The sequence below is a fragment of the Aeromonas sp. FDAARGOS 1417 genome (genome assembly GCF_019046985.1).
GTDB lineage: Bacteria > Pseudomonadota > Gammaproteobacteria > Enterobacterales > Aeromonadaceae > Aeromonas > Aeromonas veronii.
Window position 1 is genome coordinate 2,362,463 of sequence record NZ_CP077221.1, and the last position, 54,535, is coordinate 2,416,997.

A 54,535-nucleotide genomic window follows, 5' to 3' on the forward strand; every position below is an offset into this window, starting at 1 on the left:
GGTACGGCAGGATGGCGCCCGCAAGGGGCCGGTGCTGACCATTCTGGTGGAGCGCTTTCAGGGTCGTCATGACGGCAGCGCCGTGCTGAGCGGCCGCTGGCGCCTGCTGGCGGAGGATGGCACCGTGCTGCGCGATGCCCCCTTCCGTCAGGAGCGGGTACTGCCGGCCGATGGCTACAACGCGCTGGTGAACGAACTGGGTCAGGGCTGGCAACAGCTGCTCGACCAGATCGCCGCCGAGGTGCGCAAGCAGGGTTGAGCACATCAACCTGCGAGTATCAGATAGAAAAAAACGACGCCAGCTGGCGTCGTTTTTTATGGGCAAGAGTCGGGGGCGACTTATGCCTTGGCGGGCAGGCTCAGGCGGGCAACCGCTTCGACGTGCATGGAGTGCGGGAACATATCGACCGGTTGCACCTCGTCCAGCACGAAGCCCTGCTTGACCAGCCAGGCAAGATCGCGGGCCAGGGTCTGCGGATTGCAGGAGACATAGACCAGACGACGGGGCGCCATGGCGACCAGGGTCTGCAGTACAGCCTTGTCACAGCCTTTGCGCGGCGGATCCATCACCACCACATCAGCGGTCACACCTTGGGCGTGCAGTTCGGGCATCAGCTGCTCGGCCTTGCCAACGTGGAATTCGGTGTGCTCGATGCCGTTGAGGGCAGCGTTGCGACGGGCATCGCTGATGGCGCTCTCCACCGACTCGATCCCGACGACCTTGGCGGCCTTGCCAGCCAGGAACAGGGAGATGGTGCCGATACCGCAATAGATGTCGAACACCGTCTCGTTGCCGGTCAGCTCGGCATACTCGAGGGCGCTGGAGTAGAGCACATCGGTCTGGGTCGGGTTGTTCTGGAAGAAGGAGAGGGGCGAGATCTCGAACTCGAGCTCATGGATCTTGTCGCGGATCACCCCTTCGCCGAGCAGCACACGGTTGGTGGCACCCAGAATGCGGTTGGTGCGCTCATCGTTGATGTTCTGCACCAGAGTAGTAACCGGCAGATCGCTCAGAGCTGCCAACAGTTCGGCTTCGAACGGCAGCTCCTCACCCAAAGTGACCAGCACCACCATCAGCTCACCGCTCTTGAAGCCCTTGCGGGTCATCAGGTTGCGCACGCAGCCGCTGTGGTTCACTTCGTCATAGGCGGCGATGTCGTGCGCGCGCATCCAGTTGCGCACCCGGGCGTTGAGCTCGACGTGCAGCGGATCCTGCACCGCACAGTCATCGGCCGTGATGAGATCGTGGGAGTGCTTGCGATAAAAACCGATCTCGGCACCGGCGTCACAGCCACGCACCGCATATTGCGCCTTGTTGCGATAAGCGAACGGGCTTTCCATGCCAAGGATATCCTTGACCGGGGTGTCACCCAGCCCGACCTGTTCCAGTGCGCTCTGCACCAAGGCCTGCTTGAGCTTGAGCTGGGCCGGATAGGCCAGCGGGCGCACCTGACAGCCACCACACTCGGTGTTGGGGCAGAAATCGGCAACCCGATCGGCAGAGGGCTGGAGCAGCTCGGCGACCTTGCCGTGCAGATAGTTCGGCTTGACCTCGGTCAGCTCCACCAGCGCCTGCTCACCGGGCAGCAGACCTTCGACAAACAGGGGGCGATCGAACAGGCGTCCTTTGCCATCTCCTTTGTCGGTCAGTTCCAGGATCTCGATCTGGTGTTGATGTCCCACTAACGGCATGAGCGGCTCCAAAAGTACTAAAAATGGGGGGGGATGAACGCGGCAGAGCCATGCCCATCGAGAAAAGGTGGCAGAGTTTAGCGGAGATCCGGCCAAATTGCAGGCATAAAAAGCCTGCTTGTTGCAATGGTCATTACCCCAGGCTATCTGCCGGGCGTTGTCACCTTTCGGGCTGCGGCAAATTTAGCCCTTGGGCCATAACGCCCAGCCTGTTAAAATTCCGCCCTTGAAATTATCCTGGGCCCCGCGCCCGTTCTAGCTAAGGTCTACCGCGATGCGTACCAGCCAATATCTGCTTTCCACTCTCAAGGAAACCCCCTCCGACGCTGAAGTTGTCAGCCACCAGCTGATGCTGCGCGCCGGGATGATCCGTAAACTGGCCTCCGGCATGTATGCCTGGTTGCCAACCGGTCTGCGGGTACTGAAGAAAATCGAGAACATTGTTCGCGAAGAGATGAACAATGCTGGTGCCGTCGAAGTCTCCATGCCGGTGGTACAACCCGCCGAGCTGTGGCAGGAGTCCGGCCGCTGGGATGACTACGGTCCCGAGCTGTGCCGTCTGACCGACCGTCACAACCGTCCCTTCGTGCTGGGCCCGACCCACGAAGAGGTGATCACTGCGCTGGTGCGTTACGAAGTGAACAGCTACAAGCAGCTGCCGCTCAACCTCTACCAGATCCAGACCAAATTCCGCGACGAAGTACGCCCCCGTTTCGGCGTGATGCGCGGCCGCGAATTCCTGATGAAGGATGCCTACTCCTTCCACATCGACAAAGAGTCTCTGGTCGATACCTACGAGAAGATGCACGCCGCCTACTGCAAGGCGTTCACCCGCATGGGTCTGAACTTCCGTCCGGTACAGGCCGATACCGGCTCCATCGGTGGTACCGGTTCCCACGAATTCCAGGTGCTGGCCGAGAGCGGTGAAGACTTGATCGCCTTCTCCGACAGCTCCGATTACGCCGCCAACATCGAGATGGCCGAAGCGCTGGCACCGGCTGGTGAACGCGCTGCCGCCACCGCAACCCTGGCCAAGGTTGCCACCCCGAACGTCCACACCATCGACGAAGTGGCTGCCTTCCTGAACGTGGCTCCGACCGCCATCGCCAAGACCCTGCTGGTACTGGCAGAGGAAGATGAGCACGGCAAGCAGGCCGTCATCGCGCTGGTACTGCGTGGCGACCACGAGCTGAACGAAATCAAAGCCGAGAAACTGGCTGGCGTGGCCAACCCGCTGACCTTCGCCAACGACGAGCAGATTAAAGCTGCCGCCGGTTGCGATGCAGGCTCCATCGGCCCGGTCGGCTTTGCCGGTCGCATCATCGTCGATCGCAGCGCTGCCCATCTGGCGGACTTCGTCTGCGGTGCCAACGAAACCGGCTTCCACCTGACCGGTGCCAACTGGGATCGCGACATCGCTACCTACGAAGTTGCCGACCTGCGCAACGTGGTGGAAGGCGACCCGAGCCCGTGCGGCCAGGGCAAGCTGCTGCTCAAGCGCGGTATTGAAGTGGGCCACATCTTCCAGCTGGGTACCAAGTACTCCGAAGCGATGAAGGCGAGCGTGCTGAACGAAGCTGGCAAGTCCGTCACCATGGAGATGGGTTGCTACGGTATCGGGGTTTCCCGTCTGGTGGCTGCCGCCATCGAGCAGAACAACGACCAGTACGGCATCATCTGGCCGGACGCCATCGCCCCGTTCGAAGTGGCCATCGTGCCGATGAACATGCACAAGTCCGAGCGCGTGACCGAGCAGGCACAGCAGTTCTACGCCGAGCTGAAAGCGGCCGGTGTGGACGTGCTGTTCGACGACCGTAAAGAGCGCCCGGGCGTGATGTTCGCCGACATGGAGCTGCTGGGCATCCCGCACGCCATCGTCATCGGCGAGCGCGGTCTGGACAACGGCGTGGTGGAGTACAAGTGCCGCCGCACTGGCGAGAAGCAAGAAGTGGCCATCAGCGACATCATCGCCATGCTCAAGGCCAAGCTGGGCCGTTAATTCCGCCCTCTTCCCGATATAAGAAAGCGCGCCATTTGGCGCGCTTTTTGTTTCTGTATTCTGACGACAGCAACCGGGTGGCGGGTTTCGCCTCAGGGATTGCGACCGATAAAGAGATCGGTCACGTGGCAGCTGCTTCTGGCTTCCAGCGCGTCGAGCATATAGGCCGCCGCATCTTCCGGGGTCATGAAGCCACTCGGGTCCACGTGATCCGAGTTGTCCCAGAATTCGCTGCGGATCCCGCTCGGGTAGAGGTTGACCAGCCGCAGTGGCGAGCCTTTCAGCTCGGCGCGCAAGGATTCGAGAAAGCCGCGCATCCCCCATTTGGAGGCGCAGTAGAGGCTCTCGTTGGCCTTGCCCACCCGAGCGGCGGAGGAGAGCACATTGGCCAGTACTCCGCCTTTCTCACCGATAAGCCGCACCGTCTGCTGGGCCACCAGAATGGTGGAGATAAGGTTGCTCTCCACCACCCGGCGGATCTGCTCGGCGGTGTAGACACCGACCGGGCCAAACTCGCCGACCCCGGCGCAGTGGATCACCATGTCGGGCAGCCCCCCCCACTCCACCGCAGCGGCGAAGGCGACGTCGACCTCTTCATGGTGCGCCAGATCGGCGCCGATGCCGATCACCGCGCTGCCGAGCAGTAGCTCCTGCTCCTGCAGTCGCTGATAACGGCGCCCCATCATGGAGACCTGATGGCCCCGCTCAACCAGTCCGATAGTCAGCGCCCGGCCGAGACCAGAACCGGCACCTGTCACTATGATGTGGCCCATTATCGCTCCTCGTCGTCAGTTGACGGTCAGATTAGAAAGTGAATTCGCCGCCCATGAACCAGCCATCGACAGACTGGTCGATATTGGCGAAGTCGACCTTGGCTTCACGCCAGCCGGCGCGCAGCTTGATCGGCATGGAAGAGAACTTGTAGGAACCACCCAGACGGTAGTCATAGTTGTCCGCATCGTGAGTACGCAGATCGCCGAAGAAGGCGATGCCGGTGCCCGGGATCTTCACTTCACTGCCGGCATAGGCCATCAGGGTATCTTCGTCATAACCCTTGCGACCGAAGTAGACCTGCTCGCCGTCGTAGTGACGACCGGTCATACCCAGATCGATCTTGAACAGATCGTTGTTGAACAGACGGTAGTAGAGGCTCAGATCGTAGGCGGTCAGATCGTTCTTGAAGTTGCCGCCGGAGGTGCTGAAATCGGAGACTTCAAATTTGGCGTTCGGCAGGAAGATGATGCCGTGTTCCAGTTGCAGATAGCCGTTCCAGTTGTAGCTGTCGTCATAGCTGCCATCAGCACTGGTGCCATAAGCCTGACCACTGCCCTTGGCGGCCCATACGTCGGCACCGGCGGCAAAACGCCAGTCGTCAGCGGCCATGGCACTCTGGCTGCACAGAGCCAGCACAAAACCGGCAATCAGCGTCTTTTTCATTACGTCACTTCCTCTTGCATACATGGAAAAGAGCACTATTTTACTCGGTGCAGCCAAAATACCCAGCGTCAATCCTGAACAAACGACGACAAATGTCAGTGCTTCATATGCTTCATCCCTGCCATCGGCTCAATCGGCTTCACCGGCAGTGACAGATCCAGCTTCTGACCATCATCCATGGTGAGGGTGAGCGGGAAAGGAGTCTGCTCGGAGAGCGTGCCCACCTCGAACAGCATGATGTGCAGGCTGCCCGGTTTCAGCACAGCTTCGCCCTTGGCCGGGATCTCGATATTCTCGACCTGGCGCATCTTCATCACGCCATTTTCGTGCAGATGAGTGTGCAGCTCGGCACGCCCCGCCGCAGCAGAAGCCGCCGCCACCAGCTTGACCGGCTGGTCGGCGTCATTCTTGAGCACCATAAAGGCGGCAGTGTTGGGGGAGCCCGGCGGCAACAGGCGCACATAACCGTCGACAGCCTCGACCTTGGCCAGTGCAGGCGCCGTCATACCCAGAACCAGCAGAGAATAAAACGCACGTTTAAACATGGTTGAAATCCTTTTATGATGTTGTTAAACGGCGCCAAGGTTACCCCAGCAGCAACCTTTTTTGCACCTTTCAATAACAAGGATTTAGACATGGCCCCCATTCTCATTGCCGAGCAGCAGGATGGCTTGCTCACCCTGACCCTCAACCGCCCCGACAAGCGCAACGCCCTCAATACCGAGCTCTATAAGCAACTGGTGGCAGCGCTGCGAGAGGCGGCAGCCGATGAAGAGGTGCATGTCCTGTTGTTGCAGGGGCAGCAGGATTGCTTTACCGCGGGCAATGATCTGGCTGACTTTATGGGCAAGAGCTCACTGGAGCCCGACGACCCCATACTGCAGTTCCTCCACACCTTGGCCGACTTCCCCAAACCCGTGATCGCAGCTGTTGCCGGCCCGGCTGTGGGGATTGGCACCACCATTCTGCTGCACTGCGATCTGGTCTATCTGGGGGATAATGCCCGCTTGCAGCTTCCTTTCGTCGAGTTGGGGCTGGTACCGGAGTTCGCCTCCAGCCTGCTGCTGCCGCGCTTGGTAGGTCACCTCAAGGCAGCCGAGCTGTTGCTACTGGCCGAGGCGATGGATGCCGAGGAGGCGCTACGTCTCGGGCTGGCCAACAAGGTGGTGGCGGCCGATGGAGTGCTCTCCCTTGCCCGCGAGCAGGGGCTGAAGCTGGCGGCCAAACCGCCCAGAGCGCTGCAAAAGAGCAAGGCGCTGCTGAAACAGGAGCTCAAACAGGCGGTACACTTTGTCATCGATCTGGAGGCGCGCGCCTTCGCCCAGGCACTGCAAGGGGAAGAGGCGCAACAGCGCATCGCCCAGAAACTCAAACGGCGGGGCTGAGCCTCGCCCCAATCCGTTCAGTTGAGGCGAAAACGGCCGATCAGCTCGCAGCCCTGTACCTTGTCCTGCAACTGGATCAGCCGGGCAATTTCCGGATTGGGGTGGCGCTTGAGAAAGGCGAGCAGGGCGCCGCGACAGCAACCCAGCTCGCTGATCAGTGCCTCGCACTCCCGGTTGGGGCATTGTGGCACCAGCGCAGTCACCAGCTCGGAGGCAAGTTTCAGGTAGCGCAGCTCGTAAGTCGGCTCATCCATCGCCCGCCAGAAGTCGGCCAACCGGTGACAGGTGGCGACTCGCATGGTGGCCAGCTCGGTCAACTCCACCTGGGTCATCTCGTAAACATCCCCCAGCGCCTGCTGATAAAAGCAGATCGCCGCCCCTAGCGAACCGGCCTGCCAGGCACGCTCCGCCTCCAACATGTATCGTTGCCAACTTTGCGGTGTCATCTCGCTCTCCCGAATCCGTCATGGTGGGAGTGTTATCATGGCTAATTGAGAATAAATATCAACCAGAGGGTTAGTGCAGGATCTCTGCGCAACCTTGGCAAACCCGGCGCCCGACCTTATGATCGCGCCCTTCCCTCTTAGTTCTTTGGAGCACACCACAATGCGACCACGCCTCCCGCAGATGCTGGGCTGCTCCCTGCTCTGCGTGCCCCGCATGCTGGTCTGGATCTATTAGCTGCGCTCAAGCGAACGCAACCCATCCGATCCATTCAGCAAAGGAGTACCAATATGAGCACCTGCCAACACTGGTCGCAGGTCGAATACCTGCACCTGACGGTGACCAACCCCAATATCTGCCTCAAAGGGCAGCACAGCTACTACTCGGGTGCCTGGGATGGCCCCTTCGAAGAGGTGGCGGTGCGCTACCTCCATGGCGATCCCTTCAGCCGCAGCCCGGAAACCGGCTGGGAGCCGCTCTGGCATATCGACCGACTCCATATCGGCGACTATGTGCAGATTGCCGCCGGGGTAAAGATCATCATGGGCGGCAACCACACCCACAACACCTCCTTCATCAGCACCTATCCGTTCGCCGATCTGGCGGCGCTCAAGCGCAGCTACCGCCCCGCTGGCGATACCCGCATCGGCAACGATGTCTGGATCGGCATGGAGGCGATGATCATGCCCGGCGTCACCATCGGCGACGGCGCCATCATCGCCGCCCGTTCGCTGGTCAATCAGGATGTGCCGCCCTATGCCATGGTGGCTGGCACCCCGGCCAAGGTGGTGCGGATGCGCTTTGGCGAGGAGGAGATTGCCCGGCTACAGGCCCTCGCCTGGTGGGATTGGCCGGATCAACAGGTCAACGATCTGCTACCGCTGATCCAGCAAGGTGACGTCGCCCTGCTTGAACAGGCGGCTGCCCGCTGGGCGGAGCGCCATGAGTGACCACCGCTAACCAGTAGCTGACAGCATAAGGGCGACCCCGGGGTCGCCCTCTTTTATCTCCGGCATGCTCAGGGTGCCGGCATCGCACATCCACTCATTGCGCGCTTTTGGACTGGTTGAGGCTGCACTGCTTGCCGGGATAACCGGGCAAGTCACTGGCATCGCTGCCGCAGGCGAGCCGTTTGGCCTGTTGCAGGCGGGCCGCCAGATTGGCGCTGTCCACCGGCATCCATTGCATCTGCTTGCCGAGCCAGCTGGCCCAGGCAAACTCGACGAAATAGATCTGTTTGTCCTTGCGAAAGTAGCCCGCATTCTGCAGCAGTCCGGCGAGGGTGCGATAGGGGTAATCAGGCAGCTTGTCGATACTGGTCGGCAACTGCTCCGGGGTCAGTGGTTGCCCCTTCTCATCCTTGAGCCAGGCCCAGTGGTTGTTCTGCATCTGGCTCCAGAAGTTGGCTTTGTCCTGCAGGCGGCCAATCACCTTGACCCGCGCATCCTTGACTCCTTGTTGCCACAACGCCTTGGTGAGATGGTGCCTGTCCACCAGCCAGTAGCTGCCATCCGGCGCAATCACCACGGGGATCTCTTTCTTTTTCATCAACTTGTCGAGCTGCTTTGCGCTCATGCCCTCCAATGTGGCCTGGGTTTCATCGACCTGGATCTGGCCGACGCCCCCCTGGGTCGGGTGCAAGGCATCGATGCCGATCTCGCACCAGTTGCCCACCGCCGTGTCGCTCTGGCACGGGGCCAACGCCCAGGCACCCTGGCTCAACGCACAGGCCAGCAATAACCATGCTTTCATCGTTTGACACTCCTCACCACATTGAACTGCACAGACGCCGGGAACGCTCTTCTACCCCGATTGGGAATGAGAGTCGAATGCTGGCGGTCAGACCAGCAAACGGGATATCATGATTTCCCATCTGTCGGCGATATTTTCTCGCCGAGTTTTCTCCCCGCTTCACACTATTTGAAGGATCCGACCCATGAAAGGATGGAGCCCCTTGCTGGCCCTGCTGGGCTGTGCTGCTGTCCAGGCTGCCGATATTCCCGCCGGAACACAACTCGCCGCCGAGCAGATTGTCGTTCGCCACCTCAAGGATGAACCTGCGAGCCTGAGCCCGCTCAAGCTGGTCGGCCTGCCGGAGTTGCAGGTACTGCGGGATCTGTTCGAGGGGCTGCTGACCCAGGGGCCGGATGGCAAACCGGTTGCCGGGGTGGCGGCCAGCTGGGAGAACAAGGGCAACCAGTTCTTTACCTTCCATCTGCGCCCGGATGCGCGCTGGTCCAACGGCGATCCGGTCAAGGCCGGCGACTTCGTCTACGGCTGGCGCAAGCTGGTCGACCCGAAAGAGGCGGCCACCTTCGCCTGGTTTGCCCAACTGGCCCGTTTCGACAAGGTGGACGAGATCGTGGCTGGCAAATTGCCTGCCAGCGAGCTGGGGGTCAAGGCCCTCGATGATCACACCCTGCAGGTGACCCTCACCCAGCCGGTGCCCTACTTCCTGAACCTGCTGAGCCACCCCAGCCTGTCGCCGCTCCATCAGGCCAGCATCGAGCAGTACGGCAACCAGTGGACCCAACCCGGCAAACTGGTGGGCAACGGTGCCTTTGCGCTGAACAACCGGGTGGTCAACGAGAAGCTGGAGCTGAGCCCCAACCCTTATTACTGGGATCGGGCCCATACCGTATTGACCAAGGTGATCTTCATGCCGATCAATCAGGAGAGCGCGGCGACCAACCGCTATCTGGCGGGCGATCTGCATATCACCGAATCCTTCCCCAAGGAGCAGTACGACAAGCTGAAGCAGCAGATCCCGAATGAGGTCTACACCCCGGATCAGCTCGGTACCTACTACTACGCTTTCAATACCCGTCAGGCACCACTGAACGATGTGCGGGTGCGCAAGGCGCTCTCCTACACCATCGACCGCGCCCTGATCGCCGACAAGGTGCTCGGCACTGGCGAGAAACCGGCTTATCACTTCACTCCGGATGTGACCGCCAGTTTCACCCCGGCCGCCAACTTGCTCTCCACCAGCAGCCAACCGGCGCTGGACAGCAAGGCCAAGGCCCTGCTCAAGGAGGCCGGTTACGGCCCGGACAAGCCGCTCAAGCTGACCCTGCTCTACAACACCGCGGAAATTCACAAGAAGATGGCACTGGCGATTGCCAGCATGTGGAAGCAGAAGCTGGGCGCCGAGGTCGAGCTGACCAATCAGGAGTGGAAAACCTATCTCGACAGCCGCCAGAGCGGTCAGTTCGAGGTTATCCGCTCCTCCTGGGTCGCCGATTACAACGACCCTTCAGCGTTCCTTGGCCTGTGGGGCTCTCGTCACAGCGGCAATATGGCAGGCTTTGCCAATGCTCGTTATGACCAGCTGCTGGCAGAGGCGGCCAGCACTCAGGATGTCGCCAGCCGTAGCAAGCTGTTTGGCGAGGCGGAGGCGATCCTGCTGGATCAAGCCCCCATCGCCCCCATCTACCAGTACACCAATGCCCGCCTCATCAAGCCATGGCTCAAGGGCTACCCCATCAACAACCCGGAAGATGTGGCCTACAGCCGCCAGCTGTACCTCGTCAAACACTGACACCGGCCACCACGATGCGAGGCCCCGCTGGGCCTCGCTATTGATACTGTTCACACCACGATTTCCAGCCTAAAATGCCGCCCCTTCTGTTCAATTAATCTTCAATACCCAGTCAGACATGCGTTATTTGATACTGCTCTCGTTGTTGTGGACCCTGCCTGCACAGGCCAACAGCGAATCCCAATGCCAGCAAGAGTTTGTCGGCTGGATGCTGCATCAGCAGCAACAGTTCAGCGATCGCAAGTCTGACAAGATGGAGCGGCGCCGGGCCGAGCGGGCCATCGAGTTGGCTCGTCAGGAGTACGACAAGCAGACCAGCTTTTGCAAGACGATGGAGCTGGTGCGCAGCTACAAAGATAGCGATCCGCGCTTTAAACCGAGAAGCGGCGAAGTTCACGATTTCACACCGGCCAGCTGACCCTTACTTCATCAATTCATTGTGTTGATTAATTGACCCAAGCCAAGTTCGGGGCACTGAAGAGCCTTAGAATGATTAACTGAGAACGACAATAAAAAACATAGTTATCAGTTATTTGGCTTTTTCAGGAACGACACATGACCAAACTCCATCAGGAGGGGGAGATACACTTCCCCGACAACATCGCACTCATCTCGACCACGGATCCCGCCAGTCATATTACCTATGCCAACCAGCACTTCTGTGATGTGGCCGGGTATGGTGCGGCCGAAATGGAAGGGGTGCCCCACAATCTGGTGCGACACCCCGACATGCCCAAGGCGGCCTTCGCCGACATGTGGCAGCGGCTGCGACAGGGCAAAAGCTGGATGGGGCTGGTCAAGAACCGCGCCAAAAGCGGTCAGTTCTATTGGGTAAACGCTTACGTCACCCCGATCCTCAATGCGCAGAAGGAGATCGTCGAGTTCCAGTCGGTGCGCACCAAACCCGCCGCCAGCGATGTGGCCTGGGCCGAGCAGCTCTATGGCCTGCTGCGCAGCGGCAAAGCGCTTCCCTGGCTGAGCCGGTGTCACATTGAACCGGGTCAGCTGACCCTCTGGCTCTCCGTTTCTGCCTTGTTCACCACCCTTGCTACCTTTGCCACCGGCAACCTGTTATGGCTGCTGCCCACCGCCTTGTTGCTGTTGGCACAGGCAACCCACGGCTGGCGATTGCAGCAACGGCTGGCTCATCTGCTCACCCTTGCCGATCAAGACAAGGGAACCCGCCTCTGTCAGGTGCTCTACACCCGACGGCGCGACACTCTGGCGGCCGTCGAACTGGCCCTGCGGATGAAGCAGGCCGAGCTCAAGGCCGTGGTCGGGCGCAGTGCCGACACCAACCAGCAGATCCTGCAGGCAGCCGAAGATGACCGGGGCAATATCCAGACCATCGATACCCATCTGCAGCAGCAGCGCGCCCACAGCGAGCAGCTGGCGACCGCCATCACCGAGCTGAGCCACTCTATTCGGGATGTGGCCCACAGTGCCCATGAGGCGAGCAATCTGGTCATAGAGGTACAGCAGGTCTCCGACGAGGGGCTGCAAGCATTGGCAACCACCCGATCCGCCGTCAACCAACTTCATCAGGAGCTGGATGCCAACCATGCCGTGCTGGCCCAGCTCACCAGCGACAGCCAGAAGATCAGCGGTATTCTGGAGGTGATCAGTCAAATCGCCGACCAGACCAACCTGCTCGCCCTCAATGCGGCCATAGAGGCCGCCCGGGCGGGCGAACAGGGGCGCGGTTTTGCCGTGGTGGCGGATGAAGTGAGGGCGCTGGCCCAGAAGACCCGAGCCTCGACCAGCGAGATCCACGAGATGATCCAGGCGCTGCAACAGACTACACGACAGCTGTCAGACGGGATGACGCAAGGGGCGCAGACCTCGGTGCGCTGCCAGCAGCACGCGGGCACCACCGCCGACGTGCTCACCCAGATCAACCGGATGCTGGGGCAGGTAACCCGCACCAGTGACGAGATCGCCCAGGCGGTGAGTCAGCAGGCCGACGTCACGGCGACCCTCGATGAAGGGGTGCACCAGATCCACCAGCTGGCCAGCCACACCGCCGACAACAGCAGGCAGGCGCTAGATGGCATCACCCTGCTGGTTGAGCGGCTGCAGGATCTCTCGCGGCTGATCAACCAGTTCAGATATTGAAGCGACAGCGATCAAAAAAGCGCGTCAACTGACGCGCTTTTTTCGCTTTGCCTGACAGGAGAGTTATTCGCCCTGCTCGCTGGCGGCAAACTCCGGCACCTTGGCCATGGCATCCAGCACCACCTGAATATCCGCTCCCGGTTTGCAGGCGTTCTCGCTCAGGTGACGGCGCCAGGCGCGGGCCCCCTGCATATTCTGGAACAATCCCAGCATGTGGCGGGTCATGTGGGAGAGGTAGTTGCCCTTGGCCAGCTCCTGCTCGATATAGGGCAGCATCATCCGCACCACTTCGTGGCGGCTCGGCACGGCGTTGTTCTGGCCGAACACCAGATTGTCCACCTGCGCCAGAATGTAGGGGTTCTGATAGGCTTCGCGCCCCATCATGACGCCATCGACGTGTTGCAGGTGCTCAAGGGTCTGCTCCATGGAGGTGACACCGCCGTTGAGGGCGATGGTGAGATCCGGGTAATCCTGCTTGACCCGATAGACGCGGGGATAATCGAGGGGCGGGATCTCGCGGTTCTCCTTGGGGCTCAGGCCACTCAGCCACGCCTTGCGGGCATGGACGATAAAGGTATCGCAACCGGCATCGCGCACCTGTTCGATGAAGGCCTGCAGAAATTCGTAGGAGTCCTGATCGTCGATACCGATACGGGTCTTCACCGTCACCGGAATATCGACCACATCGCGCATCGCCTTGACGCAGTCTGCCACCAGCGCCGGTTCACCCATCAGGCAGGCGCCAAAGCGGCCATTCTGCACCCGATCGGAGGGGCAGCCGACGTTGATGTTCACCTCGTCATAGCCGCGCTCCTCGGCCAGCTTGGCACAGCGCGCCAGATCGGCCGGATTGCTGCCACCCAGCTGCAGGGAGATGGGGTGCTCCTGCTCGCTGTAACCCAGATAATCACCCTTGCCGTGGATGATGGCGCCGGTGGTCACCATTTCGGTATAGAGCAAGGTCTGGCGGCTCATCAGTCGATGAAAGTAACGGCAATGCCGATCAGTCCAGTCCAGCATGGGGGCGATGGAAAAACGCTGCGCCTGCATAAAAATCATCCGGGTTGGCTAAAGAAAGGGGCGGATTTTATCACAACGTGAAGCAGCCCCAGAAAATGAATTTTGTCGCCGCGCCATGCGAGGCCCTGTGATAGTATCCGGCTAATAGAAAGGGTATCTGCGCGATCATGAATCAAGACCAACTTTTACAACGAGCCGAGCGACTCTGTATACAGCGAGGGATCCGCTTCACCCCGACCCGACGTCAGGTATTTCGCCTGCTGGCGGCACACGGCAACGCCATCAGCGCCTATGATTTGTTGGCCCAGCTGCAACAAACCGAAGCCAATGCCAAGCCGCCAACCGTCTATCGGGCACTCGATTTTTTGCTCGAACAGGGCTTTGCTCACAAGGTGGAATCTCTCAACGCGTTTATCTTCTGCTGCCACTTCGATCACGCTCACCCGATGCAGTTGTTGATCTGCGACGAGTGCGGGGATGTGGTCGAGCTTCACGATACGGCGATCGATAGCGCGTTTTCCGAGCAGGCCCACTTGCATGGTTTTACTATTACCAATAAGACGATAGAGGCACATGGCCAATGTGCCCGTTGTACGCCCACTGTAGGAAGTCATCATGAAGGCTGATTTTGTAAATCCGTTCCTGCTATCCCTGCTCAATGTGCTCTCGACCATGGCACAGCTGGAACTCAAACCGGGCAAACCGAAACGCAAGATGGATGAGCTGGCGCGCGGCGACGTCTCCGGCCTGATTGGCATGGTCGGCCCGCAGACCCGTGGTTCCCTCTCCATCAGCTTCGAGAAGGGGCTGGCACTGGAGATCATGCGCCGCATGCTGGGGGAAGCGCCCGCCAACATCAACGAAGAGGTGACCGACATGGTCGGTGAAATCACCAACATGGTGACCGGCGGTGCCAAGCGGATGCTGGGCGAGAAGGGCTACGAGTTTGACATGGCGACCCCCATCATCGTCTCAGGCCCCAACCACACCATTACTCACCGTGCAGATGGCACCAAGATCATGATGCCGTTCGAATCGGATTTCGGTCGCGCCACTATCGAAATCTGCTTCGAGTAACCCTATGTGGAAAGCATTGAAATGGATTTTCATCTGCTGGGCCCTGCTGTTGATCCTGTCGGACATTCAGATCAGCACCTCCCTCTACAAGTACGAAGATAACCGGGTGCTCATCAACTTCCCGCGCTGGGAAGCCAAGCAGCCCTGGGGCACCTTCGAGTGGCATGCCGGACGGGTAGAAACCCACTGGTATGGTCTGGATGGCAAACCCAAGCCGTCAGGCCCGCAAATCTGATCCGGTAACGGATCCGGCAGAAACAGAAGAGGCCAGCAGCTGCTGGCCTCTTTGCTATCTCGTTGATCCTGAATCAAGCCGCTTCGGCAGCCAACTTCCCGCTTGGTCGCACCAGGATGCCGACGATGCAGGCCAGCAGAGTCGGCAGCAGCCAGGCAAGCCCCTTGTCGAACAGCGGCAGGAAGGCAAAGCCGTCCATCGCCATACCGGCAGCCCCCAGCCCATCGAGGCAACCAAACAGAAAGGCGATCGTCAGCACGCCGCGAAACGCCAGCCGTGGCTGGGCAAACCATCCCTTGAGGAAGGTCACCTGCACCAGCGCGATGGCGACCGGATAGATGGCCACCAGCACCGGAATCGAGAGGCCAATCAGCTCGCTCAACCCCACATTGGCCACCAGTGCACAGAGCGCCCCCAGCAGCATCACCCAGTTGCGATAGGCCCAGCCAGTCAGGCCATGGAAGTAGTCGGCACCGGCACAGAGCAGGCCGACCGCACTGGTAAAACAGGCCAGGGTGATGATTGCAGCCAGAATAAACTGACCCGGTTGGCCAAACAGACTCTGGACGTAAGCATTGACGATGGCGCCACCATTGCTGATATCGCTTGCCACCCCACCGGCGCTGTTGCCCAGCTGAAAGAGCGAGACATACACCGCCGACAACCCGACCGCCGAGATCAAGCCTGCAATGGTCAGATATTTGAACTGGCTGCGATAATCCTCGATCCCCTTCTGGCGCAACAACCCGATGATCAGGGCGCCAAACATCAGGGAGGCCAGGGTATCCATGGTGTTGTACCCTTCCAGCATCCCTTTGGTAAAAGCCGCATCTATGTACTCACCGCTGGCATCAGGCATGGTTCCCTGCGGCGTCATAAAGACCCCGACCGCCAGAATGAGCAGCATCGCCATCAGGGCTGGGGTCAGATACTTGCCGACCGCATCAAGGAGCTTGCCGCGATCGAGCGCCACCAGGATCACCAGCGTAAAGAAACTCAGGGTATAGATCCGCAGCCCCGCATGACCGGTATCGCCAAGCCAGGGCTTGAGCCCCATCTCGTAGGCGACCAGACCGGTGCGGGGAATGGCAAAGGCGGGCCCCATGATGATATAGATGGCGATGGCCAGCGGCGGAAAAATGATATTGCCTGCCCCCAGATAGAAGGCAAACGTCATAAACCCCAATCCGAATACGTCGGACAACTTCAATGATTTCGTCAAACTCAACCTCATCTGCCTTATCAGCTTGTTATTGATTGCACCCACTGCCTGGCAGATAACCGGTAACAATACCTTTCGCCCCCACACAGCCCGCGGACCGGATGAGGCGCACCACCTTTAGCATAAAGAAGAGGAGTTCGATCTCAATCACCAATTAATATCTTGAAACAATTTACCGCTGTGGAATTAATCGCCGAACAACTCGGCGCTCCATAAAGAGGTGTCACACGTAGGTATGAGAGGCAAGAAGAGGGGAGTGGGTTATAGCGGCAAGATACGGCTGCTCAGATGCTATCTGCTCTGCGTACAGTGACAATTACGGCAGCAAAGCGAGGCTCACAGAAAACAAAAGAGCCTGCACGGGGCAGGCTCTTGGCAATATCACATCGGGCGTGATCAGGCCGCTTCGGCAGCCATCTCGGTTGGACGCACCATCACGCCAACTACGCAGGCCAGCAGGGTTGGCATCAGCCAGGCGAGGCCCTTGTCGAACAGCGGCAGCAAGGCAAACGCATCCATCTTCATACCGGCAGCACCCAGACCATCCAGGCAACCGAACAGGAAGGCAACCATCAACACGCCACGGAACACCAGACGGGGACGGCCGAAATAACCCTTCAGGAAGGTGACCAGTACCAGCGCCACGGCAACCGGATAGATGGCAACCAGCACCGGAATGGAGAGGCTGATCAACTGGCTCAGACCCACGTTGGCCACCACGGCACAGATAACGCCCAGCAACACCACCAGCTTCTTGTAAGCCATGCCGGTCAGATTGTGGAAGAAATCGGAACAGGCAGAGATCAGGCCCACGGCAGTGGTGAAGCAAGCCAGAGTGATGATGGCCGCCAGAATGAACTGACCCGGCTGACCAAACAAGCTCAGTACGTAGGCGTTGACGATGGCGCCACCGTTGCTGACATCGGTCGCCACACCGGCCGCAGTGTTGCCCAGCTGGAACAGGGAGACGTACACCACGCTCAGACCAACGGCAGAGATGAGGCCGGCAATGGCCAGATACTTGAACTGGCTCTTGTAATCGTTGATGCCTTTCTGGCGCAGCAGATCGACGATCAGAGCGCCAAACATCAGGGACGCCAGGGTGTCCATGGTGTTGTAGCCTTCCAGGATCCCTTTCACGAAGGGGCTGTTCTGATAGTCACCGGACGCATCAGGCATGGAACCTTGCGGTGCTACGAATACACCGATCGCCAGAGTCAGCAGCAGCAGCATCAGTACCGGAGTCAGGTATTTGCCGATGGCGTCCATCAGCTTGCCCTGGTTCATGGAGACCAGAATGGCCACACCAAAGAAGATCACGGTATAGGCCGCCAGACCCGCCTGCCCCATGTCACCGATGAAGGGCTTGAGGCCCATTTCATAGGCAACCAGACCGGTACGGGGCGCGGCAAAAGCCGGGCCGATGATGATATAGATGGCAACGGCCAGCGCAGTCGCGACACCGGCAGGCAGCAGTTTGGTCATGCCAGCCCAACCGTTACCGGCTTTCGCCACGGCCAGAATGGTCACCAGAGGCAGGCCCACGGCAGTGACCAGGAAGCCAAACATCGCCAGGGAGAGGTGCTCACCAGCCATGTAACCGGCCAACGGCGGGAAAATGATGTTACCGGCGCCCAGGTAGAAGGCGAAGGTCATAAACCCTAATCCGAGTACATCGGACAATGTGAGTGATTTCGTCAAGTTCAACCTCGTCTGTCTTGTAAATTATTGCTTGTTATAGTTTTTATCGGTCGCTGACCGGGTGTGTTCAGGGGGTATAAAAAAAGAGCCCCGCATGTTTTTTCATCGCAACCAGTGGTTTTAGCTGGTCTGGAGCGGGCGCTCGATCTGGAACCAGCATAATGGCGTGAAAAAATAGTTCAAGACGAAATTTACATCTTCAAATAGAAGGGGTTGGTCAGTTGGATATATCTGTCGGAATAGGCCCCATCAGCAGAATGGATCACAATTTCACCCCTCTCACACCTGTTTAATCCTCTGCCAAGTAGCAATAAAACACGATTTGCCTCTTTACCCTCTCTGGTGATAACAGCTGTATAACAAATGCCATGCAGATCATAATTCGCCGAAATGCATAAAATTTCATCGGCCATCGCCGTCGGCAGCACCAGCGCTACCTGCCCGTTCGGGCTCAGCAAACGATCGCAGGCCGCCAGTAATGCGTGGCTGTCGAGGGCGCCGGTATGGCGGGCCAACGCCCGCGCCGGATCGCTAAATGACTGGCCTGCCACGAAATAGGGAGGGTTGGAGACGACAAGATCGTAAGGGGCAGCCTGATAATCCTGAATGGCACTCTCTATGATGGTCACCCGATCGGCCCAGGGAGAAGCAGCCGCATTCTCCCGCGCCTGACTGGCCGCATTAATATCCAGCTCGACCGCATCAAGACGGCAGTCAGATCTGCTGCGCTGGGCCAGCATCAGGGCGATCAGGCCGCTGCCGGTGCCGATATCGAGCACTCGACGCGCCTGTTCGACCGGCGCCCAGGCACCGAGCAAAATGCCATCGGTGCCCACCTTCATGGCGCAGCGATCGTGATTGATATGGAACTGTTTGAAGGTAAATCCGCGACTACGTCCCATCTGGCCCCCGTCATCTGCAAAAATGGTGGGCGATTATAGCGGCTAAGACACACTCACCAATAGGAGCCGACGAGATAATCGCCTATAATCTGCCGTTTCCTTAATGACCGAGTATTGCCATGAGCCAGTCCTTTGATGATTTCGACCTGCACCCAGCCCTCAACCGGGCCTTGGCCGAGATGGGATTCACCCGCCCCACCACCATCCAGCAGATGGTGCTGGAGCCAGCCCTGGACGGCCGCGATATTCTGGCATCCGCTCCGACCGGTACCGGTAAGACTGCCTCCTTCCTGCTGCCGGCACTCCAGCACCTGCTGGACTTCCCGCGCCGCAAGCCGGGCCCCTGCCGCATGCTGATCCTGACCCCGACCCGCGAGCTGGCGCTGCAGGTGACTGCCCACGCCAAGGCGCTGGCGGCTCACACCAACCTCAGCATCGAGACCATCATCGGCGGCGTCAGCCATGAAGAGCAGCTGCCTGCCCTGACCAAGACCACCGACATAGTGGTGGCCACCCCGGGCCGTCTGCTCGAGTACATCGAGAAAGAGGAGTTCGAGAGCCACGACATCGAAGTGCTGGTGCTGGATGAAGCGGACCGCATGCTGGACATGGGCTTTATCAAGGATGTGAACCGCATCGTGGCCGAAGCGCGCTACCGCAAGCACACCATGCTCTTCTCCGCCACCCTGGAAGGGGCCGGCCTTGAGAAGTTCGCCAACGAGATCCTCAAGGATCCGGTGGAGCTGCACGCCGAGCCGCCCCGCAGCGAACGTCGCCCCATCACCCAGTGGATCCATCTGGCTGATGACGCCGCCCACAAGCTGGCGCTGCTGACCCATATCCTGAAAGATCCGGAAACCCAGAAAGCCATCATCTTCGTCAAGACTCGCGAGCGTCTGGCGGAGCTCTCCGGCCAGCTGCAGGCTGCAGGTATCTCCTGCGCCTGGATCCGTGGCGAGATGGAGCAGAGCAAGCGTATCGAGTCGATCCGCAAGTTCCACGAAGGGGAAGTGCCCTTCCTGATCGCCACCGACGTCGCCGCCCGCGGCATCGACCTGCCGAACGTCAGCCATGTCATCAACTACGACATGCCCTACGGCGCCGATGTCTACGTCCACCGGATCGGTCGTACCGGCCGAGCTGGCAACCGTGGCTGTGCCATCAGCCTGGTGGAAGCCCACGACATGGCGATGGTCGCCAAGATCGAGCGCTACACCGAGGAGCGCCTCAAGCGCCGGGTGATCGACGAGCTGCGCCCGAAACACAAGGAAGCGCGGGTACCGGTGAAGAAGAAAAAGCCGGTCGACAAGAAGAAGTCCGCCAAGAAGAAAAAGAAGAAGTGATCGCCTGGCGATAAAGAGAAGGGCCATCCCGCGGGATGGCCCTTCTGCATTCTGAATCACTCTGACGAGTGGTTATGCCACCACTCTGCGCATTCCCATATGGGGGATATCGTCTTCGAGATAGCCTTCCCCTTCCGCCACAAAACCGTGCTGGCCATAGAAGCCCTGCAGATGGGCCTGCGCCCCCAACCAGATGCTGTGAGTCGGCCAGCGCGCCTCGCACGCCTTGACCGCCTCGCCGATCAGCTTATGACCAAGACCACCGCCGCGCGCCTTGGGTGAGGTCACCACCCGACCGATGGCGGCGCCGCTCTCATCGCCGATGCCGGGCGCCATAATCCGCGCGTAAGCTGCAAGCTGGTCGCCCTGATAGCCGAGCAGGTGCCAGACCCCATCGCGGCGATCCAGCCCGTCCAGATCCTGAAAGGGGCAGGTCTGCTCCACCACGAACACCTCGGCCCGCAGCGCCAGCAACTCATACAACTCGTCAGTGGTCAGTTCAGACCAGGGTTTCAGGATCCAGTTCATCGGCAACTCCTTATCAGTTCGGCCTGCCAGCATAATCGTGGCGCCAGCGCCCTGCATTAACCTTTGTTAAGTTCTTTCAGCCGCTTGCGAATGCGACTAAGACTGATGGGAGTAATGCCAAGATAAGCGGCGATCTGGTGATCCGGCACTCTGGCATCAAGCGCGGGAAAGCTGTCGAGAAAGTGCTGATAGCGCGCCTGCGGGCTGCCGGTCAGCAGCAACTGCTCCTTCTCCTCCTTGATGCGCAGCTGCACCTCCAGCAGGTGCTGGTACCAGCGCGGCCAGCCGGGCAGCTGGCGCAGGTCGGCCAGACTGAACAGCTGCAGACGGCAAGACTCCAGCGCCTCCACGCTGTAGCGGGCCGGCTCGCCACTGAGCAGGTAGTGGAAGTCGAGAAACTCGTCCCCCTCCCAGTAGAACTCCTTGATGTACTCGCGGCCATCCTCCAGCACCAGCTTGGCCCGCAGCAGCCCCTGCTCCACCCTGACCAGCAGATCCGGGCTGTCGCCGGCGTGCCAGAGGCAGCTTTTCGAGCTGAGGGTCAGCGGGCGGGCAAAAGAGAGGAGGCGCGCGGTCTCCTCTTTATCTGCGACCTGCGCCCAATCGAAGGGGGGTCTGTCAATCAGCATGATCAAGCACGGCGCTGGCGCACGGCTTCAAACAGGCAGACGCCGGTTGCCACCGAGACGTTGAGGCTGGATACCGCCCCTGCCATCGGGATGCTCACCAGCTCGTCGCAATGTTCGCGGGTCAGGCGACGCATGCCTTTACCTTCAGCACCCATCACCAGCGCCATCGGGCCGGTCAGTTTGGCCTGATAGAGGTCGTGATCGGCCTCGCCAGCGGTGCCGACAATCCAGACGCCGCGCTCCTGCAATTCGCGCAGGGTGCGGGCCAGGTTGGTGACCTGAATGAGCGGCACCACTTCGGCCGCGCCACAGGCAACCTTGCGCACGATCGGGGTGAGACCCGTGGCCTTGTCCCGCGGCACGATGACAGCATGAGCCCCGGCAGCATCGGCGCTGCGCAGGCAGGCACCGAGATTGTGCGGATCGGTCACGCCATCCAGCACCAGCAGGAAGGGCTGGTTCTGTTGTGCCGCCAACTCATCCAGCAGGCTGGCCAGATCGTGCTCGGCCAGCTTCGGCGCCTCTTTCACCCGGGCCATGATGCCCTGGTGATTGTTGCCTTCCGCTTTGTCATCAAGGGTCTTGCGGTTCACGCTCTGCACCTTGAGACCGAGGGACTCCAGCTCGGCCAGCAGGGGTTGCAGCCGGTCATCATCCCGCCCTTTCAGCGCCCATACCTCGATGAAACGCTCCGGGGTGCGCTCCAGCAGCGCGGTGACAGCGTGAATGCCGTAGATCAGTTCTGTACTCATTTAGTGCTCTTGGCCTTATCGCGAGCCTTTTTGCTCGGTCGTCTGTTGCTCGGTTTGGCGCGGCCACCCTTGTCGGATTTGCCGTGATCCTTACCCTCTTTACGTTTTTCGTGGCGCTGAGCGCTTTTGGCCTTCTCTTTCTTGATCTCGGCCTGCTTGCGCGCCATCTCTTTGGCGTTCTTGCCGGTGGCCTTGAGCGGCTCTTCCACCATCACGAAGTCGATCTTGCGATCGTCCAGGTTCACGCCCATCACCTTGACCCGCACCTTGTCGCCCAGACGGTAGCGACGGCGGAAGTTCTCGCCAATCAGCTGCATGTGCAGGGGATCAAACTGGTAGTAGTCGTTGGTGAGGGTGCTGACGTGCACCAGACCGTCGATGTGGATCTCCGCCAGACGCACGAAGAAGCCAAAGCCGGTGACGCTGGCGATAACGCCGTCAAACTCGTCACCCACGTGATCCAGCATGTACTCGCACTTGAGCCAGTCGGCCACATCGCGGGTCGCATCGTCGGCACGGCGCTCGGTCATGGAGCAGTGCTCGCCCATCGGGTCCACTTCTTCCAGCTGGTAGTGATAACCACCGCTCGGGGTCCACTTGTGGCGCAGGTTGCCCTGCTGCTCCTTGGCAGTCTGGTACTTGATCGCCCGGTGCAGGATCAGGTCGGGATAACGACGGATTGGCGAGGTGAAGTGCGCGTAGGACTTCAGCGCCAGACCGAAGTGACCGATGTTGTCAGCCTGATAGATGGCCTGACGCATGGAGCGCAGCAGCATGGTGGAGAGCAGCTCCGCATCCGGGCGCCCTTCAAACTTGGCAGCCAGTTCGGCAAAGTCTTTCGGCTCGGGCTCGAGGCCGCCTTTGAGCTCCAGACCCAGTTCGGCCAGGAAATCGCGGAAACCGGTCAGACGCTCTTCGCCCGGACGGTCGTGGACCCGGAACAGGGCAAAGGCTTCGTTCTTCTCGATATAACGGGCTGCGGCGACGTTCGCCTGGATCATGCACTCTTCGATGATCTTGTGGGCATCGTTGCGCACCAGTGGCACGATGCGGTCGATCTTGCGCTGGGCGTTGAAGATAAAGCGGGTCTCCTCGCTCTCGAACTCCACCGCACCGCGCTGGTGACGGGCATGCTTGAGCGCCTTGTAGAGGTTGTTGAGCTCCTCAATATGGCCCACCAGCGGATCATACTGCTGACGCAGCTTGGGATCGCCATCGAGGATCGCGGCAACCTTGGTGTAGGTCAGACGGGCGTGAGAGTTCATTACCGCTTCGTAGAACTTGTAGCCGGACATGCGACCAGCGGCGGAGATGGTCATCTCGCACACCATGCAGAGGCGGTCTACTTGCGGGTTCAGGGAACACAAGCCGTTGGAGAGCACCTCCGGCAGCATGGGCACCACGAACTCGGGGAAGTAGACGGAGTTGCCGCGCTGATAGGCTTCGGCATCCAGCGCCGTGCCGGGCTTCACGTAAGCGGAGACGTCAGCAATGGCAACCCACAGGCGCCAGCCGCCACCACGCTTGGCTTCACAGAAGACGGCGTCATCGAAGTCACGGGCATCTTCCCCGTCGATGGTCACCAGCGGCAGAGCGCGCAGGTCGATGCGGCCCTCTTTGGCTTTCTCGGGCACCTGCTCGCCGAGACCGGCAACCTCTTTGGTCACCTCTTCCGGCCAAGTGTGCGGAATGCCGTGGGTACGCAGGGCAATTTCGATCTCCATGCCCGGCGCCATGTTCTCGCCCAGCACTTCCAGTACGGTGCCGACGGCATTAATGCGGGAGGTGGCGCGCTGATTGATGCGCACAACCACGACCTGGCTCTGGCGAGCCCCTTTGTTTTCCCCTTCCGGGATGATGATGTCCTGGCCGATACGGCTGTCATCCGGCACCACGAAACCAACGCCATTCTCGACGAAGTAACGGCCGACAATGTCTGCCTCACGGGACTTGAGCAGGCGCACCAGACGCGCTTCCTGACGACCCTTGCGGTCAATCTCGGTCGGCTGCACCAGCACGTAATCGCCATGCATCAGGCGTTGCATCTCTCGGTTGTTCAGATACAGATCCGGACCACCACCTTCCGGACGCAGAAAACCGAAGCCATCCTTGTGGCCGATTACATAACCTTTGACCAGATTCAGGCGATCCGGCAGGGCATAACATTGGTTGCGAGTGAATACCAGTTGTCCATCACGCTCCATGGCGCGCAGACGACGACGCAAGGCTTCCAACGGCTCTTCATCTTTCAGCTTGAGGACCTTGGCCAACTCTTCACGGGACATGGGCTTTTCATGGCCCTTGATGAGTTCCAGGATCAACTCGCGACTGGCGATGGGGTTATCGTATTTTTCGGCCTCGCGTTCGAGGAAAGGATCTTTTTGAGACATAAGCAGGCCTTAGGGTAGGTGGTAACGGTGCCATTATATCGGAGGGGGGGGCGAATGGCATCCATCGGCTGCCTTTTGGCCAATCTCTCTGTCATACTATCTTCAGTTCGCTGGCATGATGAGACACAGAACTCATGAGTAAGGACACATTTGCCCAATCCGCCGCCTATCTCAAACAAGCGGTCCCTTTGATGATCAAGTACCAGATCCCCACGACGCCGGACAATTACCACCTGTGGTACAACTATGTCTCGGCCAGCATGCCCGAGCTCAACCAGGCGATCGATCAGGCTGTCAAAATGCAGGGAACCTGCTCGCTCACCACCTGCGAGCGCCTCTATCACCAGTATCTGGCCGCTCAGGACGAGAAGCAGATGGAGGCGATGAAACTGAGCCTTGCCGCCATGGCCAACGAGCTCGGCCACTCCATGCAGGACGCCATCTCCGATACCGGCATGTTTCAAGAGATGCTCGACAAGAGTTTTGACAAGCTCAGCCGCATTGATGACGAGGGCTTCAGCTTGGAAGACACCATGGGGATCCTGCGGGAGCTGGTGCGCGAATCGCGGGATGTGCGCATGTCCACCATGCACTTTCGCAACCAGCTCAGCAATGCGGAGAAAGAGATCAAGGAGCTGCGGGCGGCGCTCAACGAGACGCGCAAGCTGGCCAACGAGGATGCCCTCACCAACCTGCTCAACCGCCGCGCCTTCGATCTGGAGCTGGAGGGGTTGATCCGCAGCCAGCACCCCTTCTCGCTGATCCTTGCTGATATCGATCGCTTCAAGAACTTCAACGACGAATATGGGCACCTGCTCGGCGATCAGGTGCTACGCGCCTTCAGCAAACGGCTGCGCGATGCCTGCAAGGAGGGGGTCACCGCCTATCGGCTGGGTGGGGAGGAGTTCGCCATGCTGGTCCCCCATCGCTCGCTGGCGCTGGCCAGACAGATGGCGGAGAGCATGCGCCGCGCCATCGAGCGGATGTCGATTCTGGATCGCAAATCGGGCCGCCGCATCGACCACATCACAGCCTCGTTTGGCGTGGGCGAGTTCAACGGTCAGGAGAGCGCAGACTGTCTGGTCGAACGTACCGACAAGCTGCTCTACAAGGCCAAGGAGCTGGGACGCAACCGGGTGATGCCGCTCCCTTCCTGATTTAGTCCCCTGCCCGACCGCAATGCCAATGTAAAAAGCCAGTCAGATCAACTGACTGGCTTTTTGGTCTCTCTTGCTCCGACAGGGGCTGTTCATTCCAGCCCCAGTGGAACTCTGCTCAGTGTGAAGGATTACTCCTGCACCTCGCTGACACCTTCGACTTTCACATCAACACGGCGATCCGGAGCCAGGCAGACGATCAGCTCACGCTTGGACTTGCTGACGCAGCTGTCGCCGGTAACCGGTGAGGATTTACCACGCCCTTCCACATTGATCTTGGCGGCCGGAATCCCTTTACCAACCAGATAGTTGGCAACGGTCTGGGCACGCTGCTCGGAGAGTTTCTGGTTGTAGGCATCGGAACCGATACGGTCGGTGTGACCAATTACGGTTGCCACGCCATCTTTGGGTCGTGCTTCTTCAATCTGGCTATAGAGGCTATCCAGTGCCTGACTGGCCTCTGGCTTGAGGGTCGCCTTGTTGAAGTCAAACAGCACATCGGAGCTCAGGGTAAACTGCTTCTCAACCATTACAGGTGCAGGAGCAGGTTCCGGAGCCGGGGCGGGCGCTACAGGGGCAACCTGACCAAAGCGATAGACTGCGCCCACAGAGAGCAGGCCATTGTCCATACGCAACCCGGTATTGTCTCGACTGCCGTAGGGGGTAGTGTATTGATATTCAAGACGGGCAGCCCAGTCACGATTGAACGCATACTCGGCACCCAGCGCGCTGACAAAGTTGAACCGGCCATCACCCCCTTTCAGGTCACTGTTAGCGGCCGCATAACCACCGCCGATACGTCCATACAGGTCGAGGCTATCAGTTACAGGGAAGCCCAGCTTCAATGATAAATGAATAAGTTGGGCCTGAACTTCATCTTGAAACGCTGCACCCGTGGCTGAACGGGCATCATATTTGTACTTACCCAGATAATCGTAGCCATATTCGATGCCCAGGTTCTTGTTAAGCTGATAGCCGGCAAATACACCAGCACCAAGAGCATCATTGGTCTCATTGCCGAGGGTAAAGCTGTTGCTTTCATCAATGCCGTAGAAGTTGGACCAACCCAGTTTGGCACCGCTATACCAGGTGTTGTCTTGACCGGCAGCCTGGGCATTGGCCGCCAGCAAGCCGGTAACCAGCAAGGTAATCAATGATTTTTTCATGTTTGAGCCTCTGCAACTTTATGTAGGAGGAGGTTGATTGATATCACCTCGTCTTATAGGTGCAACCACCCAAAAGCGATCGCAGCATATCAACGTTAGCCTATTTTCAAGTCACTGATATCAATTAACAAAAAACACTCTAACGCAACCACGTTACAAAAACAGCAACAAACGTTTGTTATTTGAACTGAGTGTGACGCAAAAAGACGCACAAATGAGGGCAGATAGGAGAAAAAGGCCAGCAACATGCGGGCCCGAAGCGATATCAGTGACGAACAAACTCGTAGTGCTGATCGATAAAGTCAGCAACACGCTGGCTCAGTACCTTGTGCACCGTCCTGGTCGGATGCACCTGATCCCAGAACATATGCTCATCGCAGTTAAGAGTTGCGGCTAGCCCTTTTGCTTGCCCGCTCACCACCGCCTGCGCCAGGATCGGGTTACCGGCAATAGCCACTCTTTCGGAGACACTCAAAGCCGGGGTCGCAGCCACCTCGGCAGCGCTGCCGGAGAACGGCTTCCACGTATAGCCGCCACCGTAGCAGGCGTGTTCTGTGTCACTCAGACCAAACTGCTGGGGATCGCGCATCATCTCGTCAAACTGCTTGTCCACTTCGAACAGCTTCACGATGCCGAGGGGAGCCAGCTCGCGAGTGAGGTTCTGCAACTTCTGGTTGTGGTAACTGGCCACATTGCGCACCTTCTCCACCACCTTCATGCTGCGGGCTGACGGGGTCTGCCCCAGATCAGGAATGTTGAACAGCAGGATCTGCTGCGCGCCGTTGAGCACCAACCGGTTGGATGCCAGCCGGATGGTATCGATCACCCGATCCGCATCCCGCTCGGTGTTCCAGCCATAGGCCAGATAGTCGTTGGCACCGACCCAGATCACCACCAGATCATCGGGACGGAACTTGTCCTTTTTCAGGAACTGATCGATCTCGTAATCGAGGTTGTTGATCACCTGATATTTGGGATCCCAGGACCAGAAACCGAGCCAGCCGTTCAAGGCACCCAGATGGTTATAGGCCACCGCGGTTGCACCGCCTTCCGCCTCGTTGGCCACGACCAGACCGGGAAAACGCTCGTCACCCAACTGCTCCAGCCACACCGGGCCGTTGCTGAAACGCCCGTTGAAGTAGGGTGGGCTGGAGGGGAGATACCCCCGCATCTTCTTGTACATCTTGCCGGTGTCGGAGAGGCTGTCACCAAACATCACGACCCGGGAAAAAGGTTGGCGTCCCTCTGCCGCTTGCGCGGTCAATGCCATTAACCCCAATAAACAAACAAGCCATTTTTTCATATTGTTATGCTCTTCGATTAAGCAGGTGAGACCTGCGGACTTCTCCTCGAGTGGCGACAGGCATGGGAAGAGTCTGCTGCCACTGACTTCTGGTGAAGGCGACAGATTACTGTTCCAGATGAAATCACACATGTTCCGCCACCGATGAAATCGCTTGCGCTCACAAAACAGACAATCACACCAGCCTATTTCTTTCACGCTTGTTTCACGCCCCCCCCGGCACAATGCCCCCATACCAACGACAGGAGTATGAAATGAACAAGGCAAGCGCAAGCGTAATCGGACTGTTGACCCTGATGTCTGTCTCCTCTTTTGCCATGGCGGCCTATACCGGCCCGCAAGAGCAGAACAAGGTTTCCGTTACTCAACTGAAAGATCTGGCCGATGACAGCTGGGCCACTCTGGAAGGGAAACTGGTCAAGCACCTGGGCGGCGAGAACTATCTGTTCCGCGATGCCAGCGGTGAAGTGGAGGTCGAAGTGGATCAGGATGTGTGGCGTGGCACCGAAGTGGGCCCGGATGATCAGATCCGCATCCGTGGTGAAGTGGACCACAGCTGGAACAAAACCGAAGTGGAAGTGAAAACCCTGGAGAAAGTGGGCGCGGCCCCGCAGACCAAGGGCGGCTTTATCGCCAAATAAGGCCACTTCAACGACGAACTGGCCAGACGTTAAAAGGGCGCTTGATATCAAGCGCCCTTTTACATGGTTAACCCAGCGTCACCGCTTAACCGGCCCGACTGGCAAAGGCTCTCTTGAACCCCTTCTCGGCCTGATTGACCTTGTAGAGGTAACGGCGCGCCTCCTCTTTGGGATGCTGCTCGGTCAACACCTGATAGACCGCCTCGGGGGAGAGCCGGTTGATCCGGCCCGGCGCCGCCTTGCGATCGCTGGAGAAGGTATTGAGCACCCCGCCAGCGCCACCGTTATAGGCGGAGATCACCGCATAGCGACGGGAGCGCGGGTCCTCGATATCCGCCAGATAGACGGTCTGCAACAGGTGCAGATAGGCGGTACCAACATCGATGTTGTAGGCCGGGTTGAACAGCTCCTCCCGGGTCGGCTGGCCGTTCTTGCCCTTGACCCGAACATAGACGTCACGACCGGCGGTAGCCGGGATCACCTGCATCAGGCCATAAGCGTTGGCATGGCTCACCGCATAGGGGTTGAAGCTGCTCTCGGTCTTGATCACCGCATAGATCAGGCTCTCCGGCACGCCGTATTTGCGCGACGCTTCCCGAATGATCCCCGCATACTTGTAGCCCCGTCGATCTTCATGGTTGGCCACCATGGGAATATCGACGAAGAAGATGGTGCGAATACCCAGAGTGCGCTTCTTCATCGCAGTGTTGAGCAGGTAATCGGCATAACGCTCGGCGCGCCAGGAGGCTCGGATTGGCTGGCGCTGGTTGTCCAGCACCTGACCATAGAGGAAAGGCTCGCCGCCGGTCAGAATTTCCCGATCGGAGTAAAGATCCACTTCGGCCGGATCGTCCGGCGTCAGCAGGGTCTCGATAATGGCGCGGCGCAGGTGAGCACGGGGATCGATGCCCGAGACCGTCTCCACCATGATGTGGCCGCTGGAGAAGTCGATGTGGGCCCGGCTCTTGTACTGATCCGTGTATTTTACGTAGTCAAACTTGCCCGCAAACAGCGCCTCCCGCCCCCATATCTCGTTCACGTTATGGGAGAGCGCGCTGATCATGTGTTCAAAACCGCGGATGTCCTTGCCGTTGACCAGATCGTCATCCTCACTCCCGCTGGGCTTGGGGGAGGATGAGCAGGCAGAGAGAAACAGCAAGGTGCACAGCAGCCAAAAAATTCGGCCCATAGGATCCTCAAACCGGGCAGCAGAGCTGCCCATCATTCATTTGCTGCGACTTCAGGAGCGGTCACGCCAGTGTGGCGCCATTACCGCACCTGTTCACACGTACAACAGCCGGAGAGCTTACTGGGCAGGCGGGGTGTAACCTTCGATCTGCACTTCACCTGCATCAAACAGGTAGCTGACCATCTCTTTTTCCAGCAGTTGGCGATGCTCAAGATTCATCATGTTGAGCTTTTTCTCGTTGATCAGCATCACCTGCTTCTTCTGCCACTCGGCCCAGGCTTCCTTGCTGATGTTGTCAAAAATCCGCTTGCCGAGCTCACCGGGATAGAGTTGGAAATCCAGACCTGGGCCCTCTTTTTTCAGGCGTTGGCAAAATACAGTACGGCTCATGTTGACCTCTATGGTTGTAACTCTGGATAGGCGAGGAGACGGGCCGTGGCGGCCGCCAGCCCCACCTCGGCAGGATGGCGTAAGTTATACCAGAGTCGGTTATCTGCTTCCATGAGCCGCAGCGGCTGCGCCTCATCAATGTCAATCAGCAGCGGCTGAATATCGAGATGGAAGTGGCTGAAGGTATGGCGAAAACCGGCCAGTTCCCGATAGCCGTGATGGCTCAGGCCGAGGGATGCCAGCAGACCATCCACCTCCGCCAGCGAAGCCACCTGCGGGAAGCAGTAGAGCCCGCCCCAGATCCCCTGTGGCGGCCGCTTCTCCAGCAGCAGCTCATCGCCGTGACGGATCAGCAGCATGACGCCATCGCGGGCCGGAATGCTCTTCTTGGGCTTGCTGTTGGGATAAGCGGTAGGCTTTCCTTGCGACAGCCCCTGGCAATCGGCCCGCACCGGGCAGCGATCACAGGCAGGCTTGCTGCGGGTGCAGATAGTGGCCCCGATATCCATCATCGCCTGATTGTATTGCGCCACGCCCAGTTTGGGAGTGAGCCGGATGGCGATCTCCCACAGCTCGTTCTCCACCTGTTTTTGGCCGGGCCAGCCCGGCAGCGCCAGCCAGCGGGTGAGTACCCGCTTCACGTTGCCATCAAGGATGGCGTGGGGCTGACCAAGAGAGAGCGACAGCACTGCCCCGGCGGTAGAACGGCCAATGCCCGGCAGCGCCATCACCTCGCCAAAGCGCTCGGGAAAGAGGCCGTGGTGGTGATCGCGGATCTGCTGAGCCGCCTTGTGCAGGTTGCGGGCCCGGGCGTAGTAGCCCAGCCCGGTCCAGTGGTGCAGCACCTCGTCGACAGGGGCATCGGCCAGCGCCACCACATCGGGGAAGCGCGCCATAAAACGCTGGTAATAGGGGATGACTGTGGCGACCTGGGTCTGCTGCAGCATGATCTCCGAGACCCAGACCCGGTAAGGGGTCTTCTCCTGCTGCCAGGGCAGGGTTTTGCGGCCATGAAGCTCGTACCACTCCAGAACCCGGCTTGCGAAGGTTGATTGATTCACGTTGTTCTCATGTCGTTGATATATGGGGAACTCTGCGGTTCCTTCGGCTCATCTGGCCTGCGCGGGCATAAAGTCATCCCGCAGCACAGCGCCAGCTGTCTGGTGCGGCAGCGTAAGGCCTCGTCACGCCCAAGTCAAAGCCGCGCTGACTGGCGCTGCGGGCAGGTGGTGGTCAAGCAGCAAAGCGGTAACAAAGACGATATACTCGGCCCCACGATTGATGACGGGAGAGACGGTTTGCAGACTTATCTGGTTGGGGGTGCAGTGCGGGATCGCCTGCTGGGATTGCCGCAGGGCGACAGGGATCATCTGGTGGTCGGCGCCACCGTGGAGCAGATGCTGGCGCTGGGTTTTACCCAGGTCGGTCGCGACTTTCCCGTGTTTCTTCACCCCAAAACCCAGCAGGAGTATGCCCTCGCCCGTACCGAGCGCAAACAGGGTCAGGGCTACACCGGCTTTGTCTGCCACGCAGCCCCCGATGTGACGCTCGAGCAGGATCTGCTGCGCCGGGATCTCACCATCAACGCCATCGCCGAGGATGATCAGGGCCAGCTCCATGATCCCTACGGTGGCATTGAGGATTTGGAAAAACGGCTGCTGCGCCACGTTTCCCCTGCCTTTGCCGAAGATCCGTTGCGCATCCTGCGGGTTGCCCGCTTCGCCGCCCGCTTCCACGCTCAGGGCTTTACCATAGCGCCGGAAACCCTCGCCCTGATGAGCGAGATGACGGCCGCTGGCGAGCTGGCCCACCTCACGCCGGAGCGGGTCTGGAAGGAGCTGGAAAAAGTGCTGCTGGGGCCGACCCCGCAGATCTTTATCGAGGTGCTGCGCCAGTGCGGCGCCCTCAAGGCACTCTTCCCCGAAATCGATGCGCTGTTTGGCGTCCCCGCCCCGGCCAAGTGGCACCCGGAGATCGACACCGGCATCCACACCCTGATGGTGCTGGAGCAGGCGTGCCGGATCTCCCCGGAATTGACCGTCCGCTTTGCAGCCCTCTGCCACGACCTTGGCAAGGGAGTGACCCCCCAGGAGTTCTGGCCAAGCCATCACGGTCACGGCCAGAAGGGGCTGCCGCTTATTCGCGCCCTGTGCGAGCGACTCCGGGTACCCAACGAGTGCCGGGATCTGGCGCTGCTGGTGAGCGATCTGCACACCCACATCCATATCGCCTTTGAGCTCAAGCCCGCCACCCTGCTCAAGGTGTTCGACAAGGCGGATGCCTGGCGCCGCCCCGAGCGCTTTGCCCAGCTGCTGAATGCCTGCCGCGCCGACTTCCACGGCCGCACCGGTTTCGAGGAGCGGGTCTACGCCGAGCCGGACTATGTGGCCGAAGCGCTGGCTGCCGCCCAGGCGGTGCCGGTGAAAGAGATAGTGGCGGCCGGTTACAAGGGAGAAGAGATCAAGGAGCAGCTCGCCAAAAAGCGGACCGATGCCATTAGCCGCATCAAGGATGAGTGGACCTTTATCGAGGAGTAACCTCGGCCCCATAACAGACGGCCGCCCTGATGATGAGCTCCGCAAGGAGAGCATCGCCAGGGCGGCCGTTTTGCATCCAGATTGATATGTGAGGGGGCGCTAACCCCTGCTGGTGCCGTTATGCCGGACCAATTCGCTCCATCAGGCTCATATGGGATGAACCATCGTGGCGCTTGAGGTTCTGACGATACTCGAACTGGCGCTGGCTCTCCTGCTTGAGCCCCAGCATCAGCGAATAGCACATCGCCAACATGATCACCGAGAAGGGTAGCGCGGCTATGATGCTGGCCGCCTGCAAGGCTGCCAGACCGCCGGAGACCAGCAGGATGGCCGCAACCAGCCCCTGCCCCAGACCCCATACGGCGCGGTGCAGTACCGGCGGCTCCTGATCACCGATGGAGAGCAGGGTGGTGATGACCAGCGTGCCCGAGTCACTGGAGGTGATGAAGTAGGTGCAGATGAGCAGGGTCAACACGGCCTTGGCGATCCAGCCGAAGGTATCCCAATGCAGCAGCTCGACCGTCTTGTAGAGCGCCAGCGTCACATCCTGATTGACCGCAGCGACCACGCCGCCACCACCAAACAGCTCCAGATTCATCGCCGTACCGCCAAACACGGTGAGCCAGAACATGCCGAGCAGCGAGGGCACCAGCAGCACACCGAGCACAAACTCGCGGATAGTACGCCCCTTGGAGATGCGGGCGATAAACATGCCGACAAACGGCGCCCAGGCAATCCACCAGCCCCAGTAAAACGCCGTCCAGCTCGACTGCCAGGCCGAAGTGCCGTTGGCCTCGGTGTTGGTCCAGAAGCTCAGTTTGACGATGTTCTGCAGGTAATCACCGATATTCTGCACATAGGCGTTGAGGATATAGGTGGTCGGCCCCAACACCAGAAAGAGTGCGAGAACGAAGATGCTCAGCCAGATATTGAGCTCGGAGAGGATCTTCACCCCGCGCCCGACCCCGGAGACCGCCGAGAGGGTGGCGATCAGACTGATACCGCCAATCAGCCAGAGCTGGTTGGACTGCGACACCGCCATACCAAACATCTGGTTGAGGCCGGTATTCATCTGGGAGACCCCCAGACCAAGGGAGGTCGCCACCCCGAAGACAGTGCCGAACACGGCCAGCACATCGGCCGCATGGCCCCAGAAACCGTAAATCCGCTCACCGAGGATAGGGTAAAGCACGGAGCGAATAGCCAGCGGCAACTTGCGACGATAACTGAAAAAGGCAAGTGACAGGCCGACGATCACATAGATGGCCCAAGGGTGCAGGCCCCAATGGAAAAAGGTGAGGCGCATGGCGATCTGGGCCGCTTCCGGGGTCATCCCTTCGGTAATGAATGGATTGCCCTGCAGATGGTTCATCGGCTCGGCGATGCTCCAGAACACCAGACCGATCCCCATGCCCGCGCTAAAGAGCATGGAGAACCAGGCAAAGTAGCCGAACTCCGGTACCTGGTCGTCGTCACCCAGCCGGATGCTGCCAAAACGGCTGAACATCAGGTAGACAGCGAAGAACAGGAACAGGGCGACCACCAGAATATAGTACCACTTGAACCCGGCAATAATCTGATCCTTGGCACCGACAAACCAGGCGGCCGCGGTATCGGGAACAAATACGCCAAACAGCAAAAACAGGGTGATCACGGTGAGGGCCGTCATGGCCATAGTCGGGTTGAGGCCTTTCAATAGCCCTTTGCTTGCTCGCATCCAGCCTCCTTAGTCGTTGTTGAAAAAGTCTTCGCCCACATGATCACCGGCCCCGCCGATGGCGCGATAGACCAGTTTGCCAGCCGCCTGTTCGCGGTGATCCACCAGCGAAACCGAGGGCTGGCCATTCACGGCGTGACGCTTGCCAAGGAAGATGGCCATGGGGACGCCCAGATTGGAGATACCGCTGGTGATCCAGAGGCGGTTGAAGTCGTAAGAGCCACCGATGAACTCCAGCTGAGCCAGACCGGTATCGAGGCCGGTCAGATAGAAGTTCATGGCACTTTCGTCAGGAAAGAGGTGCACCAGCACATAGGCGTAGCGCAATTCATTCACCAACTCCTTTAGGTTGAAAGTACCTGTCTCACTGCAAGAGAGGGGTAACTCACCATCATAGTGGTGTACCTTGAGGTTGTTGGGGTCTTCATCATAGGCAGGCTGATAGCGCACAAAAGCCGAGGTATCCGGCAGTTCATAGCGCACTCTGACCACACGTAACTCGGCCACCAGAGACTTGATATCCAGCTCGTCATTCATCATTTTGCTCCTCAAATGTCAGGGTGAATTCCGTGAAATGCCCGTCAACCTAACACAAAATTAATTAGAGCAGAAATCATTACAACAAAAACCATATTGACCTTGTGACGAATTAGGCGGAAAATTTTGCCCCTCTCCATAGCCCTCCAATGACGCACAGCCCATGGAAAAACATGATGAAGTGCTGGTCGCCCTGCGCCAGATTATTCGTGCCATCGACATGCACTCCAGGCGCTTGATCAAAGAAGCCGGGCTCACCTCTCCGCAACTTTTGCTGCTCAAGGGGATCGACGAGTTGGGACAGATCTCCATGCGCCAGCTGGCCGATCACACCAACATGAGCCAGGCCACCGCCACCACCATCATGGACCGATTGGAGAGCCGCCAACTGGTGCAGCGCGTTCGCAGCAATACCGACAAGCGCAAGGTTCACGCGACACTGACTGACGCAGGCCGCGCACTGCTGGCTCAGGCCCCGACCCCGCTGCAAGAGCGCTTTATCCAGCGTTTTCAGGCGCTGGAAGCGTGGGAGCAGACCCTGCTGCTCTCTTCCCTGCAACGCATCTCCTCCATGATGAATGCAGACGAAATCGACGCAGCCCCGGTGCTGAGCGTCAGACCCCTCACCGAAGAGCAGGCATAAGCTGCTGAACAATTTCAGGCATAAAAAAAGCTCCCGAACGGGAGCTTTGTTCTATCAGGGGTCGTAGAGGATTACTCTTCCAAGCTGATCCCGATATTGGAGACGCCATCCTGAGAGGCGAATGCTCTGATGGCCAGGATACGATCGCTGTCACGCTCATGGGCAACCCGCTTGAGCAGTTCAACCTGGAACTCCAGCTCAGCTTCCATGTACTCGTGCTCGTAGAGCTCCTCTTCGGTCAGATCCCGCTCTTCCAGCAGCTCGATAAAACCGGCCACGGTACCGACCGACGCATGGCTGGCATCGTTGGCCTCTTCGCCGACCCGGCAGATCACCGAGTTGTAGGCGCAGCCCAGCGCAACACAGGCATCAAGCGCCGGATAGGCACCGTAGGATTCAAACTTGCGGGGATCCGGAATGTGAGACTCGAACTCTTCGAGAATGGCCCCCAGATTGACCCGGGATCCCTTGACGGTGAGGTAGACCCACATCTGATCCAGCGCATGCCGGAAAGCGCCAGCATTGCCAAAACCGGAGGCCTGACAGAACAGGGCATAGTTGGGGTACATGCGCTCTGCCAGCGCCAGGGTGTAGACGGTCTGTTGCCAAGGCTGTAGCTCGGCCAGTCGCTTATAAAACTTGTCACCAAACACTGGAGTCGGATCCTTTGCAAAATGTGGGGCAGATTGTAGCCCACGAGGCGCGCGGCGAAAACGAAAAAGCGCCCTGGTCGGCTATGTTGCGATATGAAGTCAGGTAAGATGGGTCGAGAGCGGCATCTTGTTGCGCCGCAAATTCTGATAAGGAACAAGAGTATGAGCCAACGTACCCTTCTTTTGCTCAGCCAGGATAATGCTCACTACGAACGGCTGCTCAAGGCCGCCAATCTCCCCCATCTGCGCATTCTGCGAGCCGATAACCAGAGCGATGCCGAGAAGCTGATCGGCGAAGCCCATATTCTGATGGCCGAACCGGCCCGTGCCAAACCGCTGCTGCCCAAAGCCAACAAGCTGAGCTGGTTCCAGTCCACCTATGCGGGAGTCGATGTGCTGCTCGACCCTGACAGTCGCCGCGACTACCAGCTCACCAATGTGCGCGGCATCTTCGGCCCGCTGATGAGCGAGTATGTCTTTGGTCATCTGCTCAGCCTGATGCGCCAAATCCCCCTTTATCGGGAACAGCAGAAACAGCGACTGTGGCAAAGCCACCCCTATCAGGGCCTCAAGGGGCGCACCATGCTGATCCTGGGGACCGGCAGCATTGGTCAGCATATTGCCCACACCGGCAAACATTTTGGCATGAAGGTGCTGGGCATCAGCCGCAGCGGTCGGGAGCGGGCCGGGTTTGATCAGGTTTATCAGCTACCTGCGCTCAACAAGATGCTGGCGCAGGCCGATGTCATCGTCAGCGTGCTGCCAGCCACCCGCGATACCCGTCATCTGTTCAATGCCGCCCGCTTCGAACACTGCAAACCGGGCGCCATCCTGTTCAACGTCGGTCGTGGCAGCGCCGTGCACTCGGGCGATTTGCTCACCGCACTGCGTACCGGCAAGCTGGCGATGGCGGTGCTGGATGTGTTCGAGCAGGAGCCGCTGCCCGCCGACAGTCCATTGTGGGGCCAACCCAACCTCATCGTCACCCCCCACAACAGCGCCTACAGCTTCCCGGATGATGTGGCCCAGATCTTTGTGCGCAACTACATCCGCTTTATCGATGGCCAGCCACTGGATAGCAAAATCGACTTCGACAAGGGTTATTGACCGTCACTGCGCATGTAAAAAGGCCCCGCCAATCTGGCGGGGCCTTTCATTTCAGGCTGTGACGACAGGAATCAACCCGCTGCCAGCTCCTTGCGGTAGCTCTTCACCTTGGCAAGGAACTGACGACGCTCCTTGCCGCTGAGCGGTTCAGCCATCGGCAGCTTGGCGGTCATGGCATTGACCGGGCGGTTGTTGATCCGCAGCTCGTAGTGCAGGTGAGCACCGGTCGAGCGACCTGTGTTGCCGGAGAGGCCGATCTTGTCGCCCATCTTCACTCGCTGACCGGTTTTGACCAGCAGCTTGCTCAGGTGCAGATAACGGGTAGAGAGAGTACGGCCATGCTTGATGACGATATAGGTACCCGCCAGCGGGTGGCTGGTTGCCTTCTGGACGATACCATCGCCAGTCGCCAGCACTGGCGTGCCCACCGGCACCGCAAAGTCAGTGCCCTCGTGAGGACGCACCATACCGGTTACCGGATGTTTGCGCGCTGGGTTGAAGTTGGAGCTGATCCGATAGCGGCTGTGGGTCGGGTAGCGGCGGAATCCGCGCTCCAGACTGTTGCCCTGACCGTCGTAATAGTTGCCGTCATCGGAGAGCCAGGCCGATACCGTCTTGCCCTGGCTGGTCACTTCCACACCCAGCAGCTGGCTGTTACCAGTGCTCTTGCCTTCCACCGTCTCCTGGCGTACCAGCACTTTGAACTTGTCGCCCTTCTGAAGATCCTTGGCGAAATTCATTCGCCACTGGAACAGGTTGGCAATTTTCTGGATATGGTTGGCCGGAATCCCCGCATTGCGGGCACTGACATAGAAGCTGCCGTTGATCACGCCGTTGTAACGCTGCGGTTGCCACTCAACCTTCTCATTGATCATGGAGGCGGTATAGGCATCATCGCTGCGCGCCATCACCAGCGTCTGCTTGATGTTCAGGCGGATTTTGAGTTGCTGCAGGATGTTGTCCTGATCGATCAGCAGCTCGATATTCTGGCCCGGCTTGAGGCGCGCCAGATAGTTCTTGTTGTCCGCGTCCAGCACCTTGTAAAGGGTGGTGGTGGAGAGACCGAGATTGTTAAAAATGGCGGTCAGGTTTTCGCCGTTGCGGACCCGGTAATCCTGCCACTGGGGGGTGGTGTCAACCGGGATGTCGTCATCCGGCGCACTTTGATCAACCAGTTCGTGATCGGGGATTTCGTTAAAGTCGGTGTTGTTTTCGTTGGTTGCCGTACCTGCGGTATCAATGGGCAACTCAAGACGCAGCGGCCGCTCGAGGATGTCACCCGGAGCTGGCAATAATGCCACTGCTGACAGGGTCATGGCCGTCAGCATCAGCATGGCGTAAAAGTGTTTGCGGGGAACCGGTGGTTCCCAATTGGCAGCCTGTACTACCAAGGGACGGAGACGTTTCATCCGCTATCCTGTATTTAGATCTAAAGGGTGTGAGTTGCGATGTCAGTTGTGACAAAACCGTATAAAACTGTTTGTTGGACACAAATAGTTACAAATAGTTCATCACAATCTGCATGAACCTCACATTTTATGCATAACCCGCCCGGATGGGCAGAAATGATCGTCTTTTTTAACCATTTTTTCCTATTTTTAAGAACCGGGTCGGATTCGATACTGAATAGAAACCTGAAATGTTGCGATAACTTTTCCATGGAGTGGATATGTCGTTAGCAAAACTGTTAATCAGAATAATTGTCGTCCTGTTCCTGATCGGTGCAGCGCTGCTGTTTGCACTGGAAGTCACGACGGTCCGCCAATCCATCCTCGACCAGATGTCAGCCAACCTGGAAACCGCCATCACCGCTCTCGGGCTGGTGCTGCAAGGAACCCTGCTCAATGACGACAATGTGCTGGCCGAGACCATCGTCAATGCCATGTTCGATGGCGGCTTCGTCAGCTCGGTCACCTTGATCGATCCTGATGGCCAGTTGCTGTTTCAGAAGGTCTTCCACTCTACCCAGCAAAATGTCCCCGGCTGGCTTCCCTCGGTTATCGGCATGCCCCCCGTCAAAATTGAGCAAGAGTTGACCGATGGCTGGCGCATGCTGGGCACTCTGACCCTTGAGGGGCATAGCGGCTACGCCTATCAGCATCTGTGGAATGCCATCAGTCGCACCGGTCTGGCACTGCTGGCGGGCCTCGTCGTATTTACCCTGATCATCTCCCTGGTGTGCAAACGCCTGCTGCAGCCCCTGGAGCAGATCAACCTACAGCTGATCCGCATCCGCAAACACCAGTTCAACAGCACCCTGCCTACTCCTTGGTTGCAAGACCTCAAAGAAGTGGCACTTTCCATCAACCAATTGGTTTCCGAACGCAAACGGGATCTGCTGCAACAACGACTCAAAATCACCCAGCTGGGAAAACAGCTGCCACTGACGCCCCCACAGCCGCTGCAAGGAGTGAGCCCACTGCCGGAAGGCGGGCAACTGCAAAAATTTGTCTCCACACAAGGAGAGATCGCCCTCTATCAGCGTTTCTTGCCCAGTCAGCCCCTCGGTGCCGACAGCGATCTCGCAACCATCCAGAGCGCCCTGCAACAGTGGCAGCACTCTCATATAGAGGGGATCTTGCTGCCCCTCTCCCTGCTCAATCACCCGCAATGGTCCGAAATCGCCCCTCTGCTAAGCCAGGGGCGAGGAAAAACACTGGATTGGCGCTGGGATGTAGCCACATTCCCGGCCCATGGCCAAGCCACATTGGCTGCGTTGCAGGAACAGGGGTGTGAGCTCGCCTTCAGCGCCATTCCCCTCAATGCGGATACCTTCAATCAACTTGACCCGCTCAATCCCATTTTTATCAGCTGTCAGCTGACCGATGCGTCGCTCTACTGGAATCTGCTCTCCCAAACCATGCATGCCGCCGGTTATACCCTGCTGGCAGAATCGGGAGAGTGTCGCGACATCGACAAACTGCGGACCTGGGGTATCGATGGTTATGCCAAGGAGGCGCAATCATGAAAAAGCTCGCCATGCTGTTGCCCCTGCTGTGGCAACCCGGCCTGATGGCTGAAACCGTCACTATCGCCACCGGGGGTGAGCAGGGGATTTATCACCAGATAACCCAAGAGTTTTGCCGTCTGGCTCATGAGGTCGACGAACAACTTGCGTTCACACTGCAGAGCTCATCGGGTTCAATAGAAAACCTGACGCGGCTGAAGAGTGGCGAGACCGCCTACGCCATGGTGCAGTCAGACTGGCTGTATCAGGCAAGCCAGGGCTTGGGCCCTTTTACCACCCAGCCGCAACCTGAGCTGCGCGCCCTGTTTGCCACCCATGCCGAGCCCTTCACCATAGTGATCCGTGCCGATGGCGATATCACTTCACTGGAACAGCTCAAGCTTGCCCCCATCGACATGGGGTTGAAGAACTCGGGAACCCGCCAGACGGCCCTGGCCCTGTTCAACATCTTGGGAGCGAAAGAGCAGGATCTCGATCTAAAGAGCATGGCCAACCTGCCGGATGCGCTCTGCAGCAAGCAGATTGACGCATTTGCACTGGTGATGGGGCATCCCAACCGGATTGTGCTCAACACCGCCAAACGTTGCGCGGTCAGTTTCCTCCCCATCGATGGGGCCACCCGTGATCGGCTACTCAAGGGGGTCAAATATTACCAACGCAGTCAGGTGCCCGCCCGCATCTACCCCGGCAATCTGAAGGCGACCCCCACCTTTGCGATTGCCGCCACCCTAGTTACCAATGCCACCATGCCGGAAGAGTCTGTCTATCGTCTGACCAAGGCCATGCTGACCCAGCAGACCAAGTTCAATGAGCAGACTTATGGCTACGCCAATATGTTTCACCGGGCACGCAATAAAACCGGCCCGGTGCTGAGTGTTGAACAGCATCCGGGCGCGGCGAAATATTTCGAGGAGCTGAAAGCGGCGGGCAAGCTATAACTGACGACGGGGAGAGCGCAGTTGCTCGCTGGAGAAACGGGTCTTCATCGATGTCCACTGCGCCAACCGATCGGCACTCCCCGCCAGCGTCCCTTCCCGCCGTGACTTCATGATCCAGATGCTTTTGGCATCGAAACTGTAAACGGGAATGAGATCGGTACGCTTGCTGCCCGGCAGGATCCGGCTGTTGATGTTGTCGAGCACCAGTGGGTCAGCCTTGGGTGTCGGGAAGTAGAGCGTCACCATGTGGAACTGGTTGTAACGCACCGCCTTGACGTAGGCCAGTCGCAGCTTCTTCTCATCCACCCCCAGCTCCATCAGGGTGTAGTACTTGGAGATGCTGTAATCCTCGCAATCCCCACCCCGGGCGCCGATGAACTCCAGCGGATTGGCCCAGTAATCCTCATCTCCCCACAGCTTGGGATCCTCGCTATAGGTCAGATTGTTGAAGTAGTTATTCACCAGCTCGATCTTCTGCTGGTCGGTTGTACCCGCTCTGGGGGTGAGCAAGCGAGAAAATGCCTCGGCCCGCTGGATGGCCCTGCCACCATACACTTCCTGCAGCTTGGCCCGCAGGTCCGGACTGGCAATATATTCGGAAAGACGCGAAGCCTGCACGTTGGCGCAACATAGCGCCAGAGTACAGGCCGGGATCAACAACCATTTCATACCGGACACTCCATGTCAGATGCTGGAGGTCAGTATAGCCCCTCCGGATGAGAGGCTCAGCAGGCGATCAGCGACACTGGGCGAATGCGTCTGCCAGTTGCTGCATGAATTGGGGATAACCATCCGGGCCGAGCGGTACCTGTTCACCCACCTCATCAAGCAACAGCACCTTGGCACCGGTATTACGGGCAACCGATTCGATCACAGCCGGTGAGAATTGCGGCTCGGCATAAATGCAGCTCGCCTGCTTCTCTTCCAGTGCCTTGCGAATATCCACCAGGGTCTTGGCGCCCGGGCGACGCTCAGGGCTCACGGTAAAGTGACCCTTTGAACTCATGCCGTAGTGGCGTTCCCAGTAGCCATACGCCTCGTGGAAGACAAAGTACCCCTTCTCATTCACCGCCTTCATCTGGCCAGCAATCACCTTGTCTTTGGCATCCACCTTGGTATCAAATGCCGCGAGGTTGGCGTCATAGCGAGCCTGATTGGCCGGATCCAGCTTGCCCAATTCACTTGCGATCGCCTTGGCAATCACTTTGGCCTGCGTCGGGCCAAGCCAGATATGGGGATCGACCCCTTCGTGATGATGTCCCTCATGCCCTTCATCATGGTCACCGTGCTCGTGGGCGGCATGATCGTGATCATCATGGTCATGGGAGCCATGACTATCCTGAGTCGCGTAGTTGAACAACGGCATACCCTCAACCTGAGTCAGGGTCAGAGCATGGGGATAGTTAGCCAGCGGCTTGGCCATAAAACCTTCCAGCTCGGGGCCAACCCACACCACCAGATCGGCACTGTTGATGCTGCGAATATCGGACGGACGCAGGGAAAAATCGTGGGGAGAGGCACCGGTGGGCAGCAATACCTTGGGCTCGCTCACGCCGTCAGTGATCGCTGCTGCGATGAAGCCTAGCGGCTTGATGGTGGTCAGTACCTCAATGGCACGAACAGGCAAACTCACCGCCAGCAGGGCAGTGAAAAGCGCAATAATTCTCATTGGTGAATCTCGTCAGGGGGTGAGTATGTGATAATATAACAGCTGCTTTTTGTTATATTATAACTCTCACTGGCTGTAAACCCCGGAGTTGTCATGAGCCAATTGGTAGAGCTGAAAGAGGTCTCTCTCTCGTTTGATGGACGCTCTGTGCTCGACAAGGTCTCCTTTACCCTCAATAAAGGCAAAATCACCACGCTAGTCGGCCCCAACGGGGCAGGCAAGAGCACCCTGAGCAAGCTGGTGCTGGGTCTGCTCACGCCGGATTCGGGCAAGATCACCCGCAGACGCGACCTGAGAGTCGGCTATGTGCCCCAGCGCCTCTATCTGGATCCCACCTTGCCGCTGACGGTGCGTCGCTTCCTGCAACTGGGCAAAAATAGCCGCCTCTCCATCGAGGAAGCTCTAGCCCGGGTGGGCGCAGAGGGATTGCTGGAAAACCGGATGCAAAAACTCTCCGGCGGCGAGATGCAGCGGGTGCTGCTGGCCCGCGCCCTGCTGGTCAAGCCCGAGCTGCTGGTGCTGGACGAACCGGTGCAAGGGGTCGATATCACCGGCCAGATAGAGCTCTATGCCCTGATCGGCCAGCTCGCCGCCGAGTTCAATTGCGCCGTGCTGATGGTCTCCCACGACCTGCATCTGGTGATGGCCAGCACCCACGAGGTGATCTGCCTCAATCGCCACGTCTGCTGCCATGGCGAGCCGGAAAGCGTGGCCCGCCATCCCGAATTTGCCCGCCTGTTCGGGCGCCCGGAGCAGGAGGTGCTGGCGGTCTATACCCACCATCACCACTGCGACGGCGAACACCATCATCATGAACCGCAGGCCCCCGTCATCCGCCTGCCTTCTCGCAACAACGCTCACAGTAAATAGCGCAAGCAACAGGACATTCAAGTGGACAGCTTTCTGTTATACGCCCTCGCGGCCGGTCTCGGCATTGCCCTGCTGGCCGGCCCCCTAGGTAGCTTCGTGGTATGGCGCAAGATGGCCTACTTTGGCGACACCCTCTCCCACGCCTGCCTGTTCGGCATCGCGCTGGGCATCCTGCTGCAGGTCGATCTCACCCTGGCGGTGGTGGTCTGCTGCCTCGCCATGGCGATGCTGCTGGTGATCATGAGTCGCAACCAGCAGGTGGCCACCGATACCCTGCTCGGCATTCTGGCCCACAGCGCCCTGTCCCTCGGTCTGGTTACCTTGAGTTTTATGGATAACGTGCGGGTGGATCTGATGGCCTACCTGTTTGGCGACCTGCTCTCGGTACAACCGATGGATCTGCTCTGGATCTACGGCGGTGGTGCGCTGGTGCTGCTCACCCTGTGGCGGTTGTGGGATCCCCTGCTCTCCATGACCATCTCGGAAGAGCTGGCACGGGTAGAGGGGATCCGGGTCGATGTGCTGCGCTGCGTATTGATGCTGCTGATCGGGCTGGTGATCGCCGTGGCGATGAAGTTTGTCGGGGCGCTGATCATCACCTCCCTGCTGATCATTCCCGCCGCCACCGCCCGCCGTTTCAGCCAGACGCCGGAACAGATGGCCGGCTTTGCCGCGCTGATCGGCTGCCTCGCCGTACTCGGCGGGCTGACCCTCTCCTGGTATCAGGACACCCCGGCGGGCCCGTCAGTGGTGGTCTGTGCCACCAGCCTGTTTGTCCTAAGCCAGTTCAAGAAGGCTTGATACCACGCTAGAGCGGCATGCTCTGGCGTGTCTCCATCATCAGCCACTGGCGCAACCGGCTGATAGCGGGCTCATGGGCCCGTGAGCGCTTGCAGGTAAAGTAGAAGGCATCCCCCGTCTCCAGCTGGTGTACCGGCAAGGCCACCAGTTGGGGATCATCGGGCCGCAGCATGTAGTCATTCACAAATGCCACCCCCTGATCCCAGGCTGCCGCCTCCATCGCCAGCAGCACATGGCTGAAATGGTGCATCCGCGCCTCGTCCGGAATAACCAGCCCACCCGCCTTGGCCCAGCGCTGCCAATCCTCCCCCCGCGCCTTGTAGATGGACTGCACCGAAAGCAACGGCAGCTGCCAGATGGCCTCAGGCCACTCCCCGCTGATCTGCTGCAACAGGCGGCGACTACAGACCGGAAAGAGCCGCTCCTGATAGATAAGATCGTGACAGTAGCCTCGCCCGTGGGGTGAGACTGTGATAAAGCAGTCCGCCACTCTATCGGAGAGTTCGGGGTCTTCCGCCACCATCTCCAGACTCAAATCCAGCTCGGGGTAGAGCTGGCGCAATCCAGCCAACCGCGGGATCAGCCACTTCACCGCAAACGAGCTGTAGACCGCGAGGCGCAGCCGCATCTCGCCACCACCACGCAGCTGTTCGCTGCTCTGGGCAATCTGGCCGAGCCCGGCGGCAATTCCCTCGAAGTAGCTCTCCCCCTGTGGAGTCAACGAGAGCAGCCGACCCTGACGCAACAGCAAGCGCTCACCCAGAAAATCTTCCAGCAGGCGGATCTGGTGGCTGACCGCACTCTGGCTGACGTTCAGTTCAAGGGCGGCGCGGGAGAAGCTGAGCAGCCGGGCCACCACCTCGAAATATTGCACCGCACGCAGGGGAGGAAGCTTCATTATCTAAATATCTCATGAGTGGTCACTTTTTATCATTTTACTGGATATCAACCGGCACGCTACCCTCCGCTTATCTGAAGTGGGAGGTGGTATGAATGCAGTAGGGATCGGCATCCTTTATCTGGTGCTGGGCAATATGGTGGCAGTTTTTTCCGATGCGCTGGTCAAGGTGCTGGATCCGGATCAGCCCATCTTCCAGTTTGTCTTTTTCCGCCAGCTCTCGGCCGCCATTCTGCTGATGCCCTGGCTGCTCTGGTCATGGCGCCGCAACCCGCCGGTGGCCATCAAGTGGCACCTGCTGCGGGCCCATATTTGGGCGGTCGGCGTCTGCCTGATGGTGGTCGCCCTCACCCGCTTGCCGCTCGCCACAGCCAATGCCCTCTTCTATGCCGCCCCCCTGATGATGGTGCCGCTGGCGGTGTGGATGGCGGGGGAAGCGATCTCGCGCCAGAAGGTGCTGACCGCAGTCATCGGATTTATCGGGGTTTTGATCGTGCTGCGCCCGACTGAAGTGAACTGGGCCGCACTGGCGGCGCTCGGGGTGGCGCTGTCGATGGCGCTCAACAATCTGCTGATCAAGCGGATCCCGCTCAAGCAGCCCATCGCCCAGACCCTGTTTTTCACCAACGTGCTGAGCATGCCCTTCATTCTGGCGCTGGCATTATGGGAAGGGGGCAACTGGCAGTGGCAGATGTGGTGGCCCGCCTTCGGTTCTTCGGCGCTGATCATGGTCTATGCGGGCTTGTGCGTGGTGGCCTATCGCAAGGCGGAGGCGAGCAAGATCGCCTCGGCGGAGTACACCGGTCTGCTGATGGCGGTGGCCATCGGGGTATGGTTGTTTGACGAGCAGCCGGGCCTGCCGCTGCTGCTGGGCTGTATCTGCATCGTCCTGCCGCTTATCGCCATGGCCCGCTGCAAACCCAAACCGCTGGCCGAACCGGCGGTTTAAACGCTCAGGGTCGTTCCAGCAAAGGGGCGACCCTTTGCTGCAGATGGGGGACAATCTCATCCTCGAACCAGGGATTCTTCCTGAGCCAGAGGGTATTGCGCGGTGAAGGATGCGGCAACGGCAGCCAGCCGGGGCCATAGTCGGCCCAGCTGCGCACCGTTTCGGTGAGCGAACCCTTGGCTGCCCCCCGCAGATAGTAGGCTTGTGAATATTGGCCGATCAGCAGGGTCAGTTCGATATTGGGCAACAGCATCAATACCTTGTCGTGCCAGGTAGGCGCACATTCGGGGCGCGGTGGCAGATCGCCAGATTTTCCCCTGCCGGGATAGCAGAGCCCCATCGGCATGATGGCGATGCGGGATTCGTCGTAAAAGGTGGCCTTATCGACCCCGAGCCACTGACGCAGTCTGTCACCGGAGGGGTCATCCCACGGGATACCGCTGGCATGCACCCGGGTGCCGGGCGCCTGACCGATGATCAGCAAACGGGCACTCTCGGCCCCGCGGATCACCGGACGAGGCCCCAGCGGCAGATGAGCCTCGCACAGACGGCAGGCCCTGATTTGCTCAAACAACTTATCGATTCGCTGCATGACGTTGATAGTACCAGCATTTCCCTGTTTTCCCTCTTGTGGAAACAGGGCTCGCCCCCTACTATCGCCATGAATGTTTAATTTAATAAACGGACAATAATGAAAAACTGGCTAGGTACCGGTACCGCGACCCTCTCCTTCATCCTGTGGGGGATGCTGCCGCTCTATTATCAATTCATGCCCGAGGTCAACATGTGGGAGCTGATCTCCCACCGGGTGCTCTGGTCTGTGGTGCTGCTGGGCGCCCTGTTTTTGCTGCTTGGCCACCAGGTGCCGTGGGCACAACTGCGCAGTGAGCCGCGCCAGCTCGGCCTCATTCTGCTGGCGGGCCCCGTTATGTCCATCAGCTGGTGCATGTTCACCTGGTGCCTCACTACCGGGCAAGTGCTGACCACCAGCCTCGCCTTCTTTATGACCCCGCTGTTCAATATCGTATTCGCCGTCATCTTCCTCAAAGAGCGGCTCACCCCGCAAAAGCATCTGGCGGTGGCACTGGCGCTGGCAGGGCTCGCCTACATGCTGTTCTGCTACGGCCAGCTCCCCTGGTTCTCCCTCATCATGGGGGCCAACTTCGCCTGCTACGGCCTTATCAAGAAGAAGATCCACTACGACACCGGCACCAGCCTCTATCTGGAAGCCATGGTGCAGCTGCCCGTCGCGCTGATCATCATCGGCACGCTGGCATGGCACGGGGAAGGGGCATTCGTGAACGGAGATCTGGCCGACAAGCTGCTGCTGATGGGCAGTGCGCCCGCCACCCTGCTGCCGGTGGGACTGTTCTGCTACGCGGTGGCGAGAACCCGGATGAGCACTGTGGGGCTGCTGCAATATATCGAGCCCAGCCTCGCCTTCCTGCTCGCCATCTACTGGTTTGGTGAGGCGCCGGACCCCATCAAGGCAGTCGGTTTCGCCTTTGTCTGGGCAGGTCTGCTGGTGAGCCTGTTGCCACTGCATCGGCTCAAGCGCCGCCCTCAGGGCGTACCGCGATAGGACTCCAGCACCTTGTGCCAGCGGGGATCTCTGTCCATCTGCTCGGCGATGTCGTTGAGGGTGGCATGCAGCTCGGGACGGGATTTGGGCAGCAGGATATGGCGGGTATAGCTGGATTGGGGGAAGGGTGAGATAAACAGCTTGCCCTGATAGTGCTGTGAGTCGATGAAAAAGCCCAGCGATGAACCACTCACCAGCGTCACATCGATGCGGCCGCGCACCAGCAGCTCAAGATTGGTCTTCACCTTCTTGGCATCCTGACGCACCAGCTCCCCGCGGCCAGCCGCATCATCGATCCCCTGATAGCGGTAACCCTCCACCCCGCCAAACACCAACCCCTTGAGGGAGTCAGGCCCGCGATAGGTGACCGGGTTGTCGATGTTCGAGACCAGCTCGTTGGTGTCGCGCATCACCGGAAAGGTCCAGAGATAGCGCTCGCGATGGGGATCCCCCACCCAGGCCGGATTGACCCAGACCACCAGACCGTCAAAGTCGGGATCTGCCATCTCCAGCGCCAGCCGGGCGCGATTGACCAGCCAAAGCTCGATTCTGGGTTCACCCCCCAGCTTTTCATTGAGATACTTGACCAGCTCGCGGCTCAGCCCTGCATCCACTCCGGTGTTGAAGGGGGGATGCTGATGGTAATCGTAGAGACGGATCGTCTCCCCCAGAGCCGGGACCGACAACAGTAACCACAACCAAAACCAGACTCTCATCGCACCTCCTTGAGCTGCCTCTGAGTTTGGCACAGAGAATTTGAATGAGAGAACCCGCGACCACCACTCCAGCGCCGCAACCATCCGCCCCTTCCCGCTGGTCTGTCTATATGGTGCGCACCGCCACCGGCCTGCTCTATACCGGGATCAGCACGGATCCGCTGCGCCGCCTGCGCCAGCACCAGAGTGGCAAGGGCGCTCGCGCCCTGCGCGGCAAGGGGCCACTGACACTGGCGTGGCAACAGGAAGTCGGCGAGAAGGGGGTGGCTCTGCGCATCGAATATCGCCTCAAGCAGCAGCCGAAAACCTTCAAGGAGCAGCTGATCCACAGCCCGGCACTCTGGCAGAGCTGGAGCCCCCAGTGGTTACCCGCAGCCACCCAGCCTTGAGGACGACAGGCAAAAAAAGGCCACTCGATGAGTGGCCGGAAAGGGGAAATCAGGGAGCATCACACAACGTCTTGCACAACCTCAGGCGGGTTAGAGGTAGGTATTGGAACGCTTGTTGCGGTTACTGATCAGCCAGCAAACTGCCAGCACCAGCAACAACCAGGGGGCCAGCTTGATGATCAGAGCAAGCATGCCGCCCAGTGCCCCAAGCAGCACGAACAGGCCGCTCACCAGCAACATGGCTACCAGGGTAAAACCGGTCAGTGCCATGACCAGCAGCACCACCAGCAATATGAAAAATTCCAGCATAACTTGCTCCTTATCAGTACCTTGTCTGCCGGCTGATCAACCCTTCGGTCAATCCAGCCAGCGCTTCAATTCATAACGGGGCGGCATCACCAGCACCGCCAGCAGATAGGCGGCCAGTGCCAGCGGCGGCATCAGGATCAGGGCGAGCAGTGCCACCACCCGCACCGTGACTCTGGAGACCCCCAACCGCCTGGCAATACCGGCGCAGACCCCGGTCAGCTTGCGATGCACCAGATCCTTGGGCCAGGGGCTCATGTTTACACCTCCGCCTTCTGGCCTTTGAGGCGAGCCAGCTCGCGCTCGATCTCGTCATTGAGCTCCAGCTCGCGGAACTGGGCCTCCAGCGAGGGATTCTGCCCCAGAGTGGCCGCCTCCAGCTGGGCTTCCAGCTGATCGACCCGGCCCTGAAAACCGTCAAAGCGCGCCATCAGCTCATGCATACGCTGGTTGTCCACCTGAGCGCGGGCACGAATGCGGCTGTGGGCAGTCTGCTCGCGCAGGGTCAGCAGTTTCTGCTTCTCGCGCGCCTCGGTCAGCTTGGCCGCCAGCCGTTCGCTATCGGCGGTGAGCTGGGCCAGCACCTCGGCGACCCGGGCCTTGTCCTGCTCCAGCTGTTCACATTTTTTGACCTCCGCCAGCTTCTCGGTCAGCGCGGCACGGGCCAGATCCTCACGTCCCTTCTGGATGGCGAGCTCGGCCTTGGCCGACCACTCCAGGATCTGCGCCTGCAACACCTGCTGGTGACGCTCCAGCTGTTTCTGTTCGGCAATCACGCGGGCGGCCTGGGTACGCATCTCGACCTGCACCTGCTCCATCTCTTCGATCATCAGTCGCAGCATCTTCTCCGGCTCTTCACTCTTGTCGAGCAGGCTGTGCAGGTTGGCATTAATCACGTCGGTCAGGCGGCTGAATACGCTCATGGTCTGGCTCCTTGTTGATGGGATGGCTATCTCTTCCCATTGCATTACAAGAGCCGTGCCAAGAAAAATTATTGTTGTTTTACAGATAGATGGAATTTTACGGGGAAATTCAAGAAGAGTTTATTGGTGAGAATAGCCAACCAGGTGGTGATTTTTACCAACAAAAAAGGGAGCTTGTGGCTCCCTTGTCGATTCGTCTGCGCTATCCGTCAGGCGGCGTGGCTGTGGCCCAGCTTGCTGTCCAGTTCGTTCAGCTTGGCCTCCATCCGGGCGCGGCAGGTGTCGGAGAGATCGCGAATGCCGCTGGCACCATGCTCCTTGCTGCAGACCGGGGCCATCACTTCCACCAGCACTTCGCCGTTATCCCAGCGATTGAGGTCGACCTGACCGAAGTAGCTGGAGCAGACGATGGGCACCACGGGCACTTCAGCCTGTACCGCAGTGTGGAAAGCACCTGCCTTGAACGGCAGCAGGCCACGCCCCTGGGAGCGGGTCCCTTCCGGGAACATCCAGATGGAGGTACCACGGTTCTTGATGCGATCCACCACCTGACCTATGGTGCCGATGGCACGGGAGCGGTTGGAGCGGTCGATCAGCACGTTGCCGGAAAGCCAGAAGATAAGGCCGAACAGCGGCAACCAGAGCAGGCTCTTTTTGCCCACTGCCACCACGCCAGGCCGCACCGCACCGGTCACGGTGAAGATGTCGAAGTTGCTCTGGTGGTTGCAGACGTAGACCGCCGGGCCGACCGATTTGACCTCGTCGGCCACCGTCACCTTGACTCGCAGCCCGATCAGCGGGCAGACCGCGTGATACATGCGGGCGAAGACATAGACGTTGTTGGGATGGCGCGGACGAACCAGACAGAGCAGCAGGCCGAACAGGAACCAGAAAATGAGCAGCAGACCAAGCAGCAGCACACGGGCAATTTTGAGCATCGAACACCTCGAGTTTTAACTCGGCGCAGTATACTGATCCCCCTTTTAGCGAACAAGCGTTCGCCAAACAGAACCGACCACCCCGTCGCGCCACCCACAGTACTGCTCATCAATACGCCACCGACTTGCCCCACCCGCCATTGGTCGTTAGGATGGCCCCATCTTGATGGACGGGGCGAACATGATGTTGCAACAACGGGTAGCGAAACATCTCCTGCTGCTGGTCTGCCTGCTGGTGCTCAATTGTGCGGCCCAGCCGCTGGCCCGGCTTGCCCTGCTCGATCACGCCCTCAGCTGTCAGGCACTGCCCGTTCCAGGCTCGGCAACGGATCAAGAGGATGCCAAACCGGCCAGCCCGCAACCCACCAGCTGCCAGCTCAACGGCAAGTGGCTAAGCGCCGCCACCCTGCTCTGCGTCGAACAGCTTTTCTTTGCCGTGGCCGTGCTGATCGCCCTGCTGGCCCCCCTTTGGCACTACACACCGCCACTGCCCCCTCCCAGAGTCATCTCGCCGCCCGAGCGGCGTCTGCACCTCACCCTGTGCGTCTGGCGGGAATGAGTTCGGCAGCGTTCTTTCGTTAGCTGTCACTCAATTTTTGCGAGACCAAAAAGATGTCGAATCTCTTCAAGGCGGCCCTGCTACTGGGCGGTCTGCTGTGGCAATCCATGGGATTGGCCAGCGACACGGGCTGGCTCACCAGCCCACAGAATGATCACGCCCGGGTACGGCTGCAGGCCGACCGCAGCACGGCAGATCAGACCCGCATCCTGCTCGATGTGGAGCTGGAGTCGGGCTGGAAGACCTACTGGCACAGTCCGGGAGAAGGGGGCATTGCTCCCCAGATCCTGTGGGACGAGCCGGTCGGAGACTTTCAGTGGCGCTGGCCGGTGCCACGCCACTTCGAGGTAGCCGGGCTCAGCACCCAGGGTTATCAGGGGAATGTGACCTTCCCTCTGAGCCTCAACTACCCTGCCGGCCAATCGCTCAAGGGAACTCTGCGCCTATCGACCTGCAGCAACGTCTGCATCCTGACCGACTTCCCCTTCACCCTCGCGGTGGATGGGCGAGCGCCAGCCGGTTTCGACTTCGGCTGGGCCAAGGCCATCAGCAACCTGCCCCAGCCGCTGCCTGCTGAGACCCGGATCGAGCTCGGTTATCAGCACAACCAGCTGCAACTGCGCGCCGAGCGGGCAGAGGGCTGGCAATCACCAGCGCTCTTTATCGACGCTCTGGAGGGGGCCGAGTTTGGCAAACCGGCGCTTGAGGTTGAGGGCAACACCCTGATCGCCCGGGTACCGGTGAGCGACGGCTGGCAGGGGGATGCGCCGGATCTGCGCGGCCAATCCCTCGGCTTGCTGCTCACCAGTGGCGAACAGGCATGGCAGGGCAAGGGGACGATCGGCGCGCCGCTCGCGCTGCCCAACCAGAGTCATTCGCTGTTCTGGTTGCTGGGGGCGGCGCTGCTCGGCGGCTTGATCCTCAACCTGATGCCCTGCGTGCTGCCGGTGCTGGCGCTCAAGCTGGGAACTGTGTTGCAACATCAGGAGCGTGAACAGGGAGCGGTGCGCAAGCAGTTCCTCGCCGCCAGCGCCGGGATCATCGCCTCCTTCTGGGTGCTGGCCGCCATGAGCAGCCTGCTGCGCGCCACGCAAGGGGCCGTCGGCTGGGGCATCCAGTTCCAGAGCGCCGGTTTTATCGGCTTGATGGTGCTGGTCACCCTGCTGTTTTGCGCCAACCTGTTGGGGCTGTTCGAGATCCGCCTGCCCAGCGCCCTCAGCACCCGCCTTGCCACCAGCGGCGGCAACGGCCTCGGCGGTCACTTCCTGCAGGGGAGCTTCGCCACTCTGCTGGCGACCCCTTGCTCGGCACCGTTCCTCGGCACCGCGGTGGCCTTTGCGCTGGCGGCGCCACTCGGCCAGCTCTGGCTGATCTTCACCGCGCTCGGAATTGGCATGAGCCTACCCTGGCTGCTGGTGGCGGCCCTGCCACGGCTCGCCCTCTGGCTGCCGAAACCGGGGCGCTGGATGAACCATCTGCGCATCCTGCTCGGCCTGATGATGCTGGGCTCCAGCCTCTGGCTCACCAGCCTGCTCGACAACCATCTCGGCACTTATGCCACCGGCTGGCTGATGGTTGCCATGCTGCTGGCACTGCTGATTGGCATCATCTGGCGTTACGGCATCCGCGGCTTCACACTGGCGATCGCCCTCGCCGCCCTGATTGGCAGCCCCCTGCTGCTGAGCGGTACCTTTAGCGCGCAGGGCTCGGCCAACGTTGACAAGGTGGTCTGGCAACCGCTCTCCGAACGCGCCATCACAGATGCGCTGGCCCAGAACAAGCGGGTCTTTATCGATGTCACCGCCGACTGGTGCGTCACCTGCAAGGCCAACAAATACAACGTGTTGCTGCGCGATGAGGTGCAACAGGCCCTCTCGGCCCCCGATGTGGTGGCCCTGCGCGGCGACTGGAGCAAACCAAGCGACACCATCGCCGCCTTCCTGCGTAAGCGGGGCGCGGCTGCGGTTCCCTTCAACCAGATTTACGGCCCGGTGTTGCCGCAGGGGGTCACGCTGTCACCCCTGCTCGACAAGGACGATCTGCTGACCACATTGCACAAGGCTGGCCTGCTTCAGGCTGGCACCACCCGATTTTAAGGAGCAACCATGAAACCGACTCTGAGCGCCCTGACCCTGCTGGCCTCCCTTTCTGCGGCCCTGCTGGCTCCGGCCCTGCACGCCGCCCCCTTCACCCCGGAGCAGGAGGCCCGCATCAAGGAGCTGATCCGCGAGACCCTGATCGCCAACCCCAAGATCCTCGACGAGGCGGCCGAATCCTGGGAGAAGCAGAACGCGGCTGCCCAACAGGCGCAGCTTGGCAACTTCATCAAGGGCAACAAGGATGTGCTGTTCAACAGCCCAACCAGCCCGCGCCTCGGCGCCAGAAACCCCAAGCTGACGCTGGTGCTGTTCACCGACTACAACTGCGCCTACTGCAAGCAGTTCGATCCCCGGCTGACCAAGCTGCTCAAGGCCTATCCCGACGATCTGGGACTGGTGATCAAGCTACTGCCGTTCAAGGGGCAGAGTTCTGCCAAGGCGGCCCAGTACAGCCTGACCCTGTGGCAGCAGGATCCAG

General features: G+C 59.5%; 58 protein-coding genes (2 of these 58 cut by a window edge). 26 read left to right on the top strand and 32 right to left on the bottom strand.

Translation table 11 applies throughout. From position 1 onward, the window contains the following. Positions 1–259 carry the 3' portion of a membrane integrity-associated transporter subunit PqiC gene (locus I6L47_RS10655; RefSeq protein ID WP_216947385.1) on the top strand. The gene continues 308 nt to the left of window position 1, outside the view, so 259 of the gene's 567 nt are visible here — the last part of the coding sequence; its start codon lies beyond the left edge, outside the window; its stop codon occupies positions 257–259. An 80-nt stretch (positions 260–339) separates the two neighbouring features. Here I6L47_RS10655 and rlmD read toward each other — a convergent pair whose 3' ends face one another. Further along, positions 340–1,692, bottom strand: coding sequence for a 23S rRNA (uracil(1939)-C(5))-methyltransferase RlmD (rlmD, locus tag I6L47_RS10660; protein WP_021231744.1), 1,353 nt, complete (start codon positions 1,690–1,692; stop codon positions 340–342). Positions 1,693–1,966: 274 nt separating this feature from the next. Here rlmD and I6L47_RS10665 point away from each other — a divergent pair, with 274 nt between their 5' ends. Continuing rightward, positions 1,967–3,691 carry a proline--tRNA ligase gene (locus tag I6L47_RS10665; protein WP_216947386.1) on the top strand — a complete coding sequence of 575 codons (1,725 nt, stop codon included), beginning with the start codon at positions 1,967–1,969 and terminating at the stop codon, positions 3,689–3,691. A 92-nt stretch (positions 3,692–3,783) separates the two neighbouring features. Here the strand turns inward: I6L47_RS10665 and I6L47_RS10670 are convergent, their stop codons facing one another. The 3 genes from I6L47_RS10670 to I6L47_RS10680 all read right to left on the bottom strand — a co-directional run bounded on the left by I6L47_RS10670 (position 3,784) and on the right by I6L47_RS10680 (position 5,673). Next, a complete protein-coding gene (locus I6L47_RS10670) occupies positions 3,784–4,464 on the bottom strand; it encodes an SDR family oxidoreductase (protein WP_216947387.1) in 681 nt (226 codons plus the stop codon). 31 nt (positions 4,465–4,495) lie between these two features. Then, on the bottom strand, positions 4,496–5,128 hold the full coding sequence (locus I6L47_RS10675; RefSeq protein ID WP_005354809.1) for a TIGR04219 family outer membrane beta-barrel protein: 633 nt from the start codon (positions 5,126–5,128) through the stop codon (positions 4,496–4,498). Between the two features lie 95 nt (positions 5,129–5,223). After that, the gene (locus tag I6L47_RS10680; protein WP_042081565.1) at positions 5,224–5,673 is read right to left on the bottom strand and encodes a copper chaperone PCu(A)C; all 450 of its coding nucleotides are present in this window, start codon (positions 5,671–5,673) and stop codon (positions 5,224–5,226) included. Positions 5,674–5,763: 90 nt separating this feature from the next. Here I6L47_RS10680 and I6L47_RS10685 point away from each other — a divergent pair, with 90 nt between their 5' ends. Then, positions 5,764–6,513 (top strand): enoyl-CoA hydratase-related protein, encoded by a 750-nt coding sequence (locus I6L47_RS10685; RefSeq protein ID WP_182963231.1) that lies wholly within the window; start codon positions 5,764–5,766, stop codon positions 6,511–6,513. 17 nt (positions 6,514–6,530) lie between these two features. Here I6L47_RS10685 and I6L47_RS10690 read toward each other — a convergent pair whose 3' ends face one another. Then, positions 6,531–6,959 (bottom strand): DUF2753 family protein, encoded by a 429-nt coding sequence (locus I6L47_RS10690; RefSeq protein ID WP_005335785.1) that lies wholly within the window; start codon positions 6,957–6,959, stop codon positions 6,531–6,533. 288 nt (positions 6,960–7,247) lie between these two features. Between I6L47_RS10690 and I6L47_RS10695 the strand changes: the two genes are divergently transcribed. Continuing rightward, complete coding sequence (locus tag I6L47_RS10695; protein WP_216947388.1) at positions 7,248–7,907, top strand: CatB-related O-acetyltransferase; 660 nt, start codon at positions 7,248–7,250, stop codon at positions 7,905–7,907. A gap of 94 nt (positions 7,908–8,001) precedes the next feature. Here I6L47_RS10695 and I6L47_RS10700 read toward each other — a convergent pair whose 3' ends face one another. Further along, the gene (locus I6L47_RS10700; protein WP_216947389.1) at positions 8,002–8,709 is read right to left on the bottom strand and encodes a ParB-like protein; all 708 of its coding nucleotides are present in this window, start codon (positions 8,707–8,709) and stop codon (positions 8,002–8,004) included. Between the two features lie 184 nt (positions 8,710–8,893). Between I6L47_RS10700 and I6L47_RS10705 the strand changes: the two genes are divergently transcribed. The 3 genes from I6L47_RS10705 to I6L47_RS10715 all read left to right on the top strand — a co-directional run bounded on the left by I6L47_RS10705 (position 8,894) and on the right by I6L47_RS10715 (position 12,613). Continuing rightward, entirely contained in the window at positions 8,894–10,498 is a 1,605-nt protein-coding gene (locus tag I6L47_RS10705) for an ABC transporter substrate-binding protein (RefSeq protein ID WP_216947390.1), read from the top strand. Positions 10,499–10,616: 118 nt separating this feature from the next. Further along, positions 10,617–10,916, top strand: coding sequence for a hypothetical protein (locus tag I6L47_RS10710; protein WP_005335795.1), 300 nt, complete (start codon positions 10,617–10,619; stop codon positions 10,914–10,916). 137 nt (positions 10,917–11,053) lie between these two features. Beyond that, positions 11,054–12,613: a PAS domain-containing methyl-accepting chemotaxis protein gene (locus tag I6L47_RS10715; protein ID WP_216947391.1), complete on the top strand. Its 1,560-nt coding sequence runs from the start codon at positions 11,054–11,056 to the stop codon at positions 12,611–12,613. A 63-nt stretch (positions 12,614–12,676) separates the two neighbouring features. Here the strand turns inward: I6L47_RS10715 and dusA are convergent, their stop codons facing one another. Continuing rightward, a complete protein-coding gene (gene dusA / locus I6L47_RS10720; protein WP_043849695.1) occupies positions 12,677–13,663 on the bottom strand; it encodes a tRNA dihydrouridine(20/20a) synthase DusA in 987 nt (328 codons plus the stop codon). Positions 13,664–13,800: 137 nt separating this feature from the next. Between dusA and zur the strand changes: the two genes are divergently transcribed. Genes zur through I6L47_RS10735 form a run of 3 tightly spaced genes read left to right on the top strand, consistent with a single transcriptional unit; the run spans position 13,801 to position 14,945 of the window. Then, complete coding sequence (gene zur / locus I6L47_RS10725) at positions 13,801–14,259, top strand: zinc uptake transcriptional repressor Zur (protein ID WP_005335805.1); 459 nt, start codon at positions 13,801–13,803, stop codon at positions 14,257–14,259. Beyond that, on the top strand, positions 14,249–14,710 hold the full coding sequence (locus I6L47_RS10730) for a chemotaxis protein CheX (protein WP_005335807.1): 462 nt from the start codon (positions 14,249–14,251) through the stop codon (positions 14,708–14,710). Before zur ends, I6L47_RS10730 begins: the two co-directional genes overlap by 11 nt. Before the next feature lie 4 nt (positions 14,711–14,714). Continuing rightward, positions 14,715–14,945, top strand: coding sequence for a hypothetical protein (locus I6L47_RS10735; protein WP_042052444.1), 231 nt, complete (start codon positions 14,715–14,717; stop codon positions 14,943–14,945). A gap of 73 nt (positions 14,946–15,018) precedes the next feature. Here I6L47_RS10735 and brnQ (I6L47_RS10740) read toward each other — a convergent pair whose 3' ends face one another. From brnQ (I6L47_RS10740) to I6L47_RS10750, 3 genes are all read right to left on the bottom strand, one after another. Next, a complete protein-coding gene (brnQ, locus tag I6L47_RS10740) occupies positions 15,019–16,122 on the bottom strand; it encodes a branched-chain amino acid transport system II carrier protein (RefSeq protein WP_216949342.1) in 1,104 nt (367 codons plus the stop codon). A gap of 441 nt (positions 16,123–16,563) precedes the next feature. Continuing rightward, positions 16,564–17,823: a branched-chain amino acid transport system II carrier protein gene (gene brnQ / locus I6L47_RS10745; protein WP_254204727.1), complete on the bottom strand. Its 1,260-nt coding sequence runs from the start codon at positions 17,821–17,823 to the stop codon at positions 16,564–16,566. Positions 17,824–18,059: 236 nt separating this feature from the next. Continuing rightward, on the bottom strand, positions 18,060–18,770 hold the full coding sequence (locus I6L47_RS10750; protein ID WP_201907536.1) for a tRNA1(Val) (adenine(37)-N6)-methyltransferase: 711 nt from the start codon (positions 18,768–18,770) through the stop codon (positions 18,060–18,062). A 119-nt stretch (positions 18,771–18,889) separates the two neighbouring features. Between I6L47_RS10750 and srmB the strand changes: the two genes are divergently transcribed. After that, complete coding sequence (gene srmB / locus I6L47_RS10755; RefSeq protein WP_005343175.1) at positions 18,890–20,113, top strand: ATP-dependent RNA helicase SrmB; 1,224 nt, start codon at positions 18,890–18,892, stop codon at positions 20,111–20,113. 72 nt (positions 20,114–20,185) lie between these two features. Here srmB and I6L47_RS10760 read toward each other — a convergent pair whose 3' ends face one another. The 4 genes from I6L47_RS10760 to rnr are packed head-to-tail and all read right to left on the bottom strand — an operon-like array spanning position 20,186 to position 24,412. Next, the gene (locus tag I6L47_RS10760; RefSeq protein ID WP_064341653.1) at positions 20,186–20,641 is read right to left on the bottom strand and encodes a GNAT family N-acetyltransferase; all 456 of its coding nucleotides are present in this window, start codon (positions 20,639–20,641) and stop codon (positions 20,186–20,188) included. A 56-nt stretch (positions 20,642–20,697) separates the two neighbouring features. Beyond that, on the bottom strand, positions 20,698–21,270 hold the full coding sequence (locus I6L47_RS10765) for a Crp/Fnr family transcriptional regulator (RefSeq protein WP_216947393.1): 573 nt from the start codon (positions 21,268–21,270) through the stop codon (positions 20,698–20,700). A 2-nt stretch (positions 21,271–21,272) separates the two neighbouring features. Next, positions 21,273–22,022 (bottom strand): 23S rRNA (guanosine(2251)-2'-O)-methyltransferase RlmB, encoded by a 750-nt coding sequence (rlmB, locus tag I6L47_RS10770; protein WP_216947394.1) that lies wholly within the window; start codon positions 22,020–22,022, stop codon positions 21,273–21,275. Then, the gene (rnr, locus tag I6L47_RS10775) at positions 22,019–24,412 is read right to left on the bottom strand and encodes a ribonuclease R (protein WP_005354835.1); all 2,394 of its coding nucleotides are present in this window, start codon (positions 24,410–24,412) and stop codon (positions 22,019–22,021) included. The genes rlmB and rnr overlap by 4 nt, the downstream gene beginning before the upstream one ends. 134 nt (positions 24,413–24,546) lie before the next feature. Between rnr and I6L47_RS10780 the strand changes: the two genes are divergently transcribed. After that, positions 24,547–25,569 (top strand): GGDEF domain-containing protein, encoded by a 1,023-nt coding sequence (locus I6L47_RS10780; RefSeq protein WP_019445736.1) that lies wholly within the window; start codon positions 24,547–24,549, stop codon positions 25,567–25,569. 131 nt (positions 25,570–25,700) lie between these two features. Here I6L47_RS10780 and ompA read toward each other — a convergent pair whose 3' ends face one another. Both ompA and I6L47_RS10790 read right to left on the bottom strand, forming a co-directional pair. Continuing rightward, on the bottom strand, positions 25,701–26,735 hold the full coding sequence (ompA, locus tag I6L47_RS10785; protein WP_216947395.1) for a porin OmpA: 1,035 nt from the start codon (positions 26,733–26,735) through the stop codon (positions 25,701–25,703). A 265-nt stretch (positions 26,736–27,000) separates the two neighbouring features. Next, positions 27,001–28,038, bottom strand: a complete 1,038-nt coding sequence (locus tag I6L47_RS10790; RefSeq protein ID WP_216947396.1) for an SGNH/GDSL hydrolase family protein — start codon at positions 28,036–28,038, stop codon at positions 27,001–27,003. 254 nt (positions 28,039–28,292) lie between these two features. On the opposite strand from I6L47_RS10790, the gene I6L47_RS10795 reads away from it, so the two are divergent. Beyond that, positions 28,293–28,679 carry a YgiW/YdeI family stress tolerance OB fold protein gene (locus I6L47_RS10795; protein WP_139461092.1) on the top strand — a complete coding sequence of 129 codons (387 nt, stop codon included), beginning with the start codon at positions 28,293–28,295 and terminating at the stop codon, positions 28,677–28,679. A gap of 85 nt (positions 28,680–28,764) precedes the next feature. Here I6L47_RS10795 and mltC read toward each other — a convergent pair whose 3' ends face one another. From mltC to mutY, 3 genes are all read right to left on the bottom strand, one after another. Beyond that, on the bottom strand, positions 28,765–29,868 hold the full coding sequence (mltC, locus tag I6L47_RS10800; protein ID WP_042052484.1) for a membrane-bound lytic murein transglycosylase MltC: 1,104 nt from the start codon (positions 29,866–29,868) through the stop codon (positions 28,765–28,767). Between the two features lie 117 nt (positions 29,869–29,985). Beyond that, complete coding sequence (locus tag I6L47_RS10805) at positions 29,986–30,258, bottom strand: oxidative damage protection protein (RefSeq protein ID WP_005335828.1); 273 nt, start codon at positions 30,256–30,258, stop codon at positions 29,986–29,988. Between the two features lie 8 nt (positions 30,259–30,266). Then, on the bottom strand, positions 30,267–31,319 hold the full coding sequence (mutY, locus tag I6L47_RS10810) for an A/G-specific adenine glycosylase (RefSeq protein WP_216947397.1): 1,053 nt from the start codon (positions 31,317–31,319) through the stop codon (positions 30,267–30,269). 237 nt (positions 31,320–31,556) lie between these two features. On the opposite strand from mutY, the gene I6L47_RS10815 reads away from it, so the two are divergent. Further along, entirely contained in the window at positions 31,557–32,795 is a 1,239-nt protein-coding gene (locus tag I6L47_RS10815; RefSeq protein ID WP_216947398.1) for a multifunctional CCA addition/repair protein, read from the top strand. Between the two features lie 118 nt (positions 32,796–32,913). Here the strand turns inward: I6L47_RS10815 and I6L47_RS10820 are convergent, their stop codons facing one another. Next, a complete protein-coding gene (locus I6L47_RS10820; protein ID WP_216947399.1) occupies positions 32,914–34,512 on the bottom strand; it encodes a BCCT family transporter in 1,599 nt (532 codons plus the stop codon). Positions 34,513–34,521: 9 nt separating this feature from the next. Next, positions 34,522–35,049, bottom strand: a complete 528-nt coding sequence (locus I6L47_RS10825; RefSeq protein ID WP_005335836.1) for a hypothetical protein — start codon at positions 35,047–35,049, stop codon at positions 34,522–34,524. 163 nt (positions 35,050–35,212) lie between these two features. Between I6L47_RS10825 and I6L47_RS10830 the strand changes: the two genes are divergently transcribed. Continuing rightward, on the top strand, positions 35,213–35,692 hold the full coding sequence (locus tag I6L47_RS10830; protein WP_013723454.1) for a MarR family winged helix-turn-helix transcriptional regulator: 480 nt from the start codon (positions 35,213–35,215) through the stop codon (positions 35,690–35,692). A 71-nt stretch (positions 35,693–35,763) separates the two neighbouring features. Here the strand turns inward: I6L47_RS10830 and I6L47_RS10835 are convergent, their stop codons facing one another. Next, positions 35,764–36,345 carry a YjaG family protein gene (locus I6L47_RS10835; protein ID WP_021231718.1) on the bottom strand — a complete coding sequence of 194 codons (582 nt, stop codon included), beginning with the start codon at positions 36,343–36,345 and terminating at the stop codon, positions 35,764–35,766. A 162-nt stretch (positions 36,346–36,507) separates the two neighbouring features. Between I6L47_RS10835 and I6L47_RS10840 the strand changes: the two genes are divergently transcribed. After that, positions 36,508–37,452 carry a D-2-hydroxyacid dehydrogenase gene (locus I6L47_RS10840; protein ID WP_216947400.1) on the top strand — a complete coding sequence of 315 codons (945 nt, stop codon included), beginning with the start codon at positions 36,508–36,510 and terminating at the stop codon, positions 37,450–37,452. A 71-nt stretch (positions 37,453–37,523) separates the two neighbouring features. Here I6L47_RS10840 and mepM read toward each other — a convergent pair whose 3' ends face one another. After that, a complete protein-coding gene (gene mepM, locus I6L47_RS10845) occupies positions 37,524–38,861 on the bottom strand; it encodes a murein DD-endopeptidase MepM (RefSeq protein ID WP_005354854.1) in 1,338 nt (445 codons plus the stop codon). A 260-nt stretch (positions 38,862–39,121) separates the two neighbouring features. On the opposite strand from mepM, the gene I6L47_RS10850 reads away from it, so the two are divergent. Then, positions 39,122–40,420: a LapD/MoxY N-terminal periplasmic domain-containing protein gene (locus tag I6L47_RS10850; protein WP_216947401.1), complete on the top strand. Its 1,299-nt coding sequence runs from the start codon at positions 39,122–39,124 to the stop codon at positions 40,418–40,420. Then, complete coding sequence (locus tag I6L47_RS10855; RefSeq protein ID WP_216947402.1) at positions 40,417–41,358, top strand: TAXI family TRAP transporter solute-binding subunit; 942 nt, start codon at positions 40,417–40,419, stop codon at positions 41,356–41,358. The genes I6L47_RS10850 and I6L47_RS10855 overlap by 4 nt, the downstream gene beginning before the upstream one ends. On the opposite strand, the gene I6L47_RS10860 is transcribed toward I6L47_RS10855, so the two are convergent. Beyond that, positions 41,353–42,027: a transglutaminase-like cysteine peptidase gene (locus I6L47_RS10860; protein ID WP_005335848.1), complete on the bottom strand. Its 675-nt coding sequence runs from the start codon at positions 42,025–42,027 to the stop codon at positions 41,353–41,355. The genes I6L47_RS10855 and I6L47_RS10860 overlap by 6 nt on opposite strands. A 67-nt stretch (positions 42,028–42,094) precedes the next feature. Further along, positions 42,095–43,027, bottom strand: coding sequence for a zinc ABC transporter substrate-binding protein ZnuA (znuA, locus tag I6L47_RS10865; protein ID WP_216947403.1), 933 nt, complete (start codon positions 43,025–43,027; stop codon positions 42,095–42,097). A gap of 93 nt (positions 43,028–43,120) precedes the next feature. On the opposite strand from znuA, the gene znuC reads away from it, so the two are divergent. Together znuC and znuB are read left to right on the top strand one after the other, a co-directional pair. Next, positions 43,121–43,897 carry a zinc ABC transporter ATP-binding protein ZnuC gene (znuC, locus tag I6L47_RS10870; RefSeq protein WP_216947404.1) on the top strand — a complete coding sequence of 259 codons (777 nt, stop codon included), beginning with the start codon at positions 43,121–43,123 and terminating at the stop codon, positions 43,895–43,897. Positions 43,898–43,918: 21 nt separating this feature from the next. Beyond that, positions 43,919–44,698 (top strand): zinc ABC transporter permease subunit ZnuB, encoded by a 780-nt coding sequence (gene znuB, locus I6L47_RS10875; protein WP_033115078.1) that lies wholly within the window; start codon positions 43,919–43,921, stop codon positions 44,696–44,698. 7 nt (positions 44,699–44,705) lie between these two features. Here the strand turns inward: znuB and I6L47_RS10880 are convergent, their stop codons facing one another. After that, on the bottom strand, positions 44,706–45,596 hold the full coding sequence (locus tag I6L47_RS10880) for a LysR substrate-binding domain-containing protein (RefSeq protein WP_216947405.1): 891 nt from the start codon (positions 45,594–45,596) through the stop codon (positions 44,706–44,708). Between the two features lie 91 nt (positions 45,597–45,687). Between I6L47_RS10880 and I6L47_RS10885 the strand changes: the two genes are divergently transcribed. Further along, positions 45,688–46,545 (top strand): DMT family transporter, encoded by an 858-nt coding sequence (locus tag I6L47_RS10885; protein ID WP_216947406.1) that lies wholly within the window; start codon positions 45,688–45,690, stop codon positions 46,543–46,545. 4 nt (positions 46,546–46,549) lie between these two features. On the opposite strand, the gene I6L47_RS10890 is transcribed toward I6L47_RS10885, so the two are convergent. Beyond that, complete coding sequence (locus I6L47_RS10890; protein ID WP_216947407.1) at positions 46,550–47,137, bottom strand: uracil-DNA glycosylase family protein; 588 nt, start codon at positions 47,135–47,137, stop codon at positions 46,550–46,552. Positions 47,138–47,236: 99 nt separating this feature from the next. Here I6L47_RS10890 and rarD point away from each other — a divergent pair, with 99 nt between their 5' ends. Beyond that, positions 47,237–48,127 carry an EamA family transporter RarD gene (gene rarD, locus I6L47_RS10895; RefSeq protein WP_106844071.1) on the top strand — a complete coding sequence of 297 codons (891 nt, stop codon included), beginning with the start codon at positions 47,237–47,239 and terminating at the stop codon, positions 48,125–48,127. Here the strand turns inward: rarD and I6L47_RS10900 are convergent. Further along, positions 48,109–48,843, bottom strand: coding sequence for an ABC transporter substrate-binding protein (locus tag I6L47_RS10900; RefSeq protein ID WP_108541231.1), 735 nt, complete (start codon positions 48,841–48,843; stop codon positions 48,109–48,111). The two genes, rarD and I6L47_RS10900, sit on opposite strands and share 19 nt — an antisense overlap. A 44-nt stretch (positions 48,844–48,887) precedes the next feature. Here I6L47_RS10900 and I6L47_RS10905 point away from each other — a divergent pair, with 44 nt between their 5' ends. Beyond that, positions 48,888–49,232: a GIY-YIG nuclease family protein gene (locus tag I6L47_RS10905; RefSeq protein ID WP_216947408.1), complete on the top strand. Its 345-nt coding sequence runs from the start codon at positions 48,888–48,890 to the stop codon at positions 49,230–49,232. Positions 49,233–49,322: 90 nt separating this feature from the next. Here the strand turns inward: I6L47_RS10905 and pspG are convergent, their stop codons facing one another. From pspG to I6L47_RS10925, 4 genes are all read right to left on the bottom strand, one after another. Beyond that, complete coding sequence (pspG, locus tag I6L47_RS10910; protein ID WP_216947409.1) at positions 49,323–49,541, bottom strand: envelope stress response protein PspG; 219 nt, start codon at positions 49,539–49,541, stop codon at positions 49,323–49,325. A gap of 48 nt (positions 49,542–49,589) precedes the next feature. Continuing rightward, a complete protein-coding gene (locus I6L47_RS10915) occupies positions 49,590–49,796 on the bottom strand; it encodes a PspC domain-containing protein (protein ID WP_005335873.1) in 207 nt (68 codons plus the stop codon). A gap of 2 nt (positions 49,797–49,798) precedes the next feature. Further along, a complete protein-coding gene (gene pspA, locus I6L47_RS10920; protein ID WP_139461369.1) occupies positions 49,799–50,461 on the bottom strand; it encodes a phage shock protein PspA in 663 nt (220 codons plus the stop codon). 209 nt (positions 50,462–50,670) lie between these two features. Beyond that, the gene (locus I6L47_RS10925; RefSeq protein ID WP_216947410.1) at positions 50,671–51,399 is read right to left on the bottom strand and encodes a 1-acylglycerol-3-phosphate O-acyltransferase; all 729 of its coding nucleotides are present in this window, start codon (positions 51,397–51,399) and stop codon (positions 50,671–50,673) included. 181 nt (positions 51,400–51,580) lie between these two features. Between I6L47_RS10925 and I6L47_RS10930 the strand changes: the two genes are divergently transcribed. The 3 genes in view from I6L47_RS10930 to I6L47_RS10940 are tightly spaced (at most 53 nt apart) and all read left to right on the top strand, a layout consistent with a single transcriptional unit that may run on beyond the window. Then, positions 51,581–51,958, top strand: a complete 378-nt coding sequence (locus I6L47_RS10930) for a hypothetical protein (protein ID WP_181222649.1) — start codon at positions 51,581–51,583, stop codon at positions 51,956–51,958. 53 nt (positions 51,959–52,011) lie between these two features. Then, a complete protein-coding gene (locus tag I6L47_RS10935) occupies positions 52,012–54,054 on the top strand; it encodes a protein-disulfide reductase DsbD (RefSeq protein WP_216947411.1) in 2,043 nt (680 codons plus the stop codon). A 9-nt stretch (positions 54,055–54,063) separates the two neighbouring features. Then, positions 54,064–54,535, top strand: the 5' portion of a protein-coding gene (locus tag I6L47_RS10940) for a DsbA family protein (RefSeq protein ID WP_216947412.1). The gene runs 272 nt beyond the window's last position; the window shows 472 of its 744 coding nt (coding positions 1–472); its start codon is at positions 54,064–54,066; the stop codon falls past the right edge of the window.

Excerpts from the sequence above, each read along its gene's own strand:
- I6L47_RS10685 (WP_182963231.1), top strand. The coding sequence starts at position 5,764 with ATGGCCCCCATTCTCATTGCCGAGCAGCAGGATGGCTTGCTCACCCTG.
- pspG (WP_216947409.1), bottom strand. The coding sequence starts at position 49,541 with ATGCTGGAATTTTTCATATTGCTGGTGGTGCTGCTGGTCATGGCACTG.
- I6L47_RS10900 (WP_108541231.1), bottom strand. The coding sequence starts at position 48,843 with ATGAGAGTCTGGTTTTGGTTGTGGTTACTGTTGTCGGTCCCGGCTCTG.
- I6L47_RS10710 (WP_005335795.1), top strand. The coding sequence starts at position 10,617 with ATGCGTTATTTGATACTGCTCTCGTTGTTGTGGACCCTGCCTGCACAG.
- I6L47_RS10765 (WP_216947393.1), bottom strand. The coding sequence starts at position 21,270 with ATGCTGATTGACAGACCCCCCTTCGATTGGGCGCAGGTCGCAGATAAA.
- I6L47_RS10935 (WP_216947411.1), top strand. The coding sequence starts at position 52,012 with ATGTCGAATCTCTTCAAGGCGGCCCTGCTACTGGGCGGTCTGCTGTGG.
- I6L47_RS10830 (WP_013723454.1), top strand. The coding sequence starts at position 35,213 with ATGGAAAAACATGATGAAGTGCTGGTCGCCCTGCGCCAGATTATTCGT.
- I6L47_RS10735 (WP_042052444.1), top strand. The coding sequence starts at position 14,715 with ATGTGGAAAGCATTGAAATGGATTTTCATCTGCTGGGCCCTGCTGTTG.
- pspA (WP_139461369.1), bottom strand. The coding sequence starts at position 50,461 with ATGAGCGTATTCAGCCGCCTGACCGACGTGATTAATGCCAACCTGCAC.
- I6L47_RS10860 (WP_005335848.1), bottom strand. The coding sequence starts at position 42,027 with ATGAAATGGTTGTTGATCCCGGCCTGTACTCTGGCGCTATGTTGCGCC.
- mltC (WP_042052484.1), bottom strand. The coding sequence starts at position 29,868 with ATGGGCCGAATTTTTTGGCTGCTGTGCACCTTGCTGTTTCTCTCTGCC.
- zur (WP_005335805.1), top strand. The coding sequence starts at position 13,801 with ATGAATCAAGACCAACTTTTACAACGAGCCGAGCGACTCTGTATACAG.
- I6L47_RS10750 (WP_201907536.1), bottom strand. The coding sequence starts at position 18,770 with ATGGGACGTAGTCGCGGATTTACCTTCAAACAGTTCCATATCAATCAC.
- I6L47_RS10670 (WP_216947387.1), bottom strand. The coding sequence starts at position 4,464 with ATGGGCCACATCATAGTGACAGGTGCCGGTTCTGGTCTCGGCCGGGCG.
- I6L47_RS10820 (WP_216947399.1), bottom strand. The coding sequence starts at position 34,512 with ATGCGAGCAAGCAAAGGGCTATTGAAAGGCCTCAACCCGACTATGGCC.
- I6L47_RS10700 (WP_216947389.1), bottom strand. The coding sequence starts at position 8,709 with ATGAAAGCATGGTTATTGCTGGCCTGTGCGTTGAGCCAGGGTGCCTGG.
- rarD (WP_106844071.1), top strand. The coding sequence starts at position 47,237 with ATGAAAAACTGGCTAGGTACCGGTACCGCGACCCTCTCCTTCATCCTG.
- znuA (WP_216947403.1), bottom strand. The coding sequence starts at position 43,027 with ATGAGAATTATTGCGCTTTTCACTGCCCTGCTGGCGGTGAGTTTGCCT.
- I6L47_RS10825 (WP_005335836.1), bottom strand. The coding sequence starts at position 35,049 with ATGAATGACGAGCTGGATATCAAGTCTCTGGTGGCCGAGTTACGTGTG.
- I6L47_RS10805 (WP_005335828.1), bottom strand. The coding sequence starts at position 30,258 with ATGAGCCGTACTGTATTTTGCCAACGCCTGAAAAAAGAGGGCCCAGGT.
- I6L47_RS10915 (WP_005335873.1), bottom strand. The coding sequence starts at position 49,796 with ATGAGCCCCTGGCCCAAGGATCTGGTGCATCGCAAGCTGACCGGGGTC.
- brnQ (WP_254204727.1), bottom strand. The coding sequence starts at position 17,823 with ATGACCTTCGCCTTCTACCTGGGCGCCGGTAACATCATTTTCCCGCCG.
- I6L47_RS10665 (WP_216947386.1), top strand. The coding sequence starts at position 1,967 with ATGCGTACCAGCCAATATCTGCTTTCCACTCTCAAGGAAACCCCCTCC.
- rlmB (WP_216947394.1), bottom strand. The coding sequence starts at position 22,022 with ATGAGTACAGAACTGATCTACGGCATTCACGCTGTCACCGCGCTGCTG.
- znuC (WP_216947404.1), top strand. The coding sequence starts at position 43,121 with ATGAGCCAATTGGTAGAGCTGAAAGAGGTCTCTCTCTCGTTTGATGGA.
- I6L47_RS10715 (WP_216947391.1), top strand. The coding sequence starts at position 11,054 with ATGACCAAACTCCATCAGGAGGGGGAGATACACTTCCCCGACAACATC.
- I6L47_RS10905 (WP_216947408.1), top strand. The coding sequence starts at position 48,888 with ATGAGAGAACCCGCGACCACCACTCCAGCGCCGCAACCATCCGCCCCT.
- dusA (WP_043849695.1), bottom strand. The coding sequence starts at position 13,663 with ATGCAGGCGCAGCGTTTTTCCATCGCCCCCATGCTGGACTGGACTGAT.
- ompA (WP_216947395.1), bottom strand. The coding sequence starts at position 26,735 with ATGAAAAAATCATTGATTACCTTGCTGGTTACCGGCTTGCTGGCGGCC.
- mepM (WP_005354854.1), bottom strand. The coding sequence starts at position 38,861 with ATGAAACGTCTCCGTCCCTTGGTAGTACAGGCTGCCAATTGGGAACCA.
- I6L47_RS10930 (WP_181222649.1), top strand. The coding sequence starts at position 51,581 with ATGATGTTGCAACAACGGGTAGCGAAACATCTCCTGCTGCTGGTCTGC.
- rnr (WP_005354835.1), bottom strand. The coding sequence starts at position 24,412 with ATGTCTCAAAAAGATCCTTTCCTCGAACGCGAGGCCGAAAAATACGAT.
- I6L47_RS10925 (WP_216947410.1), bottom strand. The coding sequence starts at position 51,399 with ATGCTCAAAATTGCCCGTGTGCTGCTGCTTGGTCTGCTGCTCATTTTC.
- brnQ (WP_216949342.1), bottom strand. The coding sequence starts at position 16,122 with ATGACGTTTGCCTTCTATCTGGGGGCAGGCAATATCATTTTTCCGCCG.
- I6L47_RS10780 (WP_019445736.1), top strand. The coding sequence starts at position 24,547 with ATGAGTAAGGACACATTTGCCCAATCCGCCGCCTATCTCAAACAAGCG.
- I6L47_RS10695 (WP_216947388.1), top strand. The coding sequence starts at position 7,248 with ATGAGCACCTGCCAACACTGGTCGCAGGTCGAATACCTGCACCTGACG.
- I6L47_RS10730 (WP_005335807.1), top strand. The coding sequence starts at position 14,249 with ATGAAGGCTGATTTTGTAAATCCGTTCCTGCTATCCCTGCTCAATGTG.
- I6L47_RS10675 (WP_005354809.1), bottom strand. The coding sequence starts at position 5,128 with ATGAAAAAGACGCTGATTGCCGGTTTTGTGCTGGCTCTGTGCAGCCAG.
- I6L47_RS10690 (WP_005335785.1), bottom strand. The coding sequence starts at position 6,959 with ATGACACCGCAAAGTTGGCAACGATACATGTTGGAGGCGGAGCGTGCC.
- I6L47_RS10855 (WP_216947402.1), top strand. The coding sequence starts at position 40,417 with ATGAAAAAGCTCGCCATGCTGTTGCCCCTGCTGTGGCAACCCGGCCTG.
- I6L47_RS10850 (WP_216947401.1), top strand. The coding sequence starts at position 39,122 with ATGTCGTTAGCAAAACTGTTAATCAGAATAATTGTCGTCCTGTTCCTG.
- I6L47_RS10885 (WP_216947406.1), top strand. The coding sequence starts at position 45,688 with ATGAATGCAGTAGGGATCGGCATCCTTTATCTGGTGCTGGGCAATATG.
- I6L47_RS10840 (WP_216947400.1), top strand. The coding sequence starts at position 36,508 with ATGAGCCAACGTACCCTTCTTTTGCTCAGCCAGGATAATGCTCACTAC.
- I6L47_RS10680 (WP_042081565.1), bottom strand. The coding sequence starts at position 5,673 with ATGTTTAAACGTGCGTTTTATTCTCTGCTGGTTCTGGGTATGACGGCG.
- srmB (WP_005343175.1), top strand. The coding sequence starts at position 18,890 with ATGAGCCAGTCCTTTGATGATTTCGACCTGCACCCAGCCCTCAACCGG.
- rlmD (WP_021231744.1), bottom strand. The coding sequence starts at position 1,692 with ATGCCGTTAGTGGGACATCAACACCAGATCGAGATCCTGGAACTGACC.
- I6L47_RS10795 (WP_139461092.1), top strand. The coding sequence starts at position 28,293 with ATGAACAAGGCAAGCGCAAGCGTAATCGGACTGTTGACCCTGATGTCT.
- I6L47_RS10705 (WP_216947390.1), top strand. The coding sequence starts at position 8,894 with ATGAAAGGATGGAGCCCCTTGCTGGCCCTGCTGGGCTGTGCTGCTGTC.
- I6L47_RS10790 (WP_216947396.1), bottom strand. The coding sequence starts at position 28,038 with ATGAAAAAATGGCTTGTTTGTTTATTGGGGTTAATGGCATTGACCGCG.
- I6L47_RS10880 (WP_216947405.1), bottom strand. The coding sequence starts at position 45,596 with ATGAAGCTTCCTCCCCTGCGTGCGGTGCAATATTTCGAGGTGGTGGCC.
- I6L47_RS10760 (WP_064341653.1), bottom strand. The coding sequence starts at position 20,641 with ATGAACTGGATCCTGAAACCCTGGTCTGAACTGACCACTGACGAGTTG.
- I6L47_RS10890 (WP_216947407.1), bottom strand. The coding sequence starts at position 47,137 with ATGCAGCGAATCGATAAGTTGTTTGAGCAAATCAGGGCCTGCCGTCTG.